Source organism: Pseudomonas sp. P4_B3, assembly GCF_056402295.1.
The window spans coordinates 170,804-227,475 of the sequence record NZ_JBFUHR010000020.1 but is presented as its reverse complement, the minus strand read 5'-3'; the positions used below and the strand labels follow the sequence as shown (position 1 = coordinate 227,475).

Here is a 56,672-nt window from a genome sequence, read left to right as displayed (position 1 = left end):
GGCAGAGGAGATCATCAAGCATCTGTCGCCGGCGCTGGACTCCTTGTCCGTGGCCTTGAGTCTGACCCATGATTTCGATCCGGCCAGCAGTACGATGACGTTCCGCATCGGTCTGTCCGACGATGTCGAGTTTGGCCTGTTGCCGCCATTGCTGCGAGTCTTGCGCCAGGAAGCGCCCAACGTGGTGTTTGTGGTGCAGCATGTCGATTACTGGCGAATTCCCGACTTGCTGGCGTCTGGTGATATCACGGTGGGTATCAGCCAGACCCGTGGCTTGCCGGCCAATGCCAAGCGCAAGTTGCTGCGGCACATCCATCCCAGCATATTGCGCGCCGATGCCTCCGACACACCGCTGACCCTCGATGAATATTGCGCGCGACCACACGTGCTGGTGTCCCATACCGCCAACGTCAGTGGCTATGCCGACGAGTGGCTGGCAGATATCGGTCGCACGCGCCAGGTAGTGCTCTCGGTACCGCAATACAGTGCGTTGCCAGCCTTGCTCGCCGGGACGGACCTGATTGCCAGTCTGCCGGATTACACCGCCGAGGCGATGGCTGCATCGGGAATGCTGTTCAAGGAGCCCTTTCCGATCAAGACGCCGACTCTGGACCTGTCCATGGTCTGGCTCAGTCATGTCGATACCGACCCTGCCGAGCGCTGGTTACGCTCGCGCCTGGAAGCGTTCATGAGTGAACGTGCCGTTTTGCCACTGCCCTAATGAACAGGGCGACGCTGTGTTATATGTACGACCTGCCCAACTACTTACAGGATCTGACTCATGCCTCACCTGCACATGGAATACACCGCCAACCTGACTGATCTGAATGCCGATGTGGCATTGATGCGGTTGAACAATACGCTGGTGGGTTCCGGTCAGTTTGCCGAATTCGACATCAAGAGCCGCGCGGTCAAGGTCGATACGTTCAGGGTCGGTACGGTACTGGCCGAGCGGGCGTTCGTGCATGTGAAACTGGCGCTGTTGAGTGGTCGTTCCGCAGAGATCAAGAAGCAACTGTCTGAAAGCCTGCTGGCGGTGGTGCAGGAGCTTTGTGAGTGGCCGACTGGCGTTGAAGTCCAGCTGTGCGTGGAGACTCTTGACATCGATCGCGATTCCTACAGCAAGACCGCCATCAGCAACTGAATATCAGGCCGTTGCCTGCTCGACGCCGGCCTGGATCACCTGCGCTCGTAGCCAGGTGTTGGCGCTGTCCTGATCCGCGTCCTGGCTCCACTGCATGTCGAGGGTGAAACCCGGCAAGCCTTCGGGCGCTTCACAGTGATTGAAAGTGTCTGTGTTGGCCAGAAGTTGCTGGATGCGCCGGGGCAGGGTCAGGGCATAGTCGGTGCCGGTAATCAGTTTCAGCGCTGCACTGTAGCTGTTGGCGCGTGCGACGATCTGGCGCTGTTGTCCTTGCTGCGCAAGCCAGCCGTCGACCATGTTGGTGGCGGACGTCCAGGGTGTCGGGAACACGTGTCGACGTTCGACATAGGTTTGCAGACTCAAGCGCGGTTCCGCCGGCGTGGCGCGTTTGTCGAAAACACACACCAGATCGTCTTCGAGCAGCGTCCGGGATTTGAAGTCGATGTGACTGCGATGAAAGTGCGGGCCGAAGCACATCACCAGGTCGAGGCTGCCTTCGCGCAACGCTTCGGCAGGGATATCGGCTTCGAGTTTGAACACATTGACCATCACTGGAAGATCGGCGAGGTCGAAGCGTTTCAGCAGGCGCGGCAGGATCAACTGTTCGAAATATTCCGGTGCGCAGATGTTGAAGGTCACGGGTTTCAGCCCGGGGTCGAACGTGGGTGGGCCGGCGTGACACAGGTTGATGCTTTCCAGGACTTTCAGCACGTGAGGGTACATCGTGCCGGCCTTGCAGGTGGGCTGCATGCCACCGGTGCGGGTATTGATGAACAATTCGTCCCCGAAACAGGTGCGCAGTTTTTTCAGGCAGTAACTCACCGTGGACTGGCTGACGCAAAGCGTCTCGGATACGCCGGTGACGCTGTTTTGCTCGTACACGGCGACGAACACCATGAGGTCCTGCATGTCGAGTTTTCTAAGCGAATTACTGTTCAGCATCCATTGCGTCTCGCTGCGTCCCTTGCACTGACCGTGCGCAAGGATGAGCGAAAGATCCTAGCGGAATGAGCGAGCAGGGAGAATGCCTTGCAGGACGTTTCGCCCAGGCCCGTGTCAGCCCTGGACCATCGCCGACACGGCGCGGCGGCTGGACATCAACAGCGCGAACATGCCGAGGCCGACCAGCACCGCGCCGGCCATTTCCAGCGGCAGCGGCGTCTGGCGCCCCCACAGCCAGTGAAACAGGGTGATGAACAGCGTACTCAGGTAGATGTAGGAAATCACCGAGGACGGCGCGATCACGCCGATGGCCCGATGCAGCAGCCAAAACGTCGCCAGGGTGGCGAATACCGCCAGGTACATCAGCCAATAGAAATCGTTGAGCGTCAGTAATGATGCCGAGCGCCAACCGCCACTGAATCCACAGAACACCAGCAGAAACAGCGCACCGAACAGCATGTTCCAGAACGTCATGGGCACCGGCCCACGCCCCTTGAGGCTGTTGGCTTTCAGGCGCTGGCTGAGAGGGGCGTAGAGTGCCATCGCCAGGCAACCGACGCCGTACACCGTCAATGCATACGGCGATGGCAATTCGTCGGGGCCGGTGCCTTTCATTATCAGCAAAACCGCCCCGGCAGCGGCGAGCAGCATCGGCACAATCCGTTGTTTCAGGCTGCCGTCAGGTGTCAGCACGGCTTCGAAACCCAGGGTCATCAGCGGCACCAGCGTAAACATCGTCCCGGTATTGACGGCCGAGGTGTAGCGCAATGCTTCGAACAGCGAGCCGAAGTACAGCGCCAGCAGCAGGCCGAGCACCGCGTGACCGAGCAGCCCACGAGCGGTCATGATCGCATCGCCTTTTAACAGCAACAGCGGCAGAAACACCAAGGCACAAAACAGCAGGCGCAAACCGGTCAGCAGGATCGGGTCGATGGCCTGGCTGACTTGCGCCGCCGCGGAAAACGACGCGGCGATCAACAAGGCCCAAAGCAGCATGCTGGCGTGAGCGGCGGCGAAACCGATGGTTTTCATGGCAGGCTCCGGATCAATGGATGTGGCGGGTGTAGTGTCTTGGGTTGAAGCGAAAAACCATCAACATCATCAGTGCCATGACCGCTGTCAGCGACCACCAGGCCCATTCAAAGCTGCCGAGCCGGTCGCGGATGATCCCCGCCAGCAGCGGCGACAGGCCGGCGATCAAGTAGCCAATGCCTTGAACGAAGGCGGTCAGGCCACCAGCGCGCAAGGGATTGTCCAGGTGATCCAGCGATACGATCAGGCTCATCGGGAACAGGCCGCCAATGCCCAGCCCCAGCAGGCATGGCCACATCAAGCTCAAATGTTGTGGGCTCAGAATCAATCCGCAGAAACCGGCGATGATCAGTACAAGCAATACCATCAGCACGACACGGCGGTCGCGGCTGCGATTGGCGATGACGGGCGTCAGCAGGCCCGACAGCACTTCCATGGCGGTCAGAAATCCGAGCAGCAATCCGGCGTGCTGCTCGCTCCAGCCCTTTTCCACGTAGTACGGCGCCAGCCAGGCCAGGACACAGGTGTAGGACGCAGTGCACAGGCCAAAGAAGATCGCGAGTAACCACGCGCGGGAATTGGCGAAGAACGAACCATTACTGGAAGCCTTTGAATCCCGTGTCGGCATCTCCGCCCGTTGGGTACCCCAGAGCAGCAATGCCAGCACGGCGAGAATCGCCCAGATCGCCAGGCCCATACGCCAGCTGCCGGTACGTTCCATCACCAGTGGCGCAAAGGAAGCACCCATGGCGGCACCGCCCATGATCGACGTGACGTAGAGTCCCATACACAGGGCGACATTGTCGCTGAAGCGGGATTTGATCAGCGCTGGCATCAGCGCCTGGATCAGGGCTATCCCGATACCTGCCAGTACCGCGCTGAGAAGCAGCTCCGCAGCTGAATCAAGGAGCAACCGCGAAAGCGTGGCCACGCCGATGATCAGCAACGAGAACACCACCGTGCGCTGGTCGCCGAATCGCTGGCTGACGTGCAGGCCGACAAACATCGCCAGTCCCATGGCCGTCACTGGCAACATGGTCAGCAGTGAAGCCTGGCTGAAGCTCAGCGCAATGTTGTCGCGAATCGCCGAGAGCAGAGGCCCTACCGCGGCCATGGAAGGGCGCAGGTTCAGGGCAACCAGGACAATGCTGAACATGAACCAGAGGGCAGGGCGGGAAGTGGCTCGGGTGTTTTCCATGATCGGACCTTGAACAGTAGGGTTCCGATTAGGCGCGCGAGGCCTGGAGGCGGCAAATCAGAAATTCCGACGAAGTATTTAGAAATTAAATATAAGTCGCAGCCAAATGTTTAGTCAGGCCTTATCCAAGGTTCTTCAAATCCCGATTTAACGACTCAACCCATCGTGTGACGCTGCGGGTCATCTGTTTTCTGCGGTTCTCTCTATGGACGGTTGGCCAGTCGTAATCCACTTCAAGGCATCCATCGACGCTCGAGCGTCGAGCCTTCTTCGTCGATTCACGCCCGCCACTGCGCCAAACCTCTCTGCACTTCCTTCTGAACTGGCCTTCTGGGCGCTGTGGCATTGCCGCCATGCGCGCCCGCCGGATTCCTGCTTTTTCCGCTGATTGTTCCTACCTATTCCGCTTGATGCCGGGATTAAAGTGCGGGTGCTTTTGCGTACCCGTCTGACACGGAAAAAGAGAATTCCCATGAGTTGTGCCACGACCTCGTTTGCCACCAGGCTTGAAGCCCAGACATTTCTGGAGCAGAACCCGGACATTGAAATGTTCGAACTGTTCATCCTCGACAACAACGGAGTACCGCGGGGCAAGCTGCTGCATCGTGACGAGTTGCTGGCGGTGTATGAAAGCGGACGGCCATTGCCGAGCACCATCCTCGGCCTGACCATCAATGGCGATGACGTGGAGAACTCCGGGCTGGTCTGGGATGTGGGTGATATCGACTGCCGGGCCTACCCGATCAGCGGCAGTCTCACGCGCATGCCGTGGCGTCTGATACCGACGGCGGCCGTGCAGGTCAGCATGCATCCGACGGAGGGAATGCCCGCCACTATTGCCGATCCTCGTCATTTACTGGCGAAAGTCGTCGAAGGTTTACAGGCTGACGGCTATTACCCGGTCATGGCAGCGGAACTGGAGTTCTACCTGCTGGATCAGCAACGCGACAGCAATGGCCGGCCACAACCGGCACGGGATGTCGATGGCGGGCGTCCGCGCGGCACTCAGGTCTATGGTTTGCGCGAGCTTGAGCAGATCGAACCGTTCCTGGCCGATCTCTATAACGCCTGCAAGCTCCAGGGGATTCCAGCGCGCACGGCCATTTCCGAATACGCGCCGGGGCAAGTGGAAATCACCCTCGAACATCGCACCGACGCGCTACAGGCGATGGATGAAGCGGTGCGCTACAAGCGTCTGGTCAAGGGGGTGGCGCACAAGCACGGCATGACAGCCTGTTTCATGGCCAAGCCTTTCGATGACCTGGCCGGCACCGGGATGCACATGCACGTGAGCCTGGCGGACAAGGATGGCAACAACCTTTTCGCCAGCGAAGCCCCGGATGGAACGCCACTGCTCAAGCAGGCCGTCGCAGGCATGCTCAGTACCTTGCTCGATTCGCTCTTGCTGTTCTGCCCCAACGCCAACTCCTACCGTCGATTCCAGGCCAACAGCTATGCGCCACTGGCGGCCACCTGGGGCGTGGACAATCGCACCGTGAGTTTGCGCGTACCGGGCGGGCCGGCATATTCCCGGCACATCGAACATAGGATCTGTGGCGCAGATGCCAATCCTTATCTGGCGGCTGCGGCGATTCTGGCCGGTATTCATCGCGGTATCCGCGAACAACTCGACCCTGGTGCGCCGGTGGAAGGCAACGGCTACGCCCAGGCTGCGAGACTGTTGCCGACAGACTGGCTGACCACCTTGCGATCGCTGGAAGGTTCGAGTTGGGCCAAAGAAGCCTTCGGCGGGGAATTCCTCAGTGTCTACCTGGCGGTGAAACGCGCCGAATATCGCCAATTCATGGGGGAGGTCGGTGAGCAGGACTGGCGCTGGTATTTGCATCAGGCTTGAGTCGAAGCTGTACCGGAGCTGAACCATTCTCAAATAGTCTGGAAGTATCAGGCTGGTTTATAAGCCAACTGATTGTTGGCTTCTTTTTCACGAAAAATTGATGGTTGGCTATCTAAAATTAGAGCTGTCTCGGTAAATGAAATTTTCACATTTGCCGAAGACACTTTTTCAGGACCCGCCGAATCTCATGCTTAAGATTAAAGCCGTGCGCCCCGAATGGGTGACACTGATTGCCAGCGCATTTTTGTTAGTTGGCTTCAATTTTGTACTCTGGCAGCACCTGTTCGAAATCACCGCATCCGACGGCAAAGGCATCGTCATGCGTGTGGCCTTTGGGGTGATGATCTTCGCGGCCTTCAACATTGTGCTGACCCTGCTGGCATTCCGGCCGGTGCTCAAGCCGGTCCTGACCCTGCTGTTCATGATCAGTGCGGGTGTGGCGTATTTCATGAGCCAGTATGGTGTTCTGATCGACACCGGCATGTTGCGTAACTTCGCTGAGACCAATGCTACGGAAGTGCGCGACTTACTGTCGCCAAAGTTGTTTGTTTTTATTGTGCTGCTCGGTGTTTTACCGTCTTGGCTGTTGTGGAAGACACCGGTTAATTATCGTCGCTGGCACCGTGAACTACTCAGTAAAGTTTTGGTGACTTTTGCCTCGGCAGCGGTCATTGGTGGTGTTGCACTGGTTAACTATCAAGGTCTGTCTTCGCTGTTTCGCAATCACCACGAGTTGCGCCTGATGGTGGTGCCAAGCAACTACATTGGTGCCTCGGCTGGTTTCTTGCGCGAGAAAGTAGCAACTGCACGGCAACCCTTTGTCAAAATCGGTGAAGATGCCCAGCGCAATCCGGCCTGGCAGACGCATGGGCGTAAATCCCTGACGGTTCTTGTCGTGGGTGAAAGTGCCCGGGCGGAGAACTTCGGCATCCTTGGCTATAGCCGTGACACCACGCCGAAACTGAGTAAGGAAGACGGCCTGATCGCCTTCACCGATGTGCATTCCTGCGGGACTGAAACCGCCGTATCGGTGCCTTGCATGTTCTCCAATATGGGGCGCAAGGACTACAACGCCAGCAAGGCAAAGAACGAAGAAGGCCTGCTGGATGTGCTCAAGCATGCGGGTCTCGACGTGATCTGGCGTGACAACCAGTCAGGCTGCAAAGGTACGTGCGATCGCGTCACCATTCAGGACGTCAGCAATCTGAAAGATCCGGCGCTGTGCGCCAACAGTGAATGCCGCGATGAAATCCTGCTGCAGGGTCTGCAACATTTCATCGATACCCTGGACAAGGACACAGTATTGGTATTGCACCAGATGGGTAGCCACGGTCCGGAGTACTTCAAGCGTTATCCGAAAGAGTTCGAGCGCTTCACCCCGGTTTGCGAGAGTAATGCCCTGAACAATTGCAGTCGCGAAAGTATCGTCAACGGCTACGACAACACCCTGGTATATACCGACCATGTACTGTCGACCTTGATCGATCTGTTGCGCAGTAACCAGGACAAAGTGGATACCGCGATGCTGTATCTGTCGGACCACGGCGAGTCCCTGGGTGAATACAACTTGTTCCTCCACGGCACGCCTTACATGCTGGCACCCGAGCAGCAAAAGCATGTAGCCATGTTTGCGTGGTTCTCCGACAGCTATAAAAAGTCGTTTGCGGTAGATACCCGTTGCCTGCAACAGAATCGTGAAAAGCCCCTGAGCCAGGACAACTTGTTCCATTCGATGCTTGGCCTGCTGGAAGTCAACAGCAAGGTCTACAACCAGGATCTGGACATGTTTGCCGGATGTCGTGGTCCAGTGGTCAACGGTGTGTTGGCCAAAGATTGAGTGCACAGGTTTTGTTTCACACGGCGGCCGCTGACTTGCGGCCTGTAGAACTTTCATCAAGAGCCATTGCACATGTCCGCTCAGCCTCCATCCGCCATCGAGCTTGAGATTGCCCGGCGCTACGACCAGGAGCACGCGCGCGTCTGCCTTCAGCCGCAAGCGCCGGGTCTGGCCGGGCGTCTGGCGCTCTGGCGTGAGGAGCGTCTGGTGCGCAATGCGCTCAAGGTCGCCGGCGAGCCGGGCCTGATCCTGGATGTGGCCTGCGGTGTGGGGCGTTTCTGGTCGGTGCTGGCCGAGCATGCGAATCGGGTGATTCTCGCGACAGATCCATCTCAAGACATCCTTGATCACGCCCGCACCCATCACCCTCAGAGTTTGTTGAAGCGGATCAAGACCTTTCAAAGCTCGGCGTTCTCGATTGGCTTGTCGGAGAACGCGGTTGACTGCATTTTTTGCATGCAACTGTTTCAGCACCTCACCAACCCGGAACATCGTCTGGCGATGCTGGGCGAGTTTTACCGGGTCAGTCGCGATACGGTGATTGTCGCGGTGCGCCTCGACGGTCGTTTCAGGGGCGCGCGTTCAGGCGTGGAAGGGCCGTTGCCGAGCAAAGCCGAGGTGGAAAGCGAGTTCAGGCAGGCGGGATTCCGCTTGTTGAGCCATCAGGACCTTTTGCCGGGTTGCGCGCGGATGCGGATCTACGTGCTGGGTAAGACCAGCTAGCCCGACGTTGTCGGACTATTCTGTATGTCACGCAGTAATTTTCGCTAACGCTCTTGTTCAGTGGATGCGCGGAAATCGCCGGGGGCGATATATACTGCGCGCCATTCTTCAAGGGAGAGCCGTGTGGCCATCGATATTCACTGGATTCGCGACAACGATAGCCTCGGACGGTTGTGTGCCGAGTGGCAGCAGTTGCCATTCGTTGCCCTCGACACCGAATTCATGCGGGTCGACACCTTCTACCCGATCGCCGGCCTGCTGCAGGTCGGCGATGGCGAACGCGCCTACCTGATTGATCCACTGACCATCGATAACTGGCAACCACTGGCCGCGCTGCTGGAAAACCCGGCCGTGGTCAAAGTTGTCCACGCGTGCAGCGAAGACCTCGAAGTCTTGCTACGCCTGACCGGCAGCCTGCCGGCGCCACTGTTCGATACGCAGTTGGCTGCCGCTTACCAGAACCTCGGTTTTTCCATGGGTTATTCGCGGCTGGTGCAGGAAGTGCTCGGCATCGACTTGCCCAAGGGTGAAACCCGTTCCGACTGGTTGCAACGTCCGCTTTCCGAAACACAGATCAGCTATGCCGCCGAAGATGCCGTGCACCTGGCTGAAGTCTTCGTAAAGCTGCGGCCAAAGCTGTCTGACGAGAAGTACGCCTGGGTCCTGGAAGACGGCGCCGAACTGGTGGCCAACCTGCGCCGCGAGATCGATCCGTACGAGGTCTATCGCGATGCCAAGCTGGCCTGGAAGCTGTCTCGCGCCCAACTCGCCGTTTTGCGTGAGCTCTGCGCCTGGCGCGAAAAGGAAGCCCGCGCGCGTGACCTGCCGCGCAACCGGATTATCCGCGAGCATTCGTTGTGGCCGCTGGCGCGTACGCAACCGGATAACCTCGGTGCCTTGGCGAAAATCGAAGACATGCACCCGCGTACCGTGCGTCAGGACGGCGAGTTTCTGCTTGATCTGATCAAGCGCTCTGGCAGTGTGTCGCCTGATCAATGGCCACCAGCCGTGCCTGAGCCATTGCCGGTGGACGCTGCCGTGCTACTCAAACAGATGAAAGCCATCGGCCAGGCCGAAGCCGAGCGCCTGAACATTGCGCCGGAACTGATGCTGCGCAAGAAAACCCTGGAAGCGCTGCTCAAGAGCGGCTTTCCCAATGGTCCCTACCAATTGCCTGATTCGCTGCGTGGCTGGCGCCGCGAATTGATGGGCCAGGCGCTGCTCGACAGCCTGGCCACCGCCGGAGAACAGCCTTGAAACGTATTTGTTCCATCTACCGCAGCTCGAAGAAAAACGAAATGTACCTGTATGTGCTCAAGAGCGATGCTCTGGAACGTGTGCCGGATCCCCTGATGGCAGCCTTCGGCAAGGCCATCCACGCGTTCGATCTGGTGCTGAGCCCCGAGCGCAAACTGTCGCGCGAGGACATCACGGTCGTGCTGGAAAACCTCGACAAACAGGGTTATCACCTGCAAATGCCGCCTGCCGAAGACGAGTACATCGAGCACTTGCCGGAAGAATTGTTGCGTCGCAACGATCCGGTGTGAGCGGCAGACAGGCTCTGTTCAGAGTGGTTATGAAACACTGATTGATTTTTGCGATGGCAGCATCGACGGAGCACCGCTCTGTCGGCGGCCGTCTGTACCGTTTTTGAAAGGTTTGAAGCATGCGCGTCCTGATTGCTGAACACGACCACCCCGTGTACGCCCAACTGTTACGCGAGGCGGCACCGGACCTGGAGGTGCTGACCAGCGGTGATTCCGCCGAACTGGCCAGCCAGGCCGCCGATTGTCCGGTGTGGCTCGGCCAGCCAGATTTGCTGGCGACCCTGTTACGCCAGGGCCATCAACCGCAATGGCTGCAATCGACCTGGGCCGGCATCACGCCGCTGCTGGCCGATGGCTTGCCGCGGCACTATCGGCTGACCCGTGCCGTCGGCATCTTCGGACAGGTCATGGCCGAGTATGTGCTCACGTATATGCTCGGTCACGAACGTGAAGTGCTGGCGCGACTGGTCAGCCAGGTCGAGCGCAAGTGGGACAGCCGCCATGGCCAGAGCCTGGCGGGGCGCAAGGTGTTGATCGTCGGCACGGGTGATATCGGTCAAAGTGTCGCGCAGTTCCTCGTGCCGTTCGGCGTCGAGTTGTATGGCGTTGCCAGCAGCGCGCGGGAACAGGCGCCGTTTATCGAAGTCGGATCAATGGCGGATTTGCCGCGGCTGGTCGGTGAAGTCGATTACGTGGTCAATCTTTTGCCGAACACGCCGGACACCCACGATATCTACGACGCGACGCTGTTCAAGCAATTCAAGCCGACCGGGTTGTTCATCAACGCCGGGCGCGGTGTGGCGGTGGTCGATGCGGATCTGGTGGATGCCTTGAAGGAAGGGCATCTGGCGGGTGCGGTGATCGACGTGTGCCGTCAGGAGCCGTTACCCCAGCGTCATCCATTCTGGACAGCCTGGGGCCTGCTGCTGACCGGCCACAGCTCGGCACCGACTTCGCCTTCGATGATGGTGAAGCTGTTTGTCGAGAACCTGCGGGCGTATCAGGCGGGAGAGGCGTTGCGCGGGGAAGTGGATTTCGATCGCGGGTATTGAGGCGCAGCGAAAAAAGATCGCAGCCTGCGGCAGCTCCTACAGGATTATGTGAACTCCTGTAGGAGCTGCCGCAGGCTGCGATCTTTTGCTGTTAGAGGGTGAAATCACCTTCAGCCGCCAACTCGCTCAATGGACGACGCGGGCTGGGTTCTTCACGGGCTTGCAGGTAATCCGCCAGGCTTGCCTTGTCCCCAAGCTTGCCCACCGCGACGGCGGCGTGCAGGGCGTAGCCTTCAGGAATGTTCAGCTCCTTGCGGGTCAGTTCCTGGTCGAAACCGGCCATGCCGTGGGTGTGCCAACCGCTCAGGCTCGCTTGCAAGGCCAGGTGACCCCAGGCGGAACCGGTGTCGAAGGTGTGCCACAGGGCCGGGGTTTCTTCGGTGGCGCCAGGCACGGCGAAGGTGGTTTTCGAGATCACGATCACCAGGGCCGAAGCATGTTGCGCCCAGCTGCGGTTGAATTCGTTCAGCAGGCCCAGGTAGCGCTCCCAGTTCGGCGTGTCGCGACGTGCGTATAGGAAGCGCCAGGGTTGCGAGTTGTAGGCCGAGGGTGCCCAGCGGGCGGCTTCGAAGAAGCTCAGCAGGGTTTCCTCTGGAATCGTTTCGCCAGTGAAGGCGCGGGGCGACCAGCGATCGGTGAACTGAGGGTGAATGGCGTAATCGGCAACGCGTGGGTTGGCACTCATCAAGAGATTCCTTGCTACGTTTGAAAGTGGGAGCGACGCAAAACCCTACTTGGCAGCGCAAAATCTGACAAGCCCGTTCTACCGACAGTCGCCAATGCTTGGCCCGCGGGCTTTCGGGCACTAGACTGGCTGCCTTTTCACCACCTGATGTCGATGCTCGAACCATGGCCGCCAAAGTAGAACCGTTCTGGATACGCAAAACCCTTGATCAACTCGATCGGGAGGAATGGGAGTCGCTGTGCGACGGCTGTGGATTGTGCTGCCTGCAAAAGCTTGAAGACGAAGACGACAACAGCGTTTATTACACGCGCATCGCCTGCAAATTGCTGGACCTGAAAACCTGCCAGTGCACGGACTATCCCAACCGTCGTGACTCTGTGCCGGACTGTATCCAGCTCACGCCGGGCAAGGCCGACGAATTCAAATGGCTGCCGCCGACCTGTGGCTATCGCCTGGTCAGCGAAGGCAAGGACCTTCCATTGTGGCATCACCTGGTGTGCGGTGATCGCGATGCTGTGCATCACGAGCGGATTTCCCAGTCCGGGCGCATGCTCGCCGAAGGCAGCGTGCCGGAAGATGATTGGGAAGATCACCTGATTTTCCGCGCGGGCTGACGGCCGAACGTATAACGTTTCACGAAGGAGTGTGTATGGCTGTGGGATGGCGGCAGGCGTGGGTCGTTGGACTACTGGTCGTGAATTCACCCGTATGGGCAGCGAACAAAGTCAATCTGGATTATCACGTACACCTGTTGCCCCAGAGCGATCAGGCCGAAGTGCGCCTGACGCTCGCCCAGGGTTCGGCGGTGCGCAGCCTGGATTTCGACCTCGGCGACGGCAGCCACTACAGCGATTTCAAGGCCGACGGCCAATGGCAACTGACCCCTGGCAAAGCGGCGCGCGGTATCTGGCGTCCGACTGCCGACAAGGCCAGCCTGATTTACCGTGTGAATATCAGCCACGGGCGCAAGAGCGGCAGCTTCGACGCGCGCATGACGCCAAACTGGGTGTTGATGCGCGGCGACGATCTGGTGCCGGCTGCCAGACTCGATCAACAGGATGGCATCGAACTGGTTTCACGCCTTGAATTCGAGCTGCCCGGTGACTGGAAAAGCGTTGAAACCGCGTGGCCACGGATTGGCCAGAACAAATTCCGTATCGATAATCCTTCCCGACTGTTCGACCGGCCCACGGGCTGGATGCTCGCCGGCCAGCTTGGCAGCCGCCGTACTCGTCTGGGCGAGACCGAAGTCACCGTCACCTCGCCGCTGGGGCAGGGTATGCGCCGTATGGATGTACTGACCTTGCTGAGCTTCGTCTGGCCGCAAGTGCAGGCGCTGTACCCGCGACACCCTGGCAAACTGCTGATCGTCGGGGCCAATGATCCGATGTGGCGTGGCAGCCAGTCGGCGCACGAGTCGATCTATCTGAACAGTCACCTGCCGTTGGTCAGCGAGAGCGGCTCCAGTGCGCTGGTCCGTGAGTTGGCCCAGATGTTCGGGCGGATCAACGGCACCCAGCGCAGTGACTGGATCAGCGAAGGCTTTGCCGAGTATTACGCCATCGAACTGATGCGCCGGGCCGGCGGCATGAGCGATGAACGCTACGAGAGCGTGCACGGCAGACTGGTCAAGAGCAGCCAGAAAGTCACCACGCTGCGCGGTGAACAGATCAGCCCGGCGCAGGTGACCAGGGCAGTGGTGTTGCTGCAGGAACTGGATCGCGAGATTCGCCTGAAAACCCACAACAAGCGGTCGCTGGACGACGTGTTGCGCGGGGCGATGCAGCTGGGGAATATCGATACCCAGGCGTTTGTTCAGCTCAGCGAGAGCGTGATCGGTGGTTCTTCAAAGGTACTGAGTACCGAGTTGATTCAGTAAATCCGCCTTCGCTGGCAAGCCAGCTCCTACATCGGTTTTGTGAACGGCATGTAGGAGCTGGCTTGCCAGCGAAGAGGCCAGCAGCCTCACCAAAACTTTTGTATCAAACCCCGGCCTTCGGCGATTTCAGCGAATCATTGCCGGTAACGGTCGCGGTTTTGGTCGCCGCCTCGGCATTGGCCTTCAACTGGCTCAGTTCTTCACCCGCCCGCTGGATTTTCGCCCGCACGTTGTTCATGTCCTGACGGCTTTTCTCCAGCAGGCTTTTCGCCGAACTGTGGCCGGTAATGCCGCGCGCCAGGGCCACGCCGCCGATGGCCACCTGGATCAGGCCAAAGATCCCGCCACGCCGCAGGCCCTTGCCCACCATCACCACGCCGCCGGCCAGGGAGCCGATGCGTTCCCAGCCCTGCACGTTTTGCTCGGAGGGGCTCTGGAACGGGGTGGATTCGATACGCTCGACGCGTTTGAGTTCGCTCATGGTCTGTCTCCAGGCTTGGGTGATCGATAGTCAAGCTGACAGCCAGGGCGGGCAGCTCGTTCAATCGGATGTGCGGCGATTAGCGGAATTTTGGCCCGGAGCGGGTATTGAGCCCCTTGGACATGCGGTCGTAGAGCACGACGTTGACCGTGGCGGCCAGGTTCATGCAACCGGTGGTCGGAATGTAGACCACGTCTTCGCACCAGTCGCGAATCTCTTTATCCAGCGATCCGTCTTCCGGGCCGAAGATGTAGAGCGCGCGATCCGGGTGGGTGTATTCCGGCAACGGGCGAGCGCCTTCGACCAGTTCCACGGCGACCGGCACACAGTTGAGCGGCAGGATTTTCTTCAGGTCGTCGATGCCGATCAGTGGGATATCGTAGTGCACGCGCTTGGTATCGGTGACGAAGTCGGCGGCGCGCTCATAGCGCTTGCCGGTGTAGAACACCGACGCCACGCCATAACAGCCAGCGGCGCGCATCACCGAACCGACGTTCTCCGGTGATTTGGGGTTATACAAACCAATGCAGCTGTACCGTTTGTCTGCCACGAGCGGGGTGCCTTTCGGGAAAAAAGCGCGATTATACGGGGATTGGGCGGCAGCGAGGGGGTTGAAAGGCAAGATCAAAAGATCGCAGCCTGCGGCAGCTCCTACAAGGTATACATCGAATGTAGGAGCTGCCGCAGGCTGCGATCTTTGCTTTTAATCTTCTTTCTTCATCAATCCCGCCAACGCCGCAAACGGATTGTGCGTGGCCTTGGCGATTTTCGGCGTGCTGAGGGAGCCTTCGTCGAAATACTGCTGGTCGGTATAACGCGAGTGTTCGTTATCGTGGCAGTACAGGCACAACAACTCCCAGTTCGAGCCGTCCTGCGGGTTGTTGTCGTGGTTGTGGTCGCGGTGGTGCACCGTCAGTTCGCTCAGGCGCTTGCCGGAGAACTCACGGGCGCAGCGGCCGCAGACGTGCGGATACATCTTCAGGGCCTTGTCGCGGTAGCCCATTTCCTTGTCGCGCTGGTTGTCGGCGAGGATGCGATCCAGCTTCGAAGTGTTGGTCGGGGTGGACGAACTCATGGGTTCACCTTTGTAAAATGACTAATGACGGTATTAAGCGAAGTTTAGCTCAGCCCTTGAGCTTCTCGGCAATCCAGATGGTGTGGCGGGTGCCCTTGTTGCCATGGGCGAAGACCTGCACTTCCTCGGCCTTGAAACCGGCTTTCTTCAGTTTGTCGGAAAATTGCCGGTCAGCGCTGGCCGACCAGACGGCCAGCACACCTTTTGGTCTCAGGGCCTTGGCGCAGGCACTGAGGCCACCGGCGGAGTACAGCCAGCTGTTGGCTTTCTGGGTCAGGCCTTCGGGGCCGTTGTCGACGTCGAGCATGATCGCATCGAAACCCTGGGGTTCGGCTTGCAGGACTTTGGCCACGTCTTCCATGCGAATCACCGTCCGCGGGTCGAGCAGCGGATTGCCAGCCTTCTCGCCCAGCGGTCCACGATTCCACTCAACGACACCGGGAACCAGTTCGGCGACCACCACTTCGGCAGTCTTGCCCAAGTGCTTGAGCGCCGAAGCGAGGGTGAAGCCCATGCCCAGGCCGCCGATGAGCACCCGTGAATTCGGTCGACCGGCGACTTTGCGACACGGGATTTCGGCCAGAGCATCTTCGGAGCCATGCATGCGCGTATTCATCAATTGCCCGCCATCGCCCCCCTGGATCTTGATGACAAAATCCTCGCCGTATTCGAACAGGCACAGGGCACCGCCGTTTTCAGGAATGGGGGTGGTGTCCAGCAGAACGAAACGTTTCATGGGGCTCACTTGAAGAAAATTGGCAGAACACGGGAGGGCAAACAGACGCAGTTCGGAGTAGCCTGTTTATGACGACAAGGTCAACGGAGCCATTGATGAAGCGCACCATTCTAACGGTCATTGCCCTGGCCGCGCTCTCGATAACTGCAGTGCAGGCTCAACAGCTGCAATCGATTCCCGTCAGCCCCGCGCCGATGCCCGGTTCGCCCGGCACCGCGACGCCCACGCCATACCCGCAAATCAGCCCGGCGCCTTTGCCTAAAGTCGGCCCCGGCAGTAGCGGTCCGCCGTTGGTGCCGATTGAAATGCCGAGCCCGCCGACCAAGGACCAGCCGATACCGGGCCTGGAGCCCAATCCGCCGAAAGCCAAATCGCCGGGCGGCTAGACCTGCTGTGAAAGCAGTTGGCCGTCGGCCATGCGCAGGCGTTTGGACAGGGAAACGGCGAGGGCGCGGATGATCTTGGCGGCGATTTTCGGTGCGTCGTTGAGCATCTTTTCCAGCGAGTCCTTGCCCAGGTTGAGCAACTGGCAGTTGCTTGCGGCCACGCAACTGGCCGAGCGCCGTTCGCCGTCGAGCACGGCCATTTCGCCGAACGAGCGGCCGCTGCGCAACGTGGCGATGGTGACGCGTTGCCCGCCGGCGGTGGTTTTCTGCACTGCCACCTGACCGGTGTGGATGATGCACATGAAGCTGCCGGCATCGCCCTCCTGGAAGATCTCCTCGCCCTGGGCAATGGTGCTGATACTGAAGTAGCCCGAAGCCGCGACGAAGTCCGCCGGCAGCAGTTGATTGAACAGGCCGCAATCCATCAGCCAGTCGCGAATTTCGTTGTTCAGAAAGGTTGGTTCTGACATGTCGTGCGGTCTTTTTTGTTGTCTGGTTCGGTTCCGGATATGAATTCACCGCACACCCTGTAGGAGCTGCCGCAGGCTGCGATCTTTTGACTTTGATATTTTAAGATCAAAAGATCGCAGCCTGCGGCAGCTCCTACATGGGTCAGTGTTGTGTCGGCTTCCTGTGTTCGGAACTATGACCCGCACACCCAGCCAAGTTCCTCAGGCAATGCCCAAAACCTTGAACAAAAATGCATATTCGAGTGCTACGTCACGCAATCCCTGATATCGACCGCTCATCCCGCCATGCCCGGCACCCAGTTCAGTCTTGAGCAGCAGGGGATTGCTGTCGGTCTTGGTCGCGCGCAATTTCGCCACCCACTTGGCTGCTTCCCAATACTGCACACGGCTGTCGTTGTAACCGGCGATCACCAGAGTCGCCGGATAAGCTTGTGCGGTGACGTTTTCGTACGGGGCGTAGGCCTTGATCCGATCATGGACGGCCGGCTCTTCAGGGTTGCCCCACTCGTCGTATTCCGTGACGGTCAATGGCAGGTCAGGGTCGAGCATGGTGTTGAGTACGTCGACGAACGGCACTTCGGCGATGGCGGCGCCAAACAGCTCCGGCCGTTGATTGAGCACCGCGCCGATCAGCAAGCCACCGGCGCTGCCGCCGCTGATCGCCAACTGCGGTGCAGTGGTGAAGCCCTGGGCGATCAGGTGTTCGGCGCAGGCGATAAAGTCGCTGAAGGTGTTGTGCTTGTGCTCCTGCTTGCCGGCGCGATACCAGGCTTCCCCCAGTTCGCCACCGCCACGCACGTGGGCAATGGCAAACGCCATGCCGCGATCCAGCAGGCTCAGGCGCGCGTGGGAAAACCACGGGTCGAGGCTTTCGCCATAGGCGCCATAGCCGTAGAGGTACAGCGGCACGGGTTTGCCGAGGTCTGCGCGCTTGATCACCAGGCTGATGGGCACTTGCGTACCGTCCGGTGCAGTGGCCCACAGGCGCTGGCTGACGTAGGCATCGGCATCGAACGGGCCGAGCACCGGAGTTTGCTTGAGCACTTTCTGCTCGCCAGAGGCCAGGTCCAGTTGGCGGATTTGCGCCGGACGGTTCAACGCTTCGTAGCGCAGGCGAATCCGCTCGCTTTCGAACTCCAGGCTGTTTTGCACGTGCAGGCTGTAGGCCGCATCCGGCAGTTGCACGCGATAGGGCGCCAGGCCTTGCGGGTGAACCTCAATGACCGGCAAGCCGCCGACCCGCAGGCTGAGGGTCATGGCCCCGGTGTTCAGGCTGATGCCGTCGATCATCACCGTGTCACTGTGGGGGATCAGGTTCTGCCAGTCGGCTTCGGTGGGCGCGGCACCGGTATCTACAGCGGTGTACAAAGCGAAATTGATGCCGTCACGGTTGCTGCGAATGAACCAGGTCCATTGACCGTCGAGTACGCCGTGGTCGACGTCGTACTCATGCTCCTCGACCCGTGGCGCGATGCAGGTAAAGGCTTGCTGCGGCTGGTTGGCGTCGAGGACCCAGGCTTCGCTGGTGGTCTTGCTGCCCACGGACAGCAGCAATTGCTGCTCGGAGCTTGAACGGTAGCAATGCATGAAGAAGCGCCCGTCCGGCTCATGGAACACTTCTTCGGCCGCCGTGCCGTCCAGTCGATAGCGATACAGCTTGTGCGGACGATGGGTGTCATCCAGTTCGCCAAAGAACAGCGTCAGGCTGTCGTTGGCCCAGGTCATGCTGCCGTCGCAGTCCTGGAATTCCAGTTCACTGACACGGCCGTCGGACAATTCCTTCACGAACAGCGTGTAAATCTCCTCGCCACTGGAGTCGATGCTGTAGGCCAGGCGCTGGTGATCCGGGCTGATGCTGAACGCCCCGAGCGAAAAGAAGCCGCCATTGGCCAGTTCGTTCGGGTCCAGCAGTAGTTGTTCGCGGCTTTCGTCGAGGGTCAGGCTGTCATCGGCCGGACGCGGGCAGCGGTAGTGCCGGGCGTACTCATCGCCCGCCGTGGTGCGGGTGTAATACAGATACGGTCCCCACGGCGAGGGCAGGGACAGATCGGTCTCGAGAATCCGCCCCTTGATCTCTTCGAACAGGGTTTCACGCAGCCCGGCCTGGTCGGCGGTTTGCGCTTCCTGATAGCTGTTTTCGGCCTTGAGGTAGTCGAGCACTGCTTCGGTGTCGCGCTCTTGCAGCCAGGCATACGGGTCGGAGCCATCAGCCATGTGGGCAATCGGAGCGTCGTGAATGTTGGCGGATAGGGGCATGAAGGGCTCTCGAACAGTGTACGGAATAGGGGCTTGGCAACCTGTGGGAGCGGGCCGCGCCCAACAGTCAGGCATTGATGCAGCCTGACGGGCGAAAAGCCGTTATCATAAGCGCCTCTGTGCGACACGCGTAGCGTGTCTCCAAGACTTCGAGGTGTAGAGTCATCTTGAAGGGCTTCCGAAAGGAAGCCAAGAGCTTGGGCACCCAACCCCAAGAAACAAAACCCTCCCAGAAGTCCAATGCCTTCAAGGACTTGCCGCAGCGGCGGTGGCAAACTCAAGGTCGATTAGCGCTCGGTAGCTCGACCGCAGTACCAGATTTTCCGGTACTGGAGTGCCTACTACACATCAGCCCTGTTCAGGGCTAAACCCATGCGGGAGAGAATCCCCGCTGGGGTTCCCTCCTGCTTTTGAAACAGGAGGTAACAATTTCTTTGGGCATGCTGCCTCGGCAGTCCCTGCTCACATCAAACCGGAGACATGAGCGAAAGCTCTGTCTGTCATTGTCCATCTACCTTGCTCGCAAGGTGGCAGCGGACTCGTTGTGCGACCAACGATAGCCTAGGAAGACATGCGTCACTGGTAACGGTGAGGTGTGAAGCTCTTCTCACAATGTAGTCCCCGTCAGGGTGTGCTTTTGCCGCGAGGTAAAGCATAGATACTCGGAGCAGTGCCGGGTTGAGACGCTAGGCTGGTTGGTATGGGTAACGTAAGTGAACTGCTGATAAACGCCGTAATTATGAACAAGCCAAAACTGCTGTCAGGCTTGAGCCAAAAGGCACGTGGTCGGATACCTCTGTAGAGGCTTGAGGTACGTCGTCATAGGACCATCGGTGAAAAGGCAGGCCCTAAACCAATCGTGTGATAGGCAGGGAACGTGGTAAGCCCGTATGGCCGCCTTCGGGCAGGTGAACCGCAAGGGGATCTGTTGGCTGTGCGGGTATGGGATCGCAGAGAAAGCGAAAGCCGGGCTGTAATGGCTCGGATAGGGGTTGGGACATTACCCCACGGGAAACCGGGCAGACTTCTGCGTGGTCTTTCGTCGCATGAACTCTGACTGAACCTGTCTCAATGATCTTAGAGACCCGCAGTATTGGGCCTCCTACTAATCCAACCCTGACGGGAGCGTCCATTCCCGTCAGGGGATGCGTACGTCTTCTGCTCGGGGAAACTTGAGAGGAAGGCAGCATGATAGAGCACAGCCAAATGGCCGTGCCTGCGCTTTCCGGCACTCCGCAACAATGGCATGACATCGATTGGTGTCGTGTTCAGCGGAATGTTCGGGCAATGCAGGTGCGGATTGCGAAGGCTTGTCGGGAAGGCAAATGGCGCAGGGTGAAAGCCCTGCAACGGATGCTGACCCGCTCTCGATCGGCCAGATACTTGGCCGTACGGCGAGTCACTGAAAACCAGGGTAAGCGCACGGCGGGAGTCGACCGCGTGCTCTGGGATACACCCGACGCAAAATGGAAAGCGGCAAATGGGTTGAAGCGTCACGGATATAAGCCACGACCTTTACGGCGTGTGTTCATTCCGAAGTCGAATGGGAAGGAACGCCCTTTGGGTATCCCAACCATGACTGACAGGGCTATGCAGGCGCTGTATTTGCTGGCTCTGGCCCCCATTGCAGAAACCAAGGGCGATCCGAACAGCTACGGCTTCAGGATCGAACGCTCCACGGCGGATGCGATGGGTCAGTTGTTTGTTTGCCTGTCCAAGAAGGTCTCGGCCCAATGGATACTGGAGGCGGACATACAAGGCTGCTTTGATCACATTAATCATGACTGGATGCTCGCCAACGTCCCTACGGACAAAGCGATTCTTCGGAAATGGTTGAAGGCTGGCGTGATTCATAAAGGCCAGCTACAGGCAACGGATGCTGGTACACCACAAGGCGGGATTATCTCGCCTACCTTGGCAAATAGGGCGCTCGATGGTCTGGAAACACAGCTCAAGCAGTATCTGGGCGTGACAAGGGCCAGAAAGCTGAAGATCAACGTGGTGCGGTATGCGGATGATTTTGTGATTACTGGAAACTCGAAAGAGGTACTGGAAAGCGAAATCAGACCTTGGGTGGAGCAATTCCTGGCAGTACGCGGGTTGCAGTTATCCCCTGAGAAAACACATATCGTCCATACCGATCAAGGCTTCGACTTTCTGGGTTGGAATTTCCGTAAGTACGACGGGAAGCTTCTGATCAAACCGAGTAAGAAGAACGTCAAGGCGTTCTATCACAAGGTGAAGGAGGTCATCGACGCCAACAAGATGGCGAAGCAGGAGTATTTGATTCGATTGCTCAATCCCATCTTGAAAGGCTGGGCGCTGTATCACCAGCCTGTAGTAGCCAAGCAGGCCTACAGCCGCATGGATAATTTGTTGTTTCATGCTCTATGGCGTTGGGCAAAGCGGCGGCACCCGAACAAGTCACTGCAATGGATCGGGAAGAAGTATTTCCGAACTCAAGGAAGCAGAAGTTGGGTGTTTGCCACCACGATGTTGGAGGAAAACGGGACAAAAAAGGAGGTCGCTCTGTATTCGCTTGCGAGTACACCGATCGAACGACACAGGAAGGTTAGTGGGGAGTACAACCCCTTCGACCCTTCCATGGAAGAAATGGGCGAGAAGCTGCGGACGGCACAGATGCTGAAAAAGCTGAAGTATCGCAAACAGATTCTCAGTCTCTATCAAAGCCAGAAAGGACTGTGTCTGATGTGCAAACAACCGATTACGAAGGAAACGGGATGGCATGACCATCACATTATCCACCGCACTCATGGCGGTAGAGACACCCTGGATAACCGGGTACTATTGCATCCTATTTGTCACCAACAGCTTCACAGCCGTGGATTGACAGTGAACAAACCGGCTCCGCAAGGGGCTTTCTAAAGACTTGAGCCGTATGCGTTGAAAGGCGCACGTACGGTTCTTAGGGGGAGGCAGGCCAGTAATGGCCTGTCTCTACCCGACTTGCCTGCCTTGCCATGGACACCATGACCGAGAACGACTATCTGATCGCTTGGGGCCTCTACGCCTTCGCCGCTTTGGGCTGCCTGTTGGTGTGGATGCGCTTGACCCGCTGGATGTGGCGCTGGCTGCGTGAGCCGCTACGGCTGGCCATGGCCGTGCTGCTGTTCAGCCCGACCATCATCGACCCGGTCAAGGATAAAGTCGCACCGGCTGTCGCCATTACCGCCCTCGACCTGCTGTTCAAGGTCGGCAACAACGCCTGGCGGGCGATTTCCGATCTGTTCATGTACGGCATGATCGCGTTCGGCCTCTATCTGGTGCTGGTGGCGATCCGTTTCCCTATCGAGCGCGCCTCCAACGCCCGCAAGGAACAGGCTGCCGCGGCCAAAGCCGCCGTGCGCGCCGAAGAACCCGAAGATGATCAACCGTTCGGCGGTGCCGGCGATGATCGTTACGGTCGTCCACCGGTGCCGAGCAATCCTCAGCGGATGCGAGTCGAACCCCGTCTGTAACCTTGCCCCTGCGATTGAGCGAGAGTCCGAGCATGTGTGAGTTATTGGGCATGAGCGCCAATGTCCCGACCGATATCGTGTTCAGCTTCACCGGGCTGATGCAGCGCGGCGGACGCACCGGCCCGCACCGCGATGGCTGGGGCATTGCCTTCTATGAAGGCCGTGGGCTGCGACTGTTCCAGGATCCGGCGGCAAGCTGCGAGTCGGAAGTCGCGAACCTGGTGCAGCGCTATCCGATCAAGAGCGAAGTGGTGATCGGGCACATCCGCCAGGCCAACGTCGGCAAGGTCTGTCTGTCCAACACGCATCCGTTCGTCCGTGAGCTGTGGGGGCGCAACTGGTGTTTCGCCCATAACGGCCAGTTGACGGATTTTCAGCCAGTGGCCAGTTTCTACCGCCCCGTGGGTGATACCGATAGCGAAGCGGCGTTCTGCGATTTGCTCAACCGAGTGCGTGCGGCGTTCCCCGAGCCGGTCGAGGTCGAAGCGCTGCTGCCGGACCTGGTGGCCGCGTGCGCCGAATACCGCAGCAAAGGCGTGTTCAATTGCCTGCTCAGCGATGGCGACTGGTTGTTCTGCTATTGCTCGACCAAACTGGCGCAAATCACCCGGCGCGCACCGTTTGGCCCGGCACGCTTGAAAGATGTCGACGTGATCGTCGACTTTCAGGCCGAAACCACGCCTAACGACGTGGTCACCGTCATCGCCACCGAACCCCTGACCGAAAACGAAACCTGGACCCGTTACGAACCGGGTCAATGGAGCCTGTGGCGGCGCGGCGAATGTGTCAGCCAGGGCAAGACCGAATAAGGATTCAATCCCCATGTTGCTCAGTTATCTACGGCTGGTGTTGTTTGCGGCCGGCTTGTTGATCGGTGTCCAGGTGCCGGGGTTCATCAACGATTACGCCAAGCGGGTCGAAGCCCATCTGATCGAGGCGCAAGCCGGGTTGAGCGGGTTCCAGAACACTGCCAATCAGTTTTTCAAGGGTGACATGCAGGCCCTGGTCGCGCATTACCGCGCCAGCGAAGACCCGATCTTCCGCAGCGATGCCGACAGCCTGAGTAACCTGCTGACCCGCCAACTGGCGCTGGACAAGCAGTTCCAGGCGATGCAGGGGCCGTGGTACATCCGCTTCCTGCAAGTGGTGCTGGCTGCCGATCCGGACATCCGCAAGGAAACCTGGAATGGCTACAGCTACCAGATCCTGTTGACGCCCGAAGCGATGAGCTGGGGCATGAGCGGCGCATTGTTGCTGTCGTTAGGCCTCGAATGCCTGTTCCGCCTGATCGACTGGGTGGTGCTGGGCGGCAAGCGTCTGCGCCAGAGCCGGCCGATCGAAGAGCGGGATTTGCGCGGCTTGTAACACTGTCGAACGTCAAGGAGCCGGCAAGCCGGCTCCTTGCTGGATTACCAATCTATCGAATAGGTCATGCTCAAGGTACGGCCTTCGGCGTTGGGGAATGGCGCTCTGGCGTTGGCCTGGGCGAACAGGTTGACGTACGTGCGGTTGGTCAGGTTGTACACCCCGCCTTCCAGGCGACCGACCGGCAAGTACACGGAGCCGAGCAGGTCCACCAGCGTATAACCCTCGATGTCGCGCCCGTTGTTGTCCTTGGCGGCAGCGTCGTAACTGGACAGGTGCATGCCTTGCAGGCGCAGGGTGTAGTCGTCTTCGGCGTAGCCGACGAACAGCGTGGTCTTGGCCGGTGAAATGCGTGTCGCCGGCAGATCGATCCATTTCCCGTTCTGCTCGGTCTCGCCTTTGGCCCAGGCATAGGTGCCACCCACCGACCAGTGATCGGTCGCGAGGTAGGTCAGGCTATTTTCGATGCCGCGAACCCGCTCCTTCTGGTTGATCAGACGCAAGACACGGTCATTGGCATCGTAGAACTGAGTCACGTCCGAGGTGTTTTCATAGACGGTGACGTCGGCCTGCCACCGGTCCCAGTTACCGCGCCAGCCCAGCTCGTAGCTGTCGACCTTGATGGCCTGGGCGTTGAGGCTCTGGATGTCGAAGGTGCTGTTCACGTCACGCAAGAAGCGCTGGATGTCCGGCAGCGAAAACCCCTGGCTGTAATTGGCGAAGACGTCCTGATGTTCACTCAGGTGATAGACCGCGCCCAGGTTATAGAGCGTCGCGTCGTATTTGAGGGTGTCACCGGGCAGGATGGCGCGTACGCCGGTCTGGACGATCTGACCGTAAGCGATGCTGTCGGAGATGTCGCTTTCGATCCATTCGCGGCGCACACCGCCACGCAAGGTCCAGTCACCGATGTCCCAGGACATCTGCCCGAACAGCGCCTTGGTGGTGGTTTCGATATCCGGGCCCAACTCGTAAGTGGTGCCGGTCTTGGTGTAGGTCAGCCCATTGACGGTGTATTGGTCACCGCGCTGGCGGGAGCGTTCGTGATCATAGTCGGCGCCCCAGACCAGGTTGCCAGTGGCGCTGCCGATGGCCGGCAACGGCGTGTCGATGGCCGCACGCAAGCCGTAGACATCCTGCACGCTGTTGTTGTCGGAGACCCCGGCCTTGCCCCGCGACAGGTCCGGGAAGAACAGCGCGTCGGCCCGGCGCCAGTAGCTTTCCAGTTGCAGGCCCTGGCCGTAGAAGTCGTTGTCGGTATAGTTGAGGTTGGCCGCCTGGTTATGGGTGTAGGGCTGGTCGTCGAGTTTCAGTCCTTTGACCGCCACGGCCTCTTGCCGGTTGTTCGGGTCTTTTGTGTAGCCAGTGTCCTGCTGGTCCTTGTAGTCCTGCAGTGACAGGCTGAGTTTTTTATCGGCATCCAGTTCGTAACCGAAACGACCTTGCAGGTCATAGGTGTCGGTGTCCATGTTGCTGCCCTGGGACGTGTCCTGAGGGATGCGATTGCCGTTGCCGTCGTACTGATCGTTGCGCTGGGTCAGGTCGGCGGACACGTACCAGTCCAGGGCATCCTTGCGCCCGGTCGCACTCTGAAAGGCCTCGTAGGCGAAACCCTTGCTGTTGAGGTTGTTGCCGGTGGTCAGGCCCAGTTTGCTGCTGTAGGCAAGGTCCTGACCCTGGTTGCGCTTGGTGATGATGTTGATGATGCCGCCCGAAGCACCGGCACCATAAATGCTGCTGGCGCCGGAAACCACCTCGATGCGTTCGATACTGGCCGGCGCAATGCTGTTGAGCTGGCGGAAGTTGTCACGCGTGGCGTTTTGCGACACGCCGTCGATCAACACCAGCATGTTGCGCCCGCGCAGGGTCTGGCCGAAGTTGCTCATCCCGCCGCTGGACGGCGCCAGGCCGGGAACCAGTTGCCCCAGAATGTCGGAGACCCGGCGCCCGGCGCCACTCTGTTGGCTGATCTGTTGTTCGTCGATCACCTGGACCGAGCCTGGAATCGAGGCAATGGTCGCTTCGCTGCGCGTCGCGGAAACGACGGTGGCTTGCATGTTCAATGTGCCAGGTTGCTGGTCGGTGTCTTCGGCCCAGGTTTGGGCGCTGAAGGAGCCGAGCAGCGGAATCATCAAGGAAAGTTTGGTTCGGGTCATGAGTTGGTCTTTTTTTTAGTCGTGATAAGTGTTGGTAGACAGGATTGCGGGGTCAGGTGTGGAGGTGAATGAGCGCACCCAGCGGATCCCGATGGCGGCCAGTGCGTAGGTCAACGCCACCAGCCAGAAACTGTGGGCCAGCCCGACCAGCCCCATGCCGATCCCGCCGAGGACGGCACCGAGCAGAGCGCCAGCCTTGGCCGCGCTGTTGCCCAGGCCGAGGGCAAAACCCTGTTGGCTTGACGACACGGTGTTGGCGATCAGTGCATAGGCGACAGGGAGCAGTGCGCCTTGCCAGATGCCCCAGACCAACCGGCTGACGAGAAAACCCAGCCATTCGCTGGCCAGTGCCGTGGCGGCTAGCGTCAGGGCGCAGAGCCAGGCAACGCCTTCGATGACGCGCAGGGTGTAAGCCGGCTGCCAGCGGTCGAACAGACGCCCCCACAGGGGAGCGGAGATGGCCAGGGTCGCGGCGCTCGCCGCGTAAGTCGCACCGATCAGCCAGCCCGGCGCATGCAGAATGTCGGCGACATACAGCGCGTAGAAGGGTTGCGGCATCATCTTCGCGGCTTGAATCAACACGATCACCAACAGGATTCCACCGAGCCAGCCTTTAGGCAGGGCCACCGGCGCAACCGGTTTCTTCGTCGAGGCTCGCGCCTTGTCAGCCGGCAGGAAAAAGCTCCCCAGTGCACACAGCAGGCAAATCGCCGATGCGCCATAACACAGCAGGGCAAACCCCGAGATGTCCATCAGCCAGCCGCCCAGTACCGGGCCGATCAACGAGCCGACGGCGGTCGCCGATTGCAGACGGGCCAGGGTGTGACCGCGCCGGGAGCTCTCGCAGCAGGCCAGGGCATAGGCTTGCGCGGCGGCGATAAACCCGGCCAATGCACCCTGCATCACGCGAATGCCCACCAGCAGCCATGGGTCGAGGGTAATCGCCGCCAGCCCCTGGCACAGCGCAAGTGCCAGCAACGCCCGAACGATCATCGGCTTGTGCCCGGTGCGATCACCCAACCGTCCCCACGCTGGCGTCAGCAGCATGGCCGCCAGCATCGGGCCGGCATACACCAGCGCCGATAGCAGCGAGGTGTAGTCGGCGCCCTCTGCCCCAAGCAGATGCTGGATCTGCAAGGGCCAGAACGGGCCGCTCATTTCCATGGCACCCATGGAGACAAACTGGATGACGATCAGCAGCCGCAACGCACGACCATCAACGAGCATCGGCGTTGGTTCGCAGCGGATTGCTCAGGCGTCCGACGATATCGGCGTGGCTGTCGTGCAAGCGCATGCGCATGAACGATTTGGCCGGCCAATCCTGTTCCAGCAGGGCCTGGCGCTCGCTTTCCCAGCGTCCCGGTTCGACGTGCTCGCGCACGCTCTCGAAGCACTGTTCAACGTGCGTAGCCAAGCGCTCCCAAAGGCTGTTTTCCGGCACATTCCAGTGGCGGGCGCAGAGCAACGTCAACTCACCGAGGTGGCACATGAACGTGGTGTGCAGGAGCTTGTCGCGGACAAAACCGGCGTCGTCGTACAGGGTCATTTTCGGATCGTGCAGCTGGATATCCAGACCCTTGGCGTGCAGGGTTTTGCGATCGATGCGAATGTCGCCGAAGTCACGCAGTAACAGCCGATTCAACTGCCCGTCAGCGCCCATCACCATGAAGCTGTTTTGCTGGTGCGCTTCGAACGCCACGCCATACATCAGGTAGATGCCCAGCAGGCTCGGGACGGCAATCGACAGGTAATCATCGAAGAACGCCAGCATGGCCTCGCTGTCGTCACGACCCTGAGCCAGTTGCACCCAGTCACGCAGCAACGGTTGTTCGAATTCGTTTACGGCGAACAGGCTGCCGACCGGCACGGCCAGTTCGCCTTCTTGCAGCAGGGTCAGCGGGTTGTCGCGGTACAACACGGCGGCATGCCGGGACCGTTCGTCATTGGCCGGTTGTGGCGCGTAGTGCACGCCGATGCGCTCCGGCACGATGTTCAGCAGGCGCTGAATCTGCGGTTCGTGATCGAGAATCTGCAGTAGCAGTTGGCTGATGCGCGGTCCCATCCGGGCCGAGCGCGGCGACACGGTGCGCTGCACGCTGGTCAGGCGCAGGGCCACCGGCAGTTTGACCATCGGCGCAACGCGGCTGGCCTCTGGTACGACCGTGCGGAAGGACATGGTCGGGTGACCGGTGAAGGCAACGATGTCGGTGACGATCAGCAGGTTGTCGGCGATCTCGCCGGCGAACGAATTGGGCAGCTCTTCATTGACTTGCCATGGGTGCGACGGCAGCGGGAGGTAGTCCGTTGCCTCCAGGCCCCGTTGCTGCAAATGCTGCTGCAATTGTTCGGCGGCCTGCGGGAAGTGGCCCTGCCACCAGTCCCAGTAATCGGCGGTGCCGGCCAGTGATTCGACGTGGGCGTACTGACGGTGCAGGGCGCACAGCACAATCGGAAAACTCGCTTCGAATTCCGGCGAGAACGCGATGACCTGCGCAGCGCTCAAGCCCAGTTTGGTCTTGTAGTTCGGATGCCAGGGGTGGCCGAGCGTGCCCCACTGTTCGAGCAATGACGTCGGGTTCTGGTGGTCGGGGCTGGCTTTGAGCCAGGCGAACAGATTGTCGTTGTGCTCGGTGTCGATCTGCTCTCTCAGGCGCTCGGTCCATCCATGGTGGAACGCCAGGCACAAGGTGTCGTTGCTGTAGCTATCGTCCAGCTCGCGGGCCAGACGTTCCAGTACCTGCGGGGAGGCGGGCGGGTTGAGCTGAGTGCTGAGGTGCGCGAGCAGCTCGCTGGGCAACTGGATTTTGTGCGGCAGGCTGTCGGGGGTGTGCAGGACGATGCTGCCACGCACGTCCCAGCTGTTCATTCTTCCGCCCGTCAGGTGGTCGAAGCAAAGCTGCGTACCGTCGCCAAGCGGCAGCCAGCAATGGCCATTGTCGTCGTACTCGCAGGCGTCGGGGTTGATCAGACCTTCGCGAAACAGCGCCTGGATCAGGCGTTGGAAGCAGCGCTGGGCGGCGGGCTCCAGGGCATTGCTCAAATGGTCGAGGGTGATGCGGTGGGACTGGAAGGCCGGAGTGCCGAGAGCTTCGCTCCAGTGCGAGAGCAATTGCTGCTGTTTTTGCGTGTAAGCGCGCATCAAGTCCGACTCCTTCTGGACAGTGGTTTAACTGAATGCGCGCAGAGAATACATTTTTTAAATAATAATGTAAATGATAGTAATTCCTACTTGTGGTGTGGAGAACTCCTTTTCAGAGGCCGACCTGGGGTTTGCTCAAGACCATGTAGCGCTCTCCCACCTTGCGCGCATACTCCTCCAGCACCTGCTGACACAAGGCCACAATCTCCTCGACCCACTCAACGCCCACCCGCCACGACACCACCACCTGCAAGTCGGGTGGTCGCTGATCGATGTCCAGCAAGGTCAACTCGCCGCGCGCCAGTTCCTCGGCCACCAGCACCGGCGGCAACGCGCCGATGCCAAAGCCATCGCGCAGCAGCCGGGTAATGGCCGACACCGAGTTCACGCAGTTCAACCGTGGCGTCATCACGCCATTGGCCTGCATCAGGGCGAGCACTTCCTGATGCGGGTGGGAGTTTTTCGAGTAGGTAATGATCCGCTCTTTCGCCAGATCGGCGACGCCTGAATACTCACGGTTGTACAGGGAATTGCTCGCGACAATCCAGCCCATGGGGTGGCTGGCCAGTTCCAGGCTGCGCACGCTTTCCTGGCGCAGCAGGTCGGTCTGCAGGATCACATCGAGAAAGCCTTTTTGCAGCTGATCGCAGAGGTTGAGCGAGGTATCGGCCACCAGCTCGATTTCCACCAGTGGGTAGTGATCGGTCATCTGCGCCACCAACGGGCTGAGCCAGGTGTGGATCACCGTGTCCATTACGCCGATGCGCACCCGTCCGGCCTTGCTCGAACGGGTCTCGATCGACTGCTTGAGTGCCTGCATGGTGTCCATCATCTGCTCGGCGTAATCGAGCACTTTGAGGCCTTCCGGGGTCAGGCTCACGCCGCGCGAATCCCGCAGAAACAGCTTTACCCCGAGCTCGCCTTCAAGCACCGCAATTCGGCTGGAAATCGAGGCCTGGGTGGTGAAGAGCTTGTCGGCGGTCAGGCGAAAACTCTTGAGTCGGGCGACCCAGACGAAAGTCTCGAGAAACTTCAGGTTCATGGGATAAAGATTTCTTATGTCTAAGGCGGGTTTTTATTAGTTGGACGCAGCAGGGGCGCGCGTCCAAGAATCGACGCATCCGGTTCCCACGATAGGCGTCGTCGGGGCTCAGAACAATACCAATAAAATCAGCGCGGAGATTTGCCATGAGTGCGCCCGACACCACCGCCACCCCGAAAGCCTCGGCCCGTCCGGGACCTTTCGACTGGTATCGCAACATCAATCAGCAGGAACGCCGCACCTTCTGGAGCTGCAAGATCGGCTATGGCCTGGACGGCATGGACACCCAGATGCTCAGCTTCGTGGTGCCGACCCTGATTGCCATGTGGGGCATCACCACCGGCCAGGCCGGGCTGATTCACACCAGCACGCTGATCGCTTCGGCCATCGGTGGCTGGGTGGCGGGGATTCTCTCCGACCGCATTGGTCGTGTGCGCACCTTGCAACTGACGGTGCTGTGGTTTGCCTTCTTCACCTTCCTCTGCGGCTTTGCCCAGAGCTACGAGCAACTGCTAATTGCACGGACCCTGATGGGATTCGGTTTCGGCGGTGAGTGGACGGCCGGCGCGGTGCTGATCGGCGAGGTGATTCGTGCCCAGGACCGTGGCAAGGCCGTTGGCATGGTGCAGTCCGGCTGGGCGCTGGGTTGGGGGCTGACCGCGATTCTGTATGCGCTGCTGTTCTCGGTATTGCCACCGGAGGATGCCTGGCGTGCGCTGTTCATCCTCGGCATCGTGCCGGCGATCTTCGTGATTTTCGTCCGCCGTCTGGTCAAGGACCCGGAAATCTATCGTGAAGCCAAAGCGAAACAGGAGCCGGGCAACCCGTCGAAGTTCTACGAGATCTTCGCCCCCGGCATGCTCTTCACCACGATTCGCGCTTCGTTGCTGACCACCGGCGCGTTGGGCGGCTACTACGCCATCACTTCCTGGTTGCCGACTTTCCTGAAGAACGAACGCGGTTTGAGCGTACTCAATACCAGCGGTTATCTGGCGATGGTGATCGTTGGTTCCTACGTGGGTTATGTCATCAGCGCCTATTTGACCGACATCCTGGGACGTAAAAAGAACTTCATCCTGTTCGCCGTGGGTTCGTTCACCATTGTGTTGCTGTACACCCAACTGCCGGTCAGCAACGGCGTGATGCTGTGGCTGGGCTTCCCGCTGGGTTTCTTCGCCTCGGGGATTTTCAGTGGTATGGGTGCATTCCTGACCGAGTTGTTCCCTACACGCATTCGCGGTTCGGGCCAGGGTTTTTGCTACAACATCGGCCGGGCGCTGGCGGCGTTGTTCCCGCTGCTGATCGGCCTGCTCAGCCAGACCGTGCCGCTGAGTGTGGGCATCGGTGCCTTTGCGGCAGTGTCCTACGGCGTGGTGATCCTCGCGGCCCTGAGCCTGCCGGAAACCCGTGGCAAGCAACTCGACGCCCGGTAACTGATAACCTGCGGGCTTGTCTTACAGATATGTCCCACAGCTAAAAAGATTAATGCCTACAGGAGTGTTCAGCGTGAGCCGCCTGCTATTGAACTGCGACATCGGCGAGAGTTTCGGCAGCTGGACCATGGGTCTGGACGCAGAAATCATGCCCTTTATCGATTGCGCCAACATCGCTTGCGGTTTTCACGCTGGCGACCCGAGCATCATGCGCAAGACCGTCAGCCTGGCCCTCAGCCACGGTGTGCAAGTTGGCGCGCATCCGGCCTATCAGGATCTGGTGGGGTTCGGCCGCCGCTCCATGGCCTATGCCACCCAGGAACTTCAAGACATTCTGCATTATCAGATCGGCGCCCTCGACGGCATCTGCCGGGCTCAGGGCGGGCGGGTCAGTTACGTCAAACCCCATGGCGCGATGTACAACGACATGATGGCCAACCCGGCGCAATTACGCGCCGTGCTGCAAGCCGTGGCGTCCTATGACCGCAACCTGCCATTGATGTTGATGGCGACTCGCGACAACAGCGCCGCCCAACAACTGGGCGATGAATACGGCGTGACGCTGTGGTTCGAGGCTTTTGCCGATCGTGCTTACGACCGCGCCGGCAGGCTGGTGTCGCGACAACTGCCGGGAGCGGTGCATCACGACCCGGAAAAAATCAGCGAGCAGGCGCTGACCATTGCCCGTGGCGATCACCTCACCGCCAGCGATGGCAGCGCCCTGCATTTGCAGGCCAACACCCTTTGCGTGCACGGCGACAACGCCAGTTCGGTCGCTGCCGTACAACGTATCCGTGAAGCCTTGAACCGGCAGAGTGCGTCATGAAGCTGCGGGTTGAAGTGGTGGCGCTGGATTGCCTGATGGTGCGCCTGTTCGATGAAATTGCCGAAACCAACATGCCGTGGATGCTGGCGGCCAGTGAAAGTCTGCGGGCGGCGTTCGCCGGGCATCTGATTGATCTGGTGCCGTCCTACACCACCTTGATGGTGCATTACGACTTGACCGAGCTGAGTCCCGCCCAGGCCCGGGAGTTGATTGCCGAAGCGTTGATCGATCTGTCGCCCAACACCCATGCCCGCGGTAAATGTCATGTGTTGCCGGTGTGGTACGACTTGAGCGTCGGACCGGAGTTGAACCTGTTGTCGCAGCGCAGCGGGTTGGCGGTGGAGGAGGTGATCCGTCGTCACTGCGAGCGTGAATATCAGGTGTTCGCCCTGGGTTTTGCGCCGGGCTTCGCCTTCATGGGGCTGGTGGAAGAGGCACTCGCCGCGCCGCGTCTGAACACGCCACGCAAGAAAGTCGCGGCCGGCAGTGTCGGCATCGCCGAACGGCAGACGGCGGCTTACCCGGTGGTGTCGCCGGGCGGCTGGAACCTGATTGGCCGCACGCCGGCCAAATTGTTCGATCGCAACCGTGACGGCTACAGCCTGATGCAACCCGGTGACACCGTACGGTTCGAAGCGGTCAGCCATGCCGAGTTCATTAACCTGGGCGGTGACGATACGCCACTGGAGGCCCAGGCATGAGCCGTCTGACGATTGAAGCGAGTACGCCGCTGTGCCTGTTGCAGGATGCCGGTCGATTCGGCGTGCGGCATCTGGGTGTGACCCAGGGCGGAGCGGCTGATTGGCGTTCGATGTCCTGGGCCAACTGGCTGCTGGGCAACGGGCTGGATGCGCCGGTGATTGAAATCACCCTCGGCGGATTCACCGTGGTGGCCGAGGAGGAATGCGTGCTGGCCTTGGCCGGAGCGGATCTGGGCGCGCGGGTGGACGGCGAGGCGCTGGCACCGTGGCGCAGTTTCAGGCTGCACAAAGGTCAGCGTTTGCAATTCACCCGGCCGTTGCTCGGCGCCCGGGCCTATCTGGCGGCGCCGGGTGGGTTTGATGCACCGAAAGTGCTGGGCAGCAGCGCGACGGTGGTCCGTGAGGAGCTCGGCGGCCTGGACGGAATGGGCCATGCGCTGGGTAAGGGCGCGTCATTGAGCTATTCGGGCAACTCGGTGATGTTGCTGTGCGAAATGACCGCAGACCAGCGGCCGGACTTGAACCTTGATGCTCCGTTGGACTTGGTCCTCGGTGCACAGATCGGTGAGTTCAGCGGGCAGAGCCTGTTCGACGCGTTCAACAGCGTGTGGAGCCTCGACAGTCGTGCCGACCGGATGGGGATTCGCCTGCTGGGTAAGGCGCTGCAGTACCAGGGCAAACCGATGATTTCCGAGGGTATTCCACTGGGGGCGGTGCAGGTGCCGCCGGATGGGCAACCGATTGTGTTGCTCAATGATCGGCAGACCATTGGCGGTTATCCGCGTCTGGGAGCGTTGACACCGTTGGCGCTGGCGCGACTGGCGCAGTGTTTGCCGGGGGCGCGGGTGCGGTTGCGGCCGGTGGTGCAGGACGTGGCGCACCGCGAGCATGTCGAATATTTGCACCGGTTCAGGTGACCCCCTGTAGGAGCCGGCTTGCCGGCGAAGGCAATCTTGATCCTTGTAGCGACAGATCGGACGCCTTCGCTGCGATGCGGCGACCCGACAAGCCAGCTCCTACAGGACAATGAGCTTACTTGGACAGAAACCGCATCCCTTCTTCCAACCCCCGCAAGGTCAACGGATACATCTGGTCCTCAATCAAATCCCTCACGATGTTGGTCGAGGAGGTATAGCCCCAGGTGTCCTTCGGGTACGGGTTGATCCAGATGAGCTTCTTGTACTTCTCCTTGAACCGCTGCATCCACACGTAACCGGCTTCTTCGTTCCAGTGCTCGACGCTGCCGCCCGCCTGGGTGATTTCGTAGGGCGCCATGGCAGCGTCGCCGATGAAGATCACTTTGTAGTCGGCGCCGTACTTGTGCAGCAGGTCCATGGTCGAGGTGCGCTCGGAGGTGCGGCGCATGTTGTTCTTCCACACCGACTCATAAATGAAGTTGTGGAAGTAGAAGTACTCCAGGTGCTTGAACTCGGTCTTGCAGGCCGAGAACAGCTCCTCGCAAATCTTCACGTGGGCGTCCATTGAGCCGCCGATGTCAAACAGCAGCAACAGCTTGACGGTGTTGCGCCGCTCCGGCCGCATCTGGATGTTCAGTAACCCGGCATCCTTGGCGGTGTGGTCGATGGTGCCATCGATGTCCAGTTCTTCCGCCGCGCCCTGACGGGCAAACTTGCGCAAGCGACGCAAGGCGACCTTGATGTTGCGCGTGCCCAGCTCGACGGAATCGTCGAGGTTCTTGTACTCGCGCTGGTCCCAGACCTTGGCTGCCTTGCCCTGGCGCTTGCCGGCATCGCCGACCCGAATGCCTTCCGGGTTGAAACCGCCGGAACCGAACGGGCTGGTGCCACCGGTGCCGATCCACTTGTTGCCACCGGCGTGGCGTTCCTTCTGTTCTTCGAGGCGTTTCTTGAACTCTTCGATCAGCTTGTCCAGGCCGCCGAGGGACTGGATCGCCGCCCGCTCTTCATCGGTCAGCGAGCGTTCGAACTCCTTGCGCAGCCAGTCTTCGGGGATCAATGCCTGAAGATGATCGTCGAGCTTTTCCAGGCCATTGAAGTAGGCACCGAACGCCCGGTCGAACTTGTCGAAATGCTTTTCATCCTTCACCAGGATCGCCCGGGACAGGTAATAGAACTCGTCCATGTCGGCGAAGGTCACGCGTTGTTTCAGCGCGTTGATCAGGTCCAGCAGCTCACGCACCGAGACCGGCACCTTGGCTGCGCGCATTTCATTGAACAGGTTGAGCAGCATGGCATCAGCCTCTTAGCGGGTGCCGCGACGGCTCATGAACGCCAGACGCTCCAGCAGTTGCACGTCCTGTTCGTTCTTGACCAGCGCACCGGCCAGCGGCGGGATGGCTTTGGTCGGATCACGTTCACGCAGCACCGCTTCGCCGATGTTGTCGGCCATCAGCAGCTTCAGCCAGTCCACCAGCTCGGAGGTCGAAGGCTTCTTCTTCAGGCCCGGCACCTTGCGCACGTCGAAGAACACGTCCAACGCTTCGCTGACCAGGTCTTTCTTGATGTCCGGGTAGTGCACGTCGACGATCCGCTGCATTGTCACGCGGTCGGGGAAGGCGATGTAGTGGAAGAAGCAGCGACGCAGGAAGGCGTCCGGCAGCTCTTTCTCGTTGTTGGAGGTAATGATGATGATCGGGCGCTTCTTGGCCTTGATGGTCTCGTCGATCTCGTAAACGTAGAACTCCATCTTGTCGAGTTCTTGCAGCAGGTCGTTGGGGAATTCGATGTCGGCCTTGTCGATTTCGTCGATCAGCAGGATGACCCGTTCTTCGGATTCGAAGGCTTCCCAGAGCTTGCCCTTTTTCAGGTAGTTGCGAACGTCGTGGACCTTTTCCGTGCCGAGCTGCGAATCGCGCAGGCGGCTGACCGCGTCGTATTCATAGAGGCCCTGGTGAGCCTTGGTGGTGGACTTGATGTGCCAGGTGATCAGCTTGGCGCCAAAGGATTCGGCCAGTTGCTCGGCGAGCATGGTCTTGCCGGTGCCCGGTTCGCCCTTGACCAGCAACGGCCGCTCCAGGGTGATGGCGGCGTTGACCGCCAGCTTCAGGTCATCGGTGGCGACGTAGGCCTGGGTGCCTTCGAACTTCATCTGCTAATCCTCGAACGGTAACGCCGACCTGAACGAGGCAGGGCGGGGCGCTATAAAATGGTCAGCCCCGACTATAACGCGGTGCCCGGTCGACTGTGAACGCAGACGGCTTATTCAGTCTCTGAATGGGGCGTCACATCTTGACTCAGTCTCGGCTGCTGGCCAGTATTGAGCTATCGCCATTTTGGCGATAGCTTGCCGGGTATGTCTACTAAATACCGATTTCGCGACACATACCGCATTCAATTGCGCGAGAAGGATCATCCGCCGCCTCATGTCCACCTGACCGGTGGCGGCCTGGACGTCATGCTCAGCCTGGAAACCGTCGAGGTGATGGTAGGCAGGGCTCCGCCCCTGATCATCAGGGAAGCACTGGATTGGGTCAGGGCCCATCAGGCGCAACTGCTCGAGGACTGGAAACGATGTTACCCATGAAACGACCACGACTGCTGGCCGTACAGGCACTACCGGAGTATCGCCTGGCGTTGACCTTTATTGACGGCCAGCAACTGACTCTCGACCTGAGCCGGGATTTGCTGGCCTTTCCAGGCTTGCAACCATTGCAGGGACGCGCTTTCGATGGCGCGGCTCTGGGTGATGATGGCTGGTGCGTCGAGTGGTCTGAGCAGGACATCCAGATTGGTGCAGACACGTTGTACCTGGATGCGATCGCACAAAATGCCTCCGACGAAAATACCCGGATCTTCATCGACTGGCGCGCTCGCACCGGGTTGTCACTCACACAGGCCGCCGAGGCGCTGGGGGTCAGTACCCGCAGCATCAGTCGTTACAGCCGTGGCAAGGAAGCGGTGCCGCGGTCCCTGGCACTGGCCTGTCTTGGGTGGGATTTCCTGCAGTTGCAAGCGAATGCGCCACGGGCGGCCGAGGAAACAGGCCGCTACACAGTCACTCGTTCTCAATGAGGTAGTCGCGCACCAGATAGGGCAAGGCGATGTGTAGCGATATCAGCAGTACAACGAAGCCGAAGAGGGACCACAGGGGCCAGTTGTATCGACGTTTCATGGTGGCAAACCTGCGGCGATCCAAAGCCATTGGCTGCACTGATAAGCGGACGTTCGACCCGACTGGACGCCTGCGGGCAAGAGGCTTACCTTGATGCCCTATTTCAATGCTGTCGTTAAGGACCCAGCCATGAGCCGCATTTTCGTTGACAACGCCCACTCCATCGGCAACACGCCGCTGGTGCAGATCAATCGCATTGCGCCGCGTGGTGTGACCATCCTGGCCAAGATCGAAGGGCGCAACCCGGGTTACTCGGTCAAATGCCGGATCGGCGCGAACATGATCTGGGATGCCGAGAGCAGCGCAAAACTCAAGCCGGGCATGACCATCGTCGAACCGACCTCCGGCAATACCGGCATCGGCCTGGCCTTCGTGGCCGCCGCCCGTGGCTACAAACTGATGCTGACCATGCCGGCGTCCATGAGTATCGAACGCCGCAAGGTGCTCAAGGCACTGGGTGCCGAACTGGTGTTGACCGAGCCGGCCAAAGGCATGAAGGGGGCCATCGAGAAGGCCGGTGAAATTGTTGCCAGTGACCCGTCGAAGTACTTCATGCCGGCGCAATTCGACAACCCGGCCAACCCGGCCATCCACGAAAAAACCACGGGTCCGGAAATCTGGAACGATACCGACGGCGCGATCGATGTGCTGGTGGCAGGCGTCGGAACCGGTGGAACCATCACCGGGGTTTCACGGTATATCAAGAATACCCAGGGCAAGCCGATACTCTCGGTAGCGGTGGAGCCGGCGGTGTCGCCGGTGATCACCCAGACCCTGGCCGGTCAGGAAATCAAGCCGAGCCCGCACAAGATCCAGGGCATCGGTGCCGGTTTTGTGCCGAAGAACCTCGATTTGTCGATCGTCGATCGGGTGGAGTTGGTCAGTGACGAAGAGTCCAAGGCCATGGCCTTGCGCTTGATGCAGGAAGAAGGAATCTTGTGCGGGATTTCCTGCGGCGCCGCCATGGCCGTGGCTGTTCGGCTGGCGGAGACCCCGGAAATGCAGGGCAAGACCATCGTCGTGATCCTGCCGGATTCCGGTGAACGTTATTTGTCGAGCATGCTGTTCAGTGATCTGTTTACCGAACAGGAGAATCAGCAGTAAGCGCTGAACATTGATGGGTCGTGGCTGGCGGTGATGCTTGAGGCGTTATCACTGGCTGCGATCTATTGATCGGGTCCGGTTGATGATGGATTTGCATCAGCCAGCGTTCAGGCGTTTCATGTTAGGAAATGTTTTGTTGCACATTCATTTATAATGAATGTTGAAAAGTGCAGGTTTTTCGCCGGATCGGTAGTGTTTATCATGCCAGCAGCCACGTCGGGCAATGGACGTGGCGCAATGTCGCTTATCTTCAAAGGAGTTGTTGATGACCTTATCGTTTGCCGCGAAGGCCTCGTTGTTGCTGCTGTTTCTCGGCAGCACCCTCTATGTGCATTTGCGCGGCAAGGCGCGTCTGCCGGTGTTGCGCCAGTTTGTTAACCATTCGGCACTGTTCGCACCCTATAACGCCTTGATGTACCTGTTTTCCGGTGTGCCATCGAAACCGTATCTGGATCGCAGCAAGTTCCCGGAACTGGATGTGCTCAGGGACAACTGGGAAGTGATTCGCGATGAAGCGATGCACTTGTTCGACGAGGGCTATATCCGTGCGGCGGCAAAGAACAACGACGCCGGTTTTGGCTCGTTCTTCAAGAAGGGCTGGAAGCGTTTCTACCTCAAGTGGTATGACAAACCGCTGCCTTCTGCCGAAGCCTTGTGTCCGAGAACCGTGGAATTGGTCAGCAGTATTCCCAACGTCAAGGGCGCTATGTTTGCGCTGCTGCCGGGCGGCAGCCACCTCAACCCGCATCGTGATCCGTTTGCCGGCTCCCTGCGTTATCACCTGGGGCTGTCGACACCGAACTCCGACGATTGCCGTATCTTTGTCGACGGTCAGGTTTACGCCTGGCGCGATGGGGAAGACGTGATGTTCGACGAAACCTACGTGCACTGGGTCAAGAATGAAACGGAAAAGACCCGCGTCATCCTGTTCTGCGATATCGAGCGTCCACTGAGCAATCGCTTCATGACCCGCATCAATCGCAGTATCAGCGCCTGGCTGGGTCGTGCGACTGCACCGCAGAACCTTGATGACGAGCGCGTAGGAGGGATCAATAAAGCCTATGCCTGGAGCAAGAATTCCAGCGACAAATTCAGCGGCATGGTCAAGCAGTGGAAGCGTCGAAATCCAAAGGCCTACCGCGTGATGCGCCCGGTTTTGGCGGTGGTGGTGCTGACGTTGTTGGGGTATTGGCTGTTTGGGTGACATCCGCTCTCGGAAATAAAAAAACCGCTCGTTGTGAGCGGTTTTTTTATGGTTCTTCACGGAGTTCCGAGCCCCTCCGAACGCACAATGCGGACGCTGTGCCGACTGTCGTTGCTGGCCCATGCGTCGCCCTTCGCCTTCCTGATGTTACGTTTCGTCATCCGCAACGCAACATTGCTACCGGTCAGCCACCAAGCCCGGCTTCACAGCAGCCGGCTTCAACACCAACCACAACGCCATCGCAATCAACAACCCGCCATACAGATGCGCCAACGACAGCGGCTCATCGAGAAACATCGCGCCCCATAACACCCCGAACGGCGGGATCATGAAGGTTACGGTCGATGACTTTACCGGGCCGATCGAACTGAGCAACCGGAAGTAAATGATGTAGGCAAACGCGGTACACGCCAGCCCCAATCCCAATAGTGATAACCAGACATTCCAGCCGCCCCAGCTCGCCGGTGGCTGGCTGATCACGCTGTAGCCGAACAGCGGCAGCAAGAACAGCGTGGCGCCGAGCATGCTGCCCAGCGCCGACAGTCGACTGTCCAGCCCACCGGCCTGATCGAGCCAGCGCCGGGCGAGAAAGCCGGCGAAGCCATAGCAGGTGGTGGCGAGCAGGCAGGCGAGGGCGCCCATCAGCAGTTGCATGTCGAACGCCACGGGACCGGCGCGGGTCAGGACGCCGACGCCGAGCAACCCGAGGAAAACCCCGCCGAGCTTGGCGGCGCTGAGTCTTTCATGGAAGAACAGGCCGCCGATCAGCACGCCCATCAGCGGCGTGGTGGCGTTGAAAATCGCCGAGTAACCGGCCGGCAACACTTGCGCCGCGACCGAGTAGAGCGTCGCCGGGATGCCGGAGTTGATCACCCCGAGCAGCATCACGGTCTTGAGTTTGCCTTTGAAATCCCAGCTGATGCGCATCAGGCCAAGAATCACCAACAGTCCGACCGCGGCAATCGACACACGGAAAAACGCCGTGGGAATAGTGCCGATCACCGGAGCGATGATGCGCATGAACAAAAAACTCGCACCCCAAATGGCCGCCAGTGACAGTAAACGAAAAATATCGACGGGGTTCACAGCGCGTTCCTTCCTTGATGGAGGGGCGAAAGTGTTGCTGAGCGTGTGGTCGATGGCAACCGAAAACCGGACATTCAATTCGCCCGGAAAATTACGCTTCTCCTGCACCCGGTTCACTGGCTAAGCTCAAGCCTCCCGAATTCCCGCAGAGGTCTCACCATGCCGCAGCAATGGCCAGCCGCCGACATCGCCCGCTTGATCCTCGATGGCTTTGACGATTACCGCGAGCATTTTCGCCGGATCACCGACGGCGCCCGGGCCCGCTTCGAACAGGCCAGGTGGCAAGAGACGCAATCGGCGTCGGCGGCACGGATCAATCTGTACGAAGAAAAAGTCGGTGAAACGGTGGAGCGACTGCGCACCGCGTTTGACACCGACACCCTGGACGTCAGCTGCTGGCCGCTGGTCAAAAGCGCCTACATCAGCCTGATCGACCTGCGCTTCGACGATGAACTGTCCGAGACCTGGTACAACTCGATCTTCTGCGGGCTGTTCAGCCATGACCTGATCAGCGACGGCTGCATGTTCATTCACACCACCCGGCCGAGCCTGCGCCGTGCCCGGGCCGCGCAAACCCGCACCTACAAGCCGCAAGGCCAATTGTCGGCCATGCTCGCCAGCATCTTCGCCGACTACCGCTTCAGCGAGGATTACGCCGACCTGCCCGGTGACCTGAAGCGCCTCGAAGCGCAACTGCGCGAGAACTTGCCGGACTGGGTATGCAAGGACCCGGAACTGAGCGTCGAACTGTTTTCCTCGGTGCTGTATCGCAATAAAGGCGCGTACCTGGTGGGGCGCATCTATACCGCCGACGAGCAATGGCCGCTGGCGATTCCATTGCTGCACCTCGAAGGGCGCGGCATCCAGATCGATGCGCTGATCACCGACGAAGCAGACGTTTCGATCATTTTCTCGTTCACCCGCTCGTATTTCATGGTGGATGTGCCGGTGCCGGCGGAGTTCATTGGCTTCCTGCGGCGTATCCTGCCCGGCAAGCACATTGCCGAGCTGTACACCTCGATTGGTTTCTACAAGCACGGCAAGTCGGAGTTCTACCGGGCGCTGATCAATCACCTGGCCAGCACCGACGACCAGTTCATCATGGCCCCCGGTGTGCGCGGTATGGTCATGAGCGTGTTCACCCTGCCGGGTTTCAACACCGTGTTCAAAATCATCAAGGACCGTTTCTCACCGTCGAAAAACGTCGACCGCGCCACGGTGATCGAAAAGTACCGTTTGGTGAAGAGTGTCGACCGCGTCGGACGCATGGCCGATACCCAGGAATTCGCCGACTTCCGTTTCCCGCTGAGCAAGTTCGACCCAGCGTGCCTGGAGGAACTGCTGGAAGTCGCGTCGTCCACGGTGTCGGTGGAAGGTGACACGGTGCTGATCCGCCACTGCTGGACCGAGCGCCGCATGACCCCGCTGAACCTGTACCTGGAAAACGCCAACGAGGCGCAAGTGCGCGAAGCCCTGGAAGACTACGGGCTGGCGATCAAGCAGCTGGCGGCGGCCAACATCTTTCCCGGCGACATGCTGCTGAAGAACTTTGGGGTGACCCGTCACGGTCGTGTGGTGTTCTACGACTATGACGAGATCTGCTTCCTTACCGAGGCCAACTTCCGCCACATTCCGGCACCGCGCACCCCCGAAGATGAAATGGCTTCCGAGCCGTGGTACTCGATCGGGCCGCTGGACGTGTTCCCGGAAGAGTTTCCGCCGTTCCTGTTTGCCGATTTCGGGCAACGCAAGTTGTTCGATCAGTTGCATGGCGAGTTGTACAACGCCGATTACTGGAAGAGCCTTCAGGACGCGATTCGGGCGGGGAAGGTGATTGATGTGTTTCCGTATCGCCGCAAGGGTCCCGACAACGAATAACTCTCCAGTAGACGCGGTCTTATGTAGGCGCTGGCTTGCGAGCGAATGCAATCTTGAGCCTTGCATCGTCAGTTCCGACGCCTTCGCCGGCAAGCCGGCTCCTACAAGGGATCTCGTTGATCCTCCAAATCTGCGACAATCGCCCCCCTTGCGCCACTAGACGACTGAATTGCGTACCCGATGACCGACGAATCGCCCTCCATCGACAAACTGCTGAAAAACCTCGATCACGCCATGCTCGCCGACCGCCACCGGCTGCGGCGGCAGTTGCTTGAGCTGCGCAAGAAGCCCGACGAGGCCAGGCTGGGCCAGTGGGTGACGCGGATGCAGGCGTCCTGTGAGCAGGTGCTGGCGCGCAAGGCAAGCCTGCCGGTGATTCGTTACGACGACAGCCTGCCGATCGCCGCCAAGCGCGACGAAATCAAGAAGGCGCTGGAAAAGCACCAGGTGCTGATCATCGCCGGCGAAACCGGCTCGGGTAAAACCACCCAGTTGCCGAAGATCTGCCTGGAAATCGGTCGCGGCCAGCACGGCCTGATCGGCCACACCCAGCCGCGGCGGATCGCTGCGCGCAGCGTCGCCAGCCGCGTAGCTGAAGAACTCGGCACGCCGCTGGGTACGCTGGTCGGCTATCAGGTGCGTTTCGAAGATCAGAGCGATTCCAGCACCCTGATCAAGCTGATGACCGACGGCATCCTGCTGGCGGAAACCCAGAACGACCGCTACCTGGAACGCTACGACACGATCATCGTCGACGAAGCCCACGAACGCAGCCTCAACATCGACTTCCTGCTCGGCTACCTGAAAACCCTGCTGCCGCGCCGTCCCGACCTGAAGGTCATCATCACCTCGGCGACCATCGACCTGGAGCGTTTCTCCAAGCACTTCGATGACGCGCCGATTGTCGAGGTGTCCGGCCGCACCTACCCGGTGGACACCTGGTATCGCCCGCTAACACTTGAGCAGGACGAAGAGGGCAACCGCGTCGAGGATGACTTGACGGTGGATCAGGCGATCCTCGCCACCCTCGACGAAATCGCCGCTTATGAGCGCAGTGAACGTCGTAGTCCCGGTGACGTGCTGGTGTTCCTGCCCGGTGAACGCGAGATTCGCGACGCCGCTGACATGCTGCGCAAGGCCCAGCTCAAGCACACCGAAATCCTGCCGTTGTACGCGCGCCTGTCGCCGGCCGAGCAACAGCGAATTTTCCAGTCGCACCCTGGGCGTCGCGTGGTCCTGGCGACCAACGTCGCGGAAACCTCGCTGACCGTACCGGGCATCCGCTACGTGATCGACAGCGGCACCGCGCGCATCAGCCGCTACAGCTACCGGGCCAAGGTCCAGCGCCTGCCGATTGAAGCCATTTCCCAGGCCAGCGCCAATCAGCGTAAAGGTCGTTGCGGGCGGGTCGAGCCGGGCATTTGCGTGCGCCTGTACAGCGAGGAGGATTTTCTCGGTCGCCCGGAATTTACCGATCCGGAGATCCTGCGCACCAACCTCGCGGCGGTCATCCTGCAGATGTTGCATTTGCGCCTTGGCGAGGTCAGCGCGTTCCCGTTCATCGAGCCGCCGGATGGCAAGGCCATCAGCGACGGTTACAACCTGCTGCAAGAACTCTCGGCGGTGGACCGCAACAGCCAGTTGACGCCGCTCGGCCGGCAATTGGCGCGTCTGCCGGTGGACCCGCGCATGGGCCGCATGCTGCTGGAAGCGGCGAAGCTCGGCAGCTTGCAGGAAGTGCTGATCGTCGCCAGCGCCATGTCGATCCAGGACCCGCGCGAACGCCCGCCGGAGCGTCAGCAAGCGGCGGATCAGGCCCACGCCCAGTGGAAAGACGCCGATTCGGACTTCGCCGGGCTGGTCAATCTGTGGCGCGGTTTCGAAGAACAACGCCTGGCGCTGACCGCCAGTCCGCTGCGTAACTGGTGCCGCAAGAATTTCCTGAATTACCTGCGCCTGCGCGAATGGCGCGACTCTCATCGTCAGTTGAGCCTGATCTGCCGCGACATGCAGCTGAGCCTCAATAAAGAACCGGCGGACTATCCGAAACTGCACAAAGCGGTGCTGGTGGGGTTGCTCAGCCAGATCGGTCAGAAAACCGAAGAGGGCGATTACCTCGGCGCACGTCAGCGGCGCTTCTGGATTCACCCGTCGTCGGGTATCGGTAAAAAGCGTCCGCAGTGGCTGATGACCGCCGAACTGGTGGAAACCACCAAGCTCTATGCGCGCATGGTGGCGAAGATCGATGCCGACTGGATCGAGCCACTGGCCGGGCACCTGATCAAGAAAAACCACTTCGAACCCCATTGGGAGAAGAAGCGCGGCCAGGTCGTGGCGTTCGAACAGATCACCCTGTTCGGGTTGATCGTGGTTGGGCGTCGGCCGGTGCATTACGGCCCGGTGGACCCGGTGGTATCCCGTGAGTTGTTCATCCGCGAAGCACTGGTGCGTGGCGAAATCCAGTCGAAGGCCAAGTGCCTGACGGCCAACGAGCAGTTGCTGGAGCAACTCGACGAACTGGAAGCCAAGGCCCGTCGCCGCGACATCCTCGCCGACGAAGAAACCCTGTACGCCTTCTATGACGCGCGATTGCCGGCGGAGATCCATCAGACGGCGACCTTCGACAGTTGGTATCGGATCAACAGCCAGAAAGACCCGCAACTGCTGATCATGCGCGAAGAAGACGTGCTGGCCCGCGAAGCCAGTGAGGTCACCGCCCAGCATTACCCGGATACGCTGCACATCGGCGATCTGGAGTTGGCCCTCAGTTACCACTTCGAACCCAACCATCCACGGGACGGCGTGACCCTGCGCGTGCCGGCACCGCTGCTGCCGATGCTGCCACCGGAACGCCTGGAATGGCTGGTGCCGGGTGTCATCGAAGCCAAGTGCATTGCGCTGGTGCGCAACTTGCCCAAGGCCTTGCGCAAGAATTTCGTACCGGTGCCGGACTTCGTCAAAGCGGCCTTGCAACGCATGACAATTGCCGAGGGCTCACTGCCTCAGGCCCTGGGTCGCGAGCTGCTGCGCATGACCGGCGCGCGGGTCAGCGACGAAGCCTGGAGTGAGGCGGCGCAGCAGGTCGAAAGCCATCTGCGGATGAACCTGGAAATCGTCGACGCCCAGGGCAAGTTCCTCGGTGAAGGTCGCGATCTGGCCGAACTGACGGCGCGTTTCGCCGAGGCCAGCCAAGCGGCATTGGCGGTGCCGCAAACCGCGAAGAGCCAGCAGCCGGTGGAGCCGAAAGTATTCGCCGCCGTGGCCGAGAAAACCCAACAGAAGATCGCCGGGCTGTCGATGACGGTGTATCCGGCGCTGGTGGAGGAGAGCGGTACGGTCAAGGAAGGGCGTTTTTCGACGCCGGCCGAGGCCGAGTTCCAGCATCGCCGTGCCCTGCAACGCCTGCTGATGCAGCAACTGGCCGAGTCGGCTAAATTCTTGCGCGGCAAATTGCCGGGGCTGACCGATCTGGGCCTGCTGTACCGCGACATGGGGCGCGTCGATGCGCTGGTGGAAGACATTCTGCTGGCCAGCCTCGACAGCTGCATTCTTGAAGGCGAAGACCCGCTGCCACGCGATGGCGCTGGATTGGCGTCGCTGGCCGAGCGCAAACGTGGCGCCTGGACCGAGCACGCCGAACGTGTGGCGAAGCTGACCCTGGAGATCCTCAAGTTCTGGCACGGCTTGCAAAAGCGCTTCAAGGGCAAGATCGATCTGGCGCAAGCCGTGGCCCTGAACGATATCAAGCAACAGCTCAGCCACTTGGTCTATCCGGGGTTTGTCCGGGAAACGCCGATGCAGTGGCTCAAGGAGTTGCCGCGTTACCTCAAGGCGATCGAGCAGCGCTTCGAAAAAATCGGCGCCCAGGTGCAGCGCGACCGGGTCTGGAGCGGCGAATTGAGCGGCCTGTGGACGCAATACCAGACCCGCGCCAGCAAACACTCCCAGGAAGGCAAGCGCGATCCGCAGCTGGAGTTGTATCGCTGGTGGCTGGAGGAATACCGGGTTTCGCTGTTTGCCCAGCAATTGGGGACCAAGGTGCCGATTTCCGACAAGCGCCTGAACAAGCAGTGGTCGCAAGTCGAACCGTAGCGCCTTTGTGGGAGCTGGCTTGCCAGCGAAGACGGCCTGGAGTCTAGTATCGTCCGTGACGGCCCCTTCGCCGGCAAGTCGGCTCCTACAGGTTTGTGTGTTCTTTTGATGGGCGCGTTATCCAGCAAAAAGGGGCGAAATGCCCACGTTTATGGCAAACTTCGCGCCTATAAACGCCGGCCCCGCGGTTTTGAGCCTTCACGGTCTCGGGCAGGTCGGAATAAAGCGATGCCAGGTTTGCGTCCCCCGGATGGGAATAGATCCTTTGTGTATTGGTACGTCGGTACCAATGCTTTCTGCCTGAACAGATTAGAGACACGACCATGCATAACGTCGTCATCAGCGGCACCGGCCTTTACACCCCGGCCAACAGCATTTCCAACGAAGAGCTGGTGCAGTCTTTCAATTCCTACGTCGCGCAATTCAACGCCGATAACGCCGATGCCATTGCACGCGGTGAAGTGGAGGCATTGACCGAATCCAGCGCAGCGTTCATCGAAAAAGCCTCCGGCATCAAGAGCCGCTTTGTCATGGACAAGGACGGCATCCTCGACCCGCAACGCATGGCCCCGCGCCTGCCGGAACGTTCCAACGACGAATGGTCGGTGCTCTGCCAGATGGCCATCGGCGCGGCCGAACAAGCCTTGCAGCGTGCCGGCAAGACCGCAGCAGACATCGACGGCGTGATCGTCGCCTGCTCCAACCTGCAACGCGCTTACCCGGCCATTGCCATCGAAGTCCAGGAAGCGCTGGGCATCCAGGGTTTCGGTTTCGACATGAACGTGGCGTGTTCCTCGGCGACCTTCGGTATCCAGACCGCCGCCAACAGCGTGCAACTGGGCCAGGCCCGGGCAGTCCTGATGGTCAACCCGGAAGTCTGCACCGGACACCTGAACTTCCGTGACCGTGACAGCCACTTCATCTTCGGCGATGCCGCCACCGCGGTGATCATCGAACGTGCCGACCTGGCGACGTCCAAGTACCAGTTCGACATCGTCAGCACCAAGCTGCTGACCAAGTTCTCCAACAACATCCGCAACAACTTCGGCTTCCTCAACCGCGCGGCAGAAGAGGGTATCGGCGCCAAGGACAAACTGTTCGTGCAGGAAGGCCGCAAGGTGTTCAAGGAAGTCTGCCCGCTGGTTGCCGAGCTGATCAGTGAGCATCTGCAGGAGAACCAGCTCAACGTCAGCGACGTGAAGCGCTTCTGGCTGCACCAGGCCAACCTCAGCATGAACCACCTGATCGTCAAGAAACTGCTGGGTCGCGACGCCACCGAACAGGAAGCGCCGGTGATTCTCGATACCTACGCCAACACCAGCTCCGCCGGTTCCGTGATTGCGTTCCACAAGAACCAGGACGATCTGGCCGCCGGTTCGCTGGCCGTGCTCAGCTCATTCGGCGCCGGTTATTCGATTGGTAGCGTGTTGCTGCGCAAGCGCTGAGTTTGTTGTAACTGTCGCAGTTGCTGGAAAGATCGCAGCCTGCGGCAGCTCCTACGGGACTGGACTTCAACGTGATATCGCGATGAATCCGGTCGGCGTAGGAGCTGCCGAAGGCTGCGATCTTTTTTTGGGAGGAGGTTATTGGGGGAGAGAAAACAGTCTCGCGTTGATGCATCGGAGGATGATGGGGACCGACACACCAACGCCAGGCTGTAAAAGGAGCCCGGGCTTCCTTGCCCGAGTCGTGTAGCGGGGTGAATCAGAACTTCGCTTCGGCATCCAGTTGCAGGGTGTTGATGTCCGAATCTTTCTTGTTGATGTTGGCGTTGGTCTGGTCCGAGGTCGCCATGAAGTAAGTCGCGCCCAGGGCGAAGTTCTTGTCCAGGTCGTAGCTCACTTTCAGCTTGCTGCCGCGCGAACCGGTGAAGCCGTTGGCGAAGTCGGAGTCGGTGAAGGCGCCCACCACAGCGTTACGCTGCACGTCGCGGTAGTTGTAGTCCAGGTTGAAGCCGTAAAGCTTGGACTTCACACCGGCCAGCCAGCCAGTGTCCTGGTCGTTGCTGGCATCGGTATTGTTGACGTACTGACCGTAGATCGACAGCGGAACTGGCAGGTTGCTGAAGTCCAGCTGACCAAAGCCTTCGTACAGTTTGAAGGTTTCGTTCGGGCTGTTGCCGTTGACGGCCAGGGCGCATGGCGTGGTAACAGTGCCGGAGGTAGGGCAGGCACTGCTACTGTCGTTGTCGTAGGAGTAGATACTGCCGCCCAAGGTCATTTTCATGCTGTCGGTGATGGCGAAGCGACCACCCAACTGGCCCGCGTACAGACGCAGGTCGTGCTTGAACTGCACGCCTTCGCCGTCGACGTTGTCCTTGAGGGTGTAGTGACCGGCGCTACCGAACAGCTCGGTGCTGCCGCTCAGCGGGTACTTGTAGGTGACTGCCAGACCTTCCGGGTTGATATCGCTATCCCAGATGATGTCGCCCATGCTCACCCATTGTTGCGGCATCTTGCCGCCAACCAGGTGCAGGTTCTTGATCGCGTCCGGGTGGTAGTCGATGTAACCCTGGTCCAGCCAGATCTGCTTCTTGTCGAAGTAGTTGTTCAGGTCCTGGTTGGTCGAGCGAGCGTCGTCGTTGCTGCCGGTGGCGATACGGATACCGGTGTCGACCTGCGGGTTGATTTCGCTGTAGGCACCCAGACGGGCACGAATGCGCTGACGGTCCTGGTCCTTGTTGTTTGGCACGCCATCGTTGTGCACGGTTTCTTCACGGAAGCGTACGTCACCCTTGAACTGGGTCTTGGCGGCCCATGCCAACTTCTGGTCAAAGGTGCTCAGTGCGTCGGTTTTCTTCGCGGTGGCCGCGATTTGCTCGTTAGTCTCTTGCTGAGCCTGACGGGCGATCTGCTGGTCTTTCTGATCCCTGGCCAGCTCGGCTTGCAGTTCGCTGTACTGCGCATTGGTGATCGAGCCGTTAGCCTTGAGCATGTCGAGCAGTTTGGCGTCGACTGCAGCACTGGCCGGAACGCTCATGGCCAGCAACAGGCCACCGCACAAGGCCGCCGCAGTTTTCGTGGAAGCAAGACGCATATCAATCTCCGAAGATGAGAGGGGATGACAGAGCCATCCGGGACACAACCGACCGTTAGGGGCGGAAAACACTGACCGGGTATAACCCGGCGCTCTAAAAACAGGCGCCAGTATCGCGATGGTTTATGACAGAGCAGCGGCACTGTGATGTCATGTCGATGACGATACAAAGTCGCCGTGAACTATTGAGTTAGAGCACTGTCGTCGGTTTGCTCGTGTGCAATGCGGAGTGATAGGCGATACTCGCGGGGCTTTCACGCCATGAAGAGTGAGGATGGTGATGCCGTTGCAACGCCTGCAAAAACTGTCAGAAATCGCCCCGCAGACCTGGGACGCACTGGTGCCCGAGACTCAGCCTTTTCTGCGTCACGCTTTTTTGAGCGCACTGGAAGACAGCGGCAGCATCGGACCCCATACCGGCTGGCAGCCTGAGCATTTATTGCATGTCGAAGGCGATCGACTGATCGCCGCGCTGCCCGGTTATCGCAAGTGGCATTCCTACGGCGAATACGTGTTCGATCACGCCTGGGCCGATGCCTGTGAACGTGCAGGCATCGACTACTACCCCAAGCTGTTGACCGCGGTGCCGTTCAGTCCGGTCACCGGGCCGCGGCTGTTGGCGGCCACGGTCGAAGACGGCTTCGAGTTATTGAAAAGCCTGCCGGGTTACCTTGAGCTTGAAGGACTCTCTAGTGCCCACATCAATTTCACCGATCCGTTTACCGACGCGGCACTGAGCGAGCAGCCCGGCTGGCTGCAGCGCGTTGGCTGTCAATACCACTGGCAGAATCGCGGCTACCGGGATTTCCAGGACTTCCTCGATGTGCTCAGTTCACGCAAGCGCAAACAGATGCGCAAGGAACGCGAGCAGGTGGCCGGGCAGGGCTTCGAGTTTGAGTGGCTTGAAGGGCGGGAGCTGAGTCAGGCGCAATGGGATTTCGTCTATGCCTGCTACGCCAATACCTATGCGGTGCGCCGGCAAGCGCCGTATCTGACACGGGAGTTTTTCAGCCTGCTGGCCGAACGCATGCCGGAGTCGATTCGCGTGGTGCTGGCCAAGCAAGGTTCACGGCCGGTGGCGATGGCGTTCAGTCTGGTGGGGGGCGACAGCTTTTATGGCCGTTACTGGGGATGCCTGGCGGAGTTCGATCGCCTGCATTTCGAGACCTGTTTCTACCAAGGCATGGACTATGCCATCGCCAACGGTCTCCAGCGTTTTGATGCAGGGGCACAGGGTGAGCACAAACTGATTCGCGGATTCGAGCCAGTCATTACGCATTCCTGGCACTACTTGCGGCATCCGGGATTGAAAGCAGCGGTTAAAGACTTTCTGGAGCAGGAGCGGCTGGGAGTGTTGGCTTATGCTGAGGATGCGAAGTCAGCCTTGCCTTATCGACAAGGCTGATCTTCAGCGTTTCAGCTTTCTTCTTTGCCCAGCCAGCGATACAGCACGCCGCCGACCACGGCACCGAGTAGCGGTGCGACCCAGAACATCCACAGTTGTTGAATTGCCCAGCCGCCGACGATCAGCGCCGGGCCGGTGCTGCGCGCCGGGTTGACCGAGGTGTTGGTGACCGGGATCGAGATCAGGTGGATGAGCGTCAGCCCCAGGCCGATGGCAATCGGCGCCAGTCCTGCCGGTGCACGTTTGTCGGTGGCGCCGAGGATGATCAGGATGAACATTGCGGTCATCACCAGCTCACAGACAAAACCTGCGGCCATTGAATAGCCGCCAGGCGAGTGTTCTCCATAGCCGTTGGACGCCAGGCCCCCTGCCAGTTCGAAACCGGGTTTGCCGCTGGCAATGAAATACAGCAGGGCGGCTGCAATCACGCCGCCAATGACCTGGGCAACGATGTAGGCCGGCAATTCATTGGCTGGAAACCGCCCACCTACCACAAGGCCGAGGGACACCGCAGGATTGAGATGGCAGCCGGAAATATGGCCGATGGCGAAAGCCATGGTCAGCACTGTCAGGCCAAACGCGAAGGATACCCCGAGCAGACCGATCCCCACATCCGGAAAAGCCGCCGCCAACACCGCACTGCCGCAACCACCCAACACCAGCCAGAACGTACCTACCAACTCGGTAGCCGAACGTTTTAACAGAGACATAAGAGAGTGTCCTTTCGAGATTATGCTGCCTTTAGCATCCAGCCGATGGACTGCAGAACCACCTCCAGAACGTTGAAGTCAGTACAGCACGGTTTTTTCAGAATTCCAGCAGGCATAAAAAACCGTCAGGGCCCGTTGTTGGCGGGGCCTGGCGGTTTTCTGTGATCGATCGGCTTCACTGGATCCCTGTGGGAGCGAGCCTGCTCGCGATAGCGGTGAACCAGACAACATTGCTGTCGACTGACACTCCGTCATCGCGAGCAGGCTCGCTCCCACAGGGGAAGTGTGTTGTTCAGGGGATCAATCGATCCCGACAAACCCACCGGTCTGGTGTTGCCATAACCGCGCATACAAACCGCCATGGGCGAGCAGCTCGGCATGGGTTCCGGTTTCGGCGATTTTGCCGTTTTCCAGCACCACCAGCCGGTCCATCCGGGCGATGGTCGAGAGCCGGTGAGCGATGGCGATCACGGTTTTGCCCTGCATCAGGGTTTCGAGGCTTTCCTGGATCGCCGCTTCGACTTCCGAATCCAGTGCCGAGGTGGCCTCGTCCATGATCAGGATCGGCGCGTCCTTGAGCAACACACGGGCAATGGCGATGCGCTGGCGCTGGCCGCCGGAGAGTTTCACCCCGCGCTCACCGACGTGGGCATCGAAACCGGTGCGGCCTTCAGCGTCCGACAGTGAAGGAATGAACCCGTCAGCCCGGGCCTTGTGCACCGCTTCCCAGAGTTGCGCGTCGGTGGCGTCGGGCTTGCCATACAGCAAGTTGTCGCGGATCGAGCGGTGCAGCAGCGACGTGTCCTGGGTGATCATGCCGATGCGTTCGCGCAGGCTTTCCTGGCTGACGTCGGCGATGTTCTGGCCGTCGATCAGGATGCGTCCGCCTTCCACGTCGTACAGGCGCAGCAGCAGGTTCACCAGGGTCGATTTGCCGGCACCGGAGGGACCGATCAAGCCGATTTTCTCGCCAGCCTTGATGGTCAGGTTGAGGTCGCCGATGATCCCGCTCTGCTTGCCGTAGTGGAAATCCACCTGTTCGAAGCGCACTTCGCCACGGGCCACCGCCAGGGGTTTGGCCTGGTCGCGGTCGGTGACGCTGACCGGTTGCGAGATGGTCTGCAGACCGTCCTGCACCATGCCGATGTTTTCGAAGATGCCGGTCACCACCCACATGATCCAGCCGGACATGTTGACGATGCGGATCACCAGGCCGGTGGCCAGGGCAATCGCGCCCACGCTGATCAGCGACTGCGTCCACAACCACAGGGCCAGGCCGGTGGTGCAGACGATCAGCAAGCCGTTCATGCTGGTGATGGCCACGTCCATGCTGGTGACCACGCGGCCGGCCAGTTGCGCCTTCTCGGTCTGTTCCTTGATGGCTTCGCGGGCGTATTGCTGTTCGAAGTTGGTGTGGGCGAACAGCTTCAGGGTGGTGATATTGGTGTAGCCGTCGACAATCCGCCCCATGAGTTTGGAGCGCGCATCGGACGCCACCACCGAGCGATCCTTGACCCGTGGCACGAAGTAACAGAGGGCGCCGATGAAGGCGAATATCCATGTCAACAGCGGGATTATCAGGCGCCAGTCGGCTTCGGCGAACAGCACCAGGGAGCTGATGGCGTAGATCAGCACATGCCACAGGGCATCCACGGCCTGGACGGCGGAATCACGCAGTGAGTTGCCGGTTTGCATGATGCGTTGGGCGATGCGCCCGGCGAAGTCGTTCTGGAAGAAATTCAGGCTCTGCTTGAGCACGTAGCTGTGGTTCTGCCAGCGGATCATGCTGGTCATGCTGGGGCTCAGGGTCTGGTGCACCAGCAGGTCATGCAGGCCGACAAAGATCGGGCGCAGCACCAGCGCAACCACCACCATCCAGGTCAGTTCGAGGGCGTGATCCTGGAACAGACTGACGTTCGGCGTGCCTTGGGCCAGGTCGATGATGCGGCTCAGGTAGCTGAACAATGCCACTTCGATCAAGGCACCCATCAGGCCGACGATCAGCAGGGCGGCGAAGCTCGGCCAGACCTGCTTGAGGTAATAGGTATAAAAAGGGAAAACCCGGTCCGGCGGAGACGCCGTCGGTGCTTCACGGAAAACATCGATCAATTTTTCAAAACGGCGATAAAGCATGTTTTTTTCGCCCGCGAACGGGCTCTCCTTTTAACGGTTTGAGCGTTGCCGGCAAGCACCGGCAACGGCTCGGACATCCTTGTCCAGCTTAGTCTCAGTCGATGCGCTTGGCCGACTTGATGTACACCGGATCGGCTGGCACGTCCTTCATGCCGCCACGAACGGTGGTTGGCGAATTGACGATGATATCGACCACGTCCATGCCTTTGACCACTTTGCCGAACACCGCGTAGCCGTCGCCCTGGTCAAGGAAGTCGTTGTCCTTGACGTTGATGAAGAACTGGCTGGTGGCCGAGTCAGGCACCGAGGTACGGGCCATGGACAAGGTGCCACGCACGTTGACCAGGCCGTTCTTGTGCTCGTTCTTGATCGGCGCCTTGGTGTCTTTTTGCTGCATGGCTTGGGTGAAGCCGCCGCCCTGGACCATGAAACCCGGAATCACCCGGTGGAAAATCGTGTTGTTGTAGAAGCCGCTGTCGACGTACTCAAGAAAGTTCTTGGTACTGATCGGGGCCTTGACCGGGTCCAGTTCGATTTCGATCTGGCCATTGGTGGTGTCCAGCAGCACATGCGGTGCCTTTTCCGGCGTCGCGGCCATCAGGTTGGCGGCAAACAGGACGGAGCCTGCGGCGAGGGCGATTTTTTTCAGCATGGGTCAGTGATCCTGAGTGGTGGTGTCGACTGCGGTCAGAAATTCCAGCAGTGTCTGGTTGAAGTGTTCCGGCTGGTCCAGCGGCGTGGCGTGGCGGGAATCGGCGATCACCACCAGCCGCGCGTCGGGCAGCAGTTTTACGTAGTTTTCCTTCAGCGCCACCGGTGTGTAGTCACGGTCGGCGCTGACGATGAGGGTTGGACAGGTGACCTTCGAAAGTCGTTCCTGAACCCCCCAGCCGACAATGGCATTGAAGCTGGCGAGATAAGCATGTTTATCGTTTTTTGCCCAGCGTTCGGCCATCTTTTGTCGCAAGTCGGCCTGCTCGGGCTTCGGGAACAACTTGCCGCCCAGCGCCTTGCCGATGGCGCCCAGGCTAAGGGCGCGCATCAGGCTCCAGCGCTTGAACCACTGCCAGTAGTCATCGCGGCTGCGCAGTTTGACCTCGGGTGCGCTGTTGACGATGCACAGGCTCTTGAGCAGTTGCGGCTGATCCACGCCCAACTGGAAGCCGATCATGCCGCCCATCGACAGGCCGACATAATGTGCCGGGCCGAGATTGAGGTGTTCGATCAGTGCAATCAGGTCAGCGCTGAATCCGGCAATGCTGTAGCGCTCCCGGGGTTTGTCCGAACGGCCGTGACCGCGGACATCGGGGACGATCACCCGGTAGCGGGTGGCAAGTGTCGGGATCTGTTTTTCCCAGTCCAGCGTACTGGAGCCGAGACCGTGGACCAGCAGCAGCGGCGTGCCGTGGCCATATTCCTCATAGTGCAGGTTGCAACCTTCGTGTTCGAAATAGGCCATGCGTACACTCCGTGTCAGGCTTGTTCGGGGGCGGCGAACGGTGCGTCCAGTGGTGCGGTGTCAAACGTACGCAGCAGTTCGATGAGAATCTGCGTGGCCGGCCCGAGCGGTTTGTCCTTGTTCGAATACAGGTAAAAGCTCGGGTTACGGCTACCGCCCTGGTCCAACGGTAGCAGCTTGAGCGTACCTTCCTTGAGTTCCCGTTCGATCATGTGCCTGGGCAGCCAGGCAAACCCCAGGCCGCTGCTGACGAAGGTCGCAGCGGTGGCCAGGCTGCCAACGGTCCAGCGCTGTTCGGCACCGAGCCAGCCGACGTCTCGTGGTTGCTGGCGGCCCGAGTCGCGGATCACCACTTGCATCTGGCTTTCCAGGTCCTGGAAGCTCAGTTCGCGGTTGAGGCGGTGCAGGGGATGCTCCGGGTGGGCGACCGCCACGAACTCGACGTCGCTCAATTCCGCGCCCAGGTAACCGGGAATACTGAACCCGGTGATGGCCAGGTCGGCCACGCCTTCGAGCAGGACTTCCTCCACGCCCGACAGCACTTCCTCACGCAGGCGCACCCGGCAGCCACGGCTTTGCGGCATGAACGCGGTCAAGGCGCGGACGAGGCGGGCGCTTGGGTAAGCGGCATCGACCACCAGGCGCACTTCGGCTTCCCAGCCCTGCTCCATGTGATGGGCCAGGTCTTCCAGCTGACTGGCCTGTTTCACCAGTTGCCGGGAACGGCGTAATAGTACGCCGCCGGCTTCGGTCAGCACGGCTTTGCGTCCGTCGATGCGCAGCAACGGCACACCGAGTTGATCCTGCATGCGGGCCACGGTGTAGCTGACTGACGATTGCGAGCGATGCAGCGCCTCGGCAGCCTGGGCGAAACCACCGTGATCGACCACGGCTTGCAGCGTTCGCCATTGATCAAGGGTCACGCGGGGCGCTTTCATGTTGAGCTCCTCTTGTCCTAAGCTGGCAGCCCTTACTGGAGGCTGCTGAATGAAAAAAATCTGTTGTGTGATGCTGGCGCTGCTGCCGCTGACGGC

General features: G+C 59.9%; 51 protein-coding genes and 1 pseudogene (2 of these 52 running past the window's edge). 28 read left to right on the top strand and 24 right to left on the bottom strand.

All coding sequences use genetic code 11. The features are described 5' to 3' along the window. Both AC1DWG_RS23290 and AC1DWG_RS23285 read left to right on the top strand, forming a co-directional pair. On the top strand, positions 1-721 hold the 3' portion of the coding sequence (locus tag AC1DWG_RS23290; protein WP_477762605.1) for a LysR family transcriptional regulator. The gene continues 203 nt to the left of window position 1, outside the view; 721 of the gene's 924 nt are visible here — the last part of the coding sequence; the start codon falls outside the window, past its left edge; the stop codon is at positions 719-721. Positions 722-781: 60 nt separating this feature from the next. Beyond that, the gene (locus AC1DWG_RS23285) at positions 782-1,144 is read left to right on the top strand and encodes a 5-carboxymethyl-2-hydroxymuconate Delta-isomerase (protein ID WP_477762604.1); all 363 of its coding nucleotides are present in this window, start codon (positions 782-784) and stop codon (positions 1,142-1,144) included. Positions 1,145-1,147: 3 nt separating this feature from the next. On the opposite strand, the gene AC1DWG_RS23280 is transcribed toward AC1DWG_RS23285, so the two are convergent. The 3 genes from AC1DWG_RS23280 to AC1DWG_RS23270 all read right to left on the bottom strand — a co-directional run bounded on the left by AC1DWG_RS23280 (position 1,148) and on the right by AC1DWG_RS23270 (position 4,316). Next, on the bottom strand, positions 1,148-2,086 hold the full coding sequence (locus AC1DWG_RS23280; RefSeq protein ID WP_477762603.1) for a LysR family transcriptional regulator: 939 nt from the start codon (positions 2,084-2,086) through the stop codon (positions 1,148-1,150). 114 nt (positions 2,087-2,200) lie between these two features. Then, on the bottom strand, positions 2,201-3,118 hold the full coding sequence (locus tag AC1DWG_RS23275) for a DMT family transporter (RefSeq protein ID WP_477762602.1): 918 nt from the start codon (positions 3,116-3,118) through the stop codon (positions 2,201-2,203). Between the two features lie 13 nt (positions 3,119-3,131). Further along, positions 3,132-4,316, bottom strand: a complete 1,185-nt coding sequence (locus AC1DWG_RS23270; protein WP_477788399.1) for a cyanate transporter — start codon at positions 4,314-4,316, stop codon at positions 3,132-3,134. Between the two features lie 472 nt (positions 4,317-4,788). On the opposite strand from AC1DWG_RS23270, the gene AC1DWG_RS23265 reads away from it, so the two are divergent. The 6 genes from AC1DWG_RS23265 to AC1DWG_RS23240 all read left to right on the top strand — a co-directional run bounded on the left by AC1DWG_RS23265 (position 4,789) and on the right by AC1DWG_RS23240 (position 11,330). Further along, positions 4,789-6,171 (top strand): glutamine synthetase family protein, encoded by a 1,383-nt coding sequence (locus AC1DWG_RS23265; RefSeq protein ID WP_477762600.1) that lies wholly within the window; start codon positions 4,789-4,791, stop codon positions 6,169-6,171. 187 nt (positions 6,172-6,358) lie between these two features. After that, positions 6,359-8,008, top strand: coding sequence for a phosphoethanolamine transferase (locus AC1DWG_RS23260; protein WP_477762599.1), 1,650 nt, complete (start codon positions 6,359-6,361; stop codon positions 8,006-8,008). 72 nt (positions 8,009-8,080) lie between these two features. After that, positions 8,081-8,731, top strand: coding sequence for a class I SAM-dependent methyltransferase (locus tag AC1DWG_RS23255; RefSeq protein ID WP_477788398.1), 651 nt, complete (start codon positions 8,081-8,083; stop codon positions 8,729-8,731). 123 nt (positions 8,732-8,854) lie between these two features. Next, on the top strand, positions 8,855-9,988 hold the full coding sequence (gene rnd / locus AC1DWG_RS23250; RefSeq protein WP_477760743.1) for a ribonuclease D: 1,134 nt from the start codon (positions 8,855-8,857) through the stop codon (positions 9,986-9,988). Further along, on the top strand, positions 9,985-10,278 hold the full coding sequence (locus AC1DWG_RS23245) for a YcgL domain-containing protein (protein WP_477760744.1): 294 nt from the start codon (positions 9,985-9,987) through the stop codon (positions 10,276-10,278). The genes rnd and AC1DWG_RS23245 overlap by 4 nt, the downstream gene beginning before the upstream one ends. A gap of 119 nt (positions 10,279-10,397) precedes the next feature. Continuing rightward, entirely contained in the window at positions 10,398-11,330 is a 933-nt protein-coding gene (locus AC1DWG_RS23240) for a D-2-hydroxyacid dehydrogenase (RefSeq protein WP_477762598.1), read from the top strand. Positions 11,331-11,421: 91 nt separating this feature from the next. Here the strand turns inward: AC1DWG_RS23240 and AC1DWG_RS23235 are convergent, their stop codons facing one another. After that, positions 11,422-12,015, bottom strand: coding sequence for a nitroreductase family protein (locus AC1DWG_RS23235; protein ID WP_007984791.1), 594 nt, complete (start codon positions 12,013-12,015; stop codon positions 11,422-11,424). A 164-nt stretch (positions 12,016-12,179) separates the two neighbouring features. Here AC1DWG_RS23235 and AC1DWG_RS23230 point away from each other — a divergent pair, with 164 nt between their 5' ends. Together AC1DWG_RS23230 and AC1DWG_RS23225 are read left to right on the top strand one after the other, a co-directional pair. Next, a complete protein-coding gene (locus AC1DWG_RS23230) occupies positions 12,180-12,629 on the top strand; it encodes a YcgN family cysteine cluster protein (protein ID WP_108218518.1) in 450 nt (149 codons plus the stop codon). A 35-nt stretch (positions 12,630-12,664) separates the two neighbouring features. Continuing rightward, the gene (locus tag AC1DWG_RS23225) at positions 12,665-13,894 is read left to right on the top strand and encodes a hypothetical protein (RefSeq protein ID WP_477788397.1); all 1,230 of its coding nucleotides are present in this window, start codon (positions 12,665-12,667) and stop codon (positions 13,892-13,894) included. 103 nt (positions 13,895-13,997) lie between these two features. Here the strand turns inward: AC1DWG_RS23225 and AC1DWG_RS23220 are convergent, their stop codons facing one another. The 4 genes from AC1DWG_RS23220 to AC1DWG_RS23205 all read right to left on the bottom strand — a co-directional run bounded on the left by AC1DWG_RS23220 (position 13,998) and on the right by AC1DWG_RS23205 (position 16,186). Then, complete coding sequence (locus AC1DWG_RS23220; RefSeq protein WP_015096372.1) at positions 13,998-14,375, bottom strand: YgaP family membrane protein; 378 nt, start codon at positions 14,373-14,375, stop codon at positions 13,998-14,000. 79 nt (positions 14,376-14,454) lie between these two features. Continuing rightward, the gene (locus AC1DWG_RS23215) at positions 14,455-14,925 is read right to left on the bottom strand and encodes an RNA methyltransferase (RefSeq protein ID WP_007993783.1); all 471 of its coding nucleotides are present in this window, start codon (positions 14,923-14,925) and stop codon (positions 14,455-14,457) included. Between the two features lie 153 nt (positions 14,926-15,078). Beyond that, positions 15,079-15,450, bottom strand: a complete 372-nt coding sequence (locus AC1DWG_RS23210; protein WP_007898702.1) for a YajD family HNH nuclease — start codon at positions 15,448-15,450, stop codon at positions 15,079-15,081. A gap of 49 nt (positions 15,451-15,499) precedes the next feature. Next, entirely contained in the window at positions 15,500-16,186 is a 687-nt protein-coding gene (locus AC1DWG_RS23205; RefSeq protein WP_007898703.1) for a spermidine synthase, read from the bottom strand. A 95-nt stretch (positions 16,187-16,281) separates the two neighbouring features. Between AC1DWG_RS23205 and AC1DWG_RS23200 the strand changes: the two genes are divergently transcribed. Continuing rightward, complete coding sequence (locus AC1DWG_RS23200; RefSeq protein WP_477762596.1) at positions 16,282-16,572, top strand: hypothetical protein; 291 nt, start codon at positions 16,282-16,284, stop codon at positions 16,570-16,572. On the opposite strand, the gene AC1DWG_RS23195 is transcribed toward AC1DWG_RS23200, so the two are convergent. Both AC1DWG_RS23195 and AC1DWG_RS23190 read right to left on the bottom strand, forming a co-directional pair. Further along, the gene (locus tag AC1DWG_RS23195; RefSeq protein WP_477762595.1) at positions 16,569-17,042 is read right to left on the bottom strand and encodes a cyclic nucleotide-binding domain-containing protein; all 474 of its coding nucleotides are present in this window, start codon (positions 17,040-17,042) and stop codon (positions 16,569-16,571) included. The genes AC1DWG_RS23200 and AC1DWG_RS23195 overlap by 4 nt on opposite strands. 201 nt (positions 17,043-17,243) lie before the next feature. Beyond that, a complete protein-coding gene (locus AC1DWG_RS23190) occupies positions 17,244-19,298 on the bottom strand; it encodes a S9 family peptidase (RefSeq protein WP_477762594.1) in 2,055 nt (684 codons plus the stop codon). Positions 19,299-20,486: 1,188 nt separating this feature from the next. Between AC1DWG_RS23190 and ltrA the strand changes: the two genes are divergently transcribed. The 4 genes from ltrA to AC1DWG_RS23170 all read left to right on the top strand — a co-directional run bounded on the left by ltrA (position 20,487) and on the right by AC1DWG_RS23170 (position 24,142). Then, positions 20,487-22,184: a group II intron reverse transcriptase/maturase gene (ltrA, locus tag AC1DWG_RS23185; protein ID WP_477788396.1), complete on the top strand. Its 1,698-nt coding sequence runs from the start codon at positions 20,487-20,489 to the stop codon at positions 22,182-22,184. Positions 22,185-22,279: 95 nt separating this feature from the next. Beyond that, the gene (locus tag AC1DWG_RS23180; RefSeq protein WP_477760658.1) at positions 22,280-22,777 is read left to right on the top strand and encodes an MFS transporter; all 498 of its coding nucleotides are present in this window, start codon (positions 22,280-22,282) and stop codon (positions 22,775-22,777) included. 32 nt (positions 22,778-22,809) lie between these two features. Further along, entirely contained in the window at positions 22,810-23,586 is a 777-nt protein-coding gene (locus AC1DWG_RS23175; RefSeq protein ID WP_477788395.1) for a class II glutamine amidotransferase, read from the top strand. A gap of 13 nt (positions 23,587-23,599) precedes the next feature. Continuing rightward, positions 23,600-24,142 carry a DUF2937 family protein gene (locus AC1DWG_RS23170; protein ID WP_477788394.1) on the top strand — a complete coding sequence of 181 codons (543 nt, stop codon included), beginning with the start codon at positions 23,600-23,602 and terminating at the stop codon, positions 24,140-24,142. 44 nt (positions 24,143-24,186) lie between these two features. On the opposite strand, the gene AC1DWG_RS23165 is transcribed toward AC1DWG_RS23170, so the two are convergent. The 4 genes from AC1DWG_RS23165 to AC1DWG_RS23150 all read right to left on the bottom strand — a co-directional run bounded on the left by AC1DWG_RS23165 (position 24,187) and on the right by AC1DWG_RS23150 (position 30,479). Continuing rightward, on the bottom strand, positions 24,187-26,298 hold the full coding sequence (locus tag AC1DWG_RS23165) for a TonB-dependent receptor (protein ID WP_477788393.1): 2,112 nt from the start codon (positions 26,296-26,298) through the stop codon (positions 24,187-24,189). Positions 26,299-26,313: 15 nt separating this feature from the next. After that, a complete protein-coding gene (locus AC1DWG_RS23160) occupies positions 26,314-27,525 on the bottom strand; it encodes an MFS transporter (protein ID WP_477788392.1) in 1,212 nt (403 codons plus the stop codon). Next, a complete protein-coding gene (locus tag AC1DWG_RS23155) occupies positions 27,515-29,437 on the bottom strand; it encodes an IucA/IucC family protein (RefSeq protein WP_477788391.1) in 1,923 nt (640 codons plus the stop codon). The genes AC1DWG_RS23160 and AC1DWG_RS23155 overlap by 11 nt, the downstream gene beginning before the upstream one ends. Positions 29,438-29,549: 112 nt before the next feature. After that, on the bottom strand, positions 29,550-30,479 hold the full coding sequence (locus AC1DWG_RS23150; RefSeq protein ID WP_477788390.1) for a LysR family transcriptional regulator: 930 nt from the start codon (positions 30,477-30,479) through the stop codon (positions 29,550-29,552). Positions 30,480-30,625: 146 nt separating this feature from the next. Here AC1DWG_RS23150 and AC1DWG_RS23145 point away from each other — a divergent pair, with 146 nt between their 5' ends. The 4 genes from AC1DWG_RS23145 to AC1DWG_RS23130 all read left to right on the top strand — a co-directional run bounded on the left by AC1DWG_RS23145 (position 30,626) and on the right by AC1DWG_RS23130 (position 34,356). Then, the gene (locus AC1DWG_RS23145) at positions 30,626-31,912 is read left to right on the top strand and encodes an MFS transporter (protein WP_477752897.1); all 1,287 of its coding nucleotides are present in this window, start codon (positions 30,626-30,628) and stop codon (positions 31,910-31,912) included. Positions 31,913-31,985: 73 nt separating this feature from the next. Further along, the gene (locus AC1DWG_RS23140) at positions 31,986-32,738 is read left to right on the top strand and encodes a 5-oxoprolinase subunit PxpA (RefSeq protein ID WP_477762587.1); all 753 of its coding nucleotides are present in this window, start codon (positions 31,986-31,988) and stop codon (positions 32,736-32,738) included. Then, positions 32,735-33,439, top strand: a complete 705-nt coding sequence (gene pxpB, locus AC1DWG_RS23135) for a 5-oxoprolinase subunit PxpB (RefSeq protein ID WP_477762586.1) — start codon at positions 32,735-32,737, stop codon at positions 33,437-33,439. The genes AC1DWG_RS23140 and pxpB overlap by 4 nt, the downstream gene beginning before the upstream one ends. Continuing rightward, positions 33,436-34,356, top strand: coding sequence for a 5-oxoprolinase subunit C family protein (locus AC1DWG_RS23130; protein WP_477762585.1), 921 nt, complete (start codon positions 33,436-33,438; stop codon positions 34,354-34,356). The genes pxpB and AC1DWG_RS23130 overlap by 4 nt, the downstream gene beginning before the upstream one ends. A 115-nt stretch (positions 34,357-34,471) precedes the next feature. On the opposite strand, the gene AC1DWG_RS23125 is transcribed toward AC1DWG_RS23130, so the two are convergent. Next, positions 34,472-35,650 carry a vWA domain-containing protein gene (locus AC1DWG_RS23125; protein ID WP_008049176.1) on the bottom strand — a complete coding sequence of 393 codons (1,179 nt, stop codon included), beginning with the start codon at positions 35,648-35,650 and terminating at the stop codon, positions 34,472-34,474. A 12-nt stretch (positions 35,651-35,662) separates the two neighbouring features. After that, positions 35,663-36,508, bottom strand: coding sequence for an AAA family ATPase (locus AC1DWG_RS23120; RefSeq protein ID WP_007984829.1), 846 nt, complete (start codon positions 36,506-36,508; stop codon positions 35,663-35,665). 204 nt (positions 36,509-36,712) lie between these two features. Here AC1DWG_RS23120 and AC1DWG_RS23115 point away from each other — a divergent pair, with 204 nt between their 5' ends. Together AC1DWG_RS23115 and AC1DWG_RS23110 are read left to right on the top strand one after the other, a co-directional pair. Further along, positions 36,713-36,943: a DUF4160 domain-containing protein gene (locus AC1DWG_RS23115; RefSeq protein WP_191624905.1), complete on the top strand. Its 231-nt coding sequence runs from the start codon at positions 36,713-36,715 to the stop codon at positions 36,941-36,943. Continuing rightward, positions 36,931-37,431, top strand: coding sequence for a DUF2442 domain-containing protein (locus AC1DWG_RS23110; protein WP_477762584.1), 501 nt, complete (start codon positions 36,931-36,933; stop codon positions 37,429-37,431). Before AC1DWG_RS23115 ends, AC1DWG_RS23110 begins: the two co-directional genes overlap by 13 nt. Here AC1DWG_RS23110 and AC1DWG_RS23105 read toward each other — a convergent pair. Further along, positions 37,430-37,531: pseudogene (locus AC1DWG_RS23105) on the bottom strand (hypothetical protein); the annotation flags it as partial. The gene AC1DWG_RS23110 and the pseudogene AC1DWG_RS23105 sit on opposite strands and share 2 nt — an antisense overlap. Before the next feature lie 129 nt (positions 37,532-37,660). Here AC1DWG_RS23105 and cysK point away from each other — a divergent pair. Together cysK and AC1DWG_RS23095 are read left to right on the top strand one after the other, a co-directional pair. Beyond that, complete coding sequence (gene cysK / locus AC1DWG_RS23100) at positions 37,661-38,635, top strand: cysteine synthase A (protein ID WP_477752902.1); 975 nt, start codon at positions 37,661-37,663, stop codon at positions 38,633-38,635. A gap of 265 nt (positions 38,636-38,900) precedes the next feature. Then, positions 38,901-39,839, top strand: coding sequence for an aspartyl/asparaginyl beta-hydroxylase domain-containing protein (locus AC1DWG_RS23095; RefSeq protein WP_477762582.1), 939 nt, complete (start codon positions 38,901-38,903; stop codon positions 39,837-39,839). A gap of 177 nt (positions 39,840-40,016) precedes the next feature. Here AC1DWG_RS23095 and AC1DWG_RS23090 read toward each other — a convergent pair whose 3' ends face one another. Further along, entirely contained in the window at positions 40,017-40,925 is a 909-nt protein-coding gene (locus tag AC1DWG_RS23090) for a DMT family transporter (protein ID WP_477762581.1), read from the bottom strand. 159 nt (positions 40,926-41,084) lie between these two features. Here AC1DWG_RS23090 and aceK point away from each other — a divergent pair, with 159 nt between their 5' ends. From aceK to AC1DWG_RS23075, 3 genes are all read left to right on the top strand, one after another. Continuing rightward, the gene (aceK, locus tag AC1DWG_RS23085) at positions 41,085-42,803 is read left to right on the top strand and encodes a bifunctional isocitrate dehydrogenase kinase/phosphatase (RefSeq protein WP_477762580.1); all 1,719 of its coding nucleotides are present in this window, start codon (positions 41,085-41,087) and stop codon (positions 42,801-42,803) included. 180 nt (positions 42,804-42,983) lie between these two features. Beyond that, the gene (hrpA, locus tag AC1DWG_RS23080) at positions 42,984-46,895 is read left to right on the top strand and encodes an ATP-dependent RNA helicase HrpA (protein WP_477762579.1); all 3,912 of its coding nucleotides are present in this window, start codon (positions 42,984-42,986) and stop codon (positions 46,893-46,895) included. A gap of 323 nt (positions 46,896-47,218) precedes the next feature. Continuing rightward, on the top strand, positions 47,219-48,340 hold the full coding sequence (locus tag AC1DWG_RS23075; RefSeq protein ID WP_477762578.1) for a beta-ketoacyl-ACP synthase III: 1,122 nt from the start codon (positions 47,219-47,221) through the stop codon (positions 48,338-48,340). Positions 48,341-48,599: 259 nt separating this feature from the next. Here AC1DWG_RS23075 and AC1DWG_RS23070 read toward each other — a convergent pair whose 3' ends face one another. Continuing rightward, entirely contained in the window at positions 48,600-49,931 is a 1,332-nt protein-coding gene (locus AC1DWG_RS23070; protein WP_477752908.1) for a putative porin, read from the bottom strand. A 280-nt stretch (positions 49,932-50,211) separates the two neighbouring features. Between AC1DWG_RS23070 and AC1DWG_RS23065 the strand changes: the two genes are divergently transcribed. Continuing rightward, positions 50,212-51,336 (top strand): GNAT family N-acetyltransferase, encoded by a 1,125-nt coding sequence (locus tag AC1DWG_RS23065; RefSeq protein ID WP_477762577.1) that lies wholly within the window; start codon positions 50,212-50,214, stop codon positions 51,334-51,336. 11 nt (positions 51,337-51,347) lie between these two features. On the opposite strand, the gene aqpZ is transcribed toward AC1DWG_RS23065, so the two are convergent. The 5 genes from aqpZ to AC1DWG_RS23040 all read right to left on the bottom strand — a co-directional run bounded on the left by aqpZ (position 51,348) and on the right by AC1DWG_RS23040 (position 56,576). Beyond that, positions 51,348-52,046, bottom strand: coding sequence for an aquaporin Z (gene aqpZ, locus AC1DWG_RS23060; RefSeq protein WP_477752910.1), 699 nt, complete (start codon positions 52,044-52,046; stop codon positions 51,348-51,350). A gap of 300 nt (positions 52,047-52,346) precedes the next feature. Then, positions 52,347-54,179: an ABC transporter ATP-binding protein gene (locus AC1DWG_RS23055; RefSeq protein ID WP_477762576.1), complete on the bottom strand. Its 1,833-nt coding sequence runs from the start codon at positions 54,177-54,179 to the stop codon at positions 52,347-52,349. Between the two features lie 94 nt (positions 54,180-54,273). After that, positions 54,274-54,831, bottom strand: coding sequence for a peptidylprolyl isomerase (locus AC1DWG_RS23050; RefSeq protein WP_477752912.1), 558 nt, complete (start codon positions 54,829-54,831; stop codon positions 54,274-54,276). A gap of 3 nt (positions 54,832-54,834) precedes the next feature. After that, positions 54,835-55,638 (bottom strand): alpha/beta fold hydrolase, encoded by an 804-nt coding sequence (locus tag AC1DWG_RS23045; protein ID WP_477762575.1) that lies wholly within the window; start codon positions 55,636-55,638, stop codon positions 54,835-54,837. A 14-nt stretch (positions 55,639-55,652) separates the two neighbouring features. After that, positions 55,653-56,576 carry a PA3225 family LysR-type transcriptional regulator gene (locus tag AC1DWG_RS23040; RefSeq protein WP_008018223.1) on the bottom strand — a complete coding sequence of 308 codons (924 nt, stop codon included), beginning with the start codon at positions 56,574-56,576 and terminating at the stop codon, positions 55,653-55,655. Between the two features lie 49 nt (positions 56,577-56,625). Between AC1DWG_RS23040 and AC1DWG_RS23035 the strand changes: the two genes are divergently transcribed. Next, positions 56,626-56,672 carry the 5' end (the start) of a 3-phosphoglycerate kinase gene (locus AC1DWG_RS23035; protein WP_477762574.1) on the top strand. 268 nt of this gene lie beyond the right edge of the window, so only the first 47 of its 315 coding nucleotides appear in the window; it begins with the start codon at positions 56,626-56,628; its stop codon lies off the right edge, out of view.

Bases quoted from the DNA above. Each gene is read 5' to 3' on its own strand.
- AC1DWG_RS23170 (WP_477788394.1), top strand. From the start codon at position 23,600: ATGTTGCTCAGTTATCTACGGCTGGTGTTGTTTGCGGCCGGCTTGTTG.
- cysK (WP_477752902.1), top strand. From the start codon at position 37,661: ATGAGCCGCATTTTCGTTGACAACGCCCACTCCATCGGCAACACGCCG.
- AC1DWG_RS23050 (WP_477752912.1), bottom strand. From the start codon at position 54,831: ATGCTGAAAAAAATCGCCCTCGCCGCAGGCTCCGTCCTGTTTGCCGCC.
- AC1DWG_RS23070 (WP_477752908.1), bottom strand. From the start codon at position 49,931: ATGCGTCTTGCTTCCACGAAAACTGCGGCGGCCTTGTGCGGTGGCCTG.
- AC1DWG_RS23280 (WP_477762603.1), bottom strand. From the start codon at position 2,086: ATGCTGAACAGTAATTCGCTTAGAAAACTCGACATGCAGGACCTCATG.
- AC1DWG_RS23265 (WP_477762600.1), top strand. From the start codon at position 4,789: ATGAGTTGTGCCACGACCTCGTTTGCCACCAGGCTTGAAGCCCAGACA.
- AC1DWG_RS23200 (WP_477762596.1), top strand. From the start codon at position 16,282: ATGAAGCGCACCATTCTAACGGTCATTGCCCTGGCCGCGCTCTCGATA.
- AC1DWG_RS23240 (WP_477762598.1), top strand. From the start codon at position 10,398: ATGCGCGTCCTGATTGCTGAACACGACCACCCCGTGTACGCCCAACTG.
- AC1DWG_RS23125 (WP_008049176.1), bottom strand. From the start codon at position 35,650: ATGCTGCTCAACCTGTTCAATGAAATGCGCGCAGCCAAGGTGCCGGTC.
- AC1DWG_RS23115 (WP_191624905.1), top strand. From the start codon at position 36,713: ATGTCTACTAAATACCGATTTCGCGACACATACCGCATTCAATTGCGC.
- AC1DWG_RS23145 (WP_477752897.1), top strand. From the start codon at position 30,626: ATGAGTGCGCCCGACACCACCGCCACCCCGAAAGCCTCGGCCCGTCCG.
- AC1DWG_RS23230 (WP_108218518.1), top strand. From the start codon at position 12,180: ATGGCCGCCAAAGTAGAACCGTTCTGGATACGCAAAACCCTTGATCAA.
- AC1DWG_RS23165 (WP_477788393.1), bottom strand. From the start codon at position 26,298: ATGACCCGAACCAAACTTTCCTTGATGATTCCGCTGCTCGGCTCCTTC.
- AC1DWG_RS23235 (WP_007984791.1), bottom strand. From the start codon at position 12,015: ATGAGTGCCAACCCACGCGTTGCCGATTACGCCATTCACCCTCAGTTC.
- AC1DWG_RS23190 (WP_477762594.1), bottom strand. From the start codon at position 19,298: ATGCCCCTATCCGCCAACATTCACGACGCTCCGATTGCCCACATGGCT.
- AC1DWG_RS23175 (WP_477788395.1), top strand. From the start codon at position 22,810: ATGTGTGAGTTATTGGGCATGAGCGCCAATGTCCCGACCGATATCGTG.
- AC1DWG_RS23180 (WP_477760658.1), top strand. From the start codon at position 22,280: ATGGACACCATGACCGAGAACGACTATCTGATCGCTTGGGGCCTCTAC.
- AC1DWG_RS23045 (WP_477762575.1), bottom strand. From the start codon at position 55,638: ATGGCCTATTTCGAACACGAAGGTTGCAACCTGCACTATGAGGAATAT.
- pxpB (WP_477762586.1), top strand. From the start codon at position 32,735: ATGAAGCTGCGGGTTGAAGTGGTGGCGCTGGATTGCCTGATGGTGCGC.
- AC1DWG_RS23160 (WP_477788392.1), bottom strand. From the start codon at position 27,525: ATGCTCGTTGATGGTCGTGCGTTGCGGCTGCTGATCGTCATCCAGTTT.
- AC1DWG_RS23065 (WP_477762577.1), top strand. From the start codon at position 50,212: ATGCCGTTGCAACGCCTGCAAAAACTGTCAGAAATCGCCCCGCAGACC.
- AC1DWG_RS23220 (WP_015096372.1), bottom strand. From the start codon at position 14,375: ATGAGCGAACTCAAACGCGTCGAGCGTATCGAATCCACCCCGTTCCAG.
- ltrA (WP_477788396.1), top strand. From the start codon at position 20,487: ATGATAGAGCACAGCCAAATGGCCGTGCCTGCGCTTTCCGGCACTCCG.
- AC1DWG_RS23095 (WP_477762582.1), top strand. From the start codon at position 38,901: ATGACCTTATCGTTTGCCGCGAAGGCCTCGTTGTTGCTGCTGTTTCTC.
- AC1DWG_RS23225 (WP_477788397.1), top strand. From the start codon at position 12,665: ATGGCTGTGGGATGGCGGCAGGCGTGGGTCGTTGGACTACTGGTCGTG.
- AC1DWG_RS23285 (WP_477762604.1), top strand. From the start codon at position 782: ATGCCTCACCTGCACATGGAATACACCGCCAACCTGACTGATCTGAAT.
- AC1DWG_RS23055 (WP_477762576.1), bottom strand. From the start codon at position 54,179: ATGCTTTATCGCCGTTTTGAAAAATTGATCGATGTTTTCCGTGAAGCA.
- AC1DWG_RS23275 (WP_477762602.1), bottom strand. From the start codon at position 3,118: ATGAAAACCATCGGTTTCGCCGCCGCTCACGCCAGCATGCTGCTTTGG.
- AC1DWG_RS23255 (WP_477788398.1), top strand. From the start codon at position 8,081: ATGTCCGCTCAGCCTCCATCCGCCATCGAGCTTGAGATTGCCCGGCGC.
- AC1DWG_RS23110 (WP_477762584.1), top strand. From the start codon at position 36,931: ATGTTACCCATGAAACGACCACGACTGCTGGCCGTACAGGCACTACCG.
- AC1DWG_RS23130 (WP_477762585.1), top strand. From the start codon at position 33,436: ATGAGCCGTCTGACGATTGAAGCGAGTACGCCGCTGTGCCTGTTGCAG.
- AC1DWG_RS23040 (WP_008018223.1), bottom strand. From the start codon at position 56,576: ATGAAAGCGCCCCGCGTGACCCTTGATCAATGGCGAACGCTGCAAGCC.
- AC1DWG_RS23270 (WP_477788399.1), bottom strand. From the start codon at position 4,316: ATGGAAAACACCCGAGCCACTTCCCGCCCTGCCCTCTGGTTCATGTTC.
- AC1DWG_RS23155 (WP_477788391.1), bottom strand. From the start codon at position 29,437: ATGCGCGCTTACACGCAAAAACAGCAGCAATTGCTCTCGCACTGGAGC.
- AC1DWG_RS23260 (WP_477762599.1), top strand. From the start codon at position 6,359: ATGCTTAAGATTAAAGCCGTGCGCCCCGAATGGGTGACACTGATTGCC.
- aqpZ (WP_477752910.1), bottom strand. From the start codon at position 52,046: ATGTCTCTGTTAAAACGTTCGGCTACCGAGTTGGTAGGTACGTTCTGG.
- AC1DWG_RS23205 (WP_007898703.1), bottom strand. From the start codon at position 16,186: ATGAAACGTTTCGTTCTGCTGGACACCACCCCCATTCCTGAAAACGGC.
- AC1DWG_RS23195 (WP_477762595.1), bottom strand. From the start codon at position 17,042: ATGTCAGAACCAACCTTTCTGAACAACGAAATTCGCGACTGGCTGATG.
- hrpA (WP_477762579.1), top strand. From the start codon at position 42,984: ATGACCGACGAATCGCCCTCCATCGACAAACTGCTGAAAAACCTCGAT.
- AC1DWG_RS23150 (WP_477788390.1), bottom strand. From the start codon at position 30,479: ATGAACCTGAAGTTTCTCGAGACTTTCGTCTGGGTCGCCCGACTCAAG.
- AC1DWG_RS23075 (WP_477762578.1), top strand. From the start codon at position 47,219: ATGCATAACGTCGTCATCAGCGGCACCGGCCTTTACACCCCGGCCAAC.
- aceK (WP_477762580.1), top strand. From the start codon at position 41,085: ATGCCGCAGCAATGGCCAGCCGCCGACATCGCCCGCTTGATCCTCGAT.
- AC1DWG_RS23210 (WP_007898702.1), bottom strand. From the start codon at position 15,450: ATGAGTTCGTCCACCCCGACCAACACTTCGAAGCTGGATCGCATCCTC.
- AC1DWG_RS23120 (WP_007984829.1), bottom strand. From the start codon at position 36,508: ATGAAGTTCGAAGGCACCCAGGCCTACGTCGCCACCGATGACCTGAAG.